Source organism: Blautia sp. AF19-10LB (genome assembly GCF_003461245.1).
Lineage (GTDB): Bacteria > Bacillota > Clostridia > Lachnospirales > Lachnospiraceae > Blautia_A > Blautia_A intestinihominis.
This window is the reverse complement of the sequence record NZ_QTWS01000027.1, coordinates 1-56,911: the sequence shown is the minus strand read 5'-3', so window position 1 is coordinate 56,911 and position 56,911 is coordinate 1. Positions and strand designations below refer to the sequence as shown.

Here is a 56,911-nt window from a genome sequence, read left to right as displayed (position 1 = left end):
TACAATTCATCTCACTACCTGCAGAGGTAGGAGAATTCTTGTTATATATTATGTTAAAAGTCTGTCATATTCTTTGTTTCTGAGTAATTCAATCTGCTCTTCTACTTTGATCTTATCTTTCTTTAATTCGTCCTTATACTATATACCTGTCGGCATATAATATTCCTCCATACCTTCACCACCTTTCAGAACATATCATTCTCAGATATCTTCATTATAGGTGATTTAAAGACACGTGTAAACCCTGTATTCTGATTTCACGGTACTGTAATTACTGGAAAAATCGCTTCAGACACGAAGCTTCTAAGACTGCCCCTGCAGGCATCAGAACTACTTTTATACTATCATTCCTACATATACAACAGGCAGGAATGAGTTTTTTCCACTCGTCCCTGCCTGTTATCATTCTCTTATTTTACTTACTTTTCTTTCGCTTTTTTATCTGCCAGAATCTCCTCTGCCATTTCCACCTCTGTTTTTTCATCCTTCGGAAGAACGATATTCAGGATGATTGCGAATAACGCTGCCGGAACAATACCGGAGCCGCCGAAGATCAGGTTGATGCTCTCCGGAAGCTGTGCAAGAACTGCGGAGTTGGAACCGAGCCCGTATCCAACGCCAAGCGCAACCGAAACGATCGTTACATTTCTCGGTGATATAGGCCATTTGGTAATAAGCTGGATTCCGCTGACTACGATGGAGGAAAACATCATGACAGCAGCTCCTCCCAGAACGCTCTGCGGCATGATAGAGATCAGTGCTGCAAGTTTCGGAAACAGTCCGCATGCGATCAGGAAGATTCCACCGATTCCAATGCTGTAACGGTTTACGACTTTGTTCATTGCGACCAGGCCTACATTCTGGCTGAAAGATGTGTTCGGAAGGACACCTAACAAAGCTGCGAAAGAAGATCCCAGTCCGTCACACATAACACCACCGGAAAGTTCTTTGTCCGTAGCCTCTCTTCCAAGACCACCCTCTGTGATACCGGAAATATCACCTACTGTTTCTACTGCTGTAACTACAAACATAATACAGATCGGAACGATTGCCTTCGCGTCAAATACCCATTTGACCGGCATAATCTTCGGAACCGCAAACCAGGATGCGTCTGCCACCTTGCTCCAGTTCACTACCCAGGCCTTTGTTGCCTCTACTGTGGCACCCGTTTCATCCACATAGGTAAATGTTGTCGGAAGGATCATTGCCATGATCGATACCAGGATATATCCGGCAATAATACCGATCAGAATAGAGGAAAAACTGGTAAATCCTTTTGTTCCATGTTTCAGTGCAATGATCACGACCAAAACAAAAGTACCTACAAACAGATTTTCCAGAGAGCCATAATCTGCTGCTGAACTTCCGCCTCCGAAAGATCCGATACCAACAGAGATCAGTGAAAGTCCAATAGACAGTACCACTGTACCGGTAACAACTGCAGGGAAAAATTTGCGGAGTGGTTTCAGAAATCCACCAAGTACTGTTTCAAACAGACCTCCTATAAAACATGCCGCCAGGACTGCTCCATATCCTGCAACCCCACTTCCCATTGTGATCGCAACACTTCTGCAGACACCGATGAAACCGGAACTCGTTCCCATGACGATTGGTAGTTTTCCGCCGATCGGTCCGATCGTGTATACCTGGATCAGTGTTACGATTCCTGCAACCAGCATGGCATTCTGAAGGAGTGCCACCTGAATACTGCTTCCTGATTCAATGCCGCACACTCCTGTAATGATCAGAAGTGGAGTCAGGTTGCCGACAAACATTGCAAGTACATGCTGCAGTCCAAGTGGAATCGCCAGTTTCAGCGGGGGCTTTCCATCAAGATCATATGGCGTTGCCACGTTTTTTTCTTTTGTTTCCATATTCTTTCCTCTCTTTCTCTTTTTACCGAGCCAAATAAAAAAGGAAACAGCAGGTATTTTCGCCTTCGAAGTCATCTGCTATTTCCTTTATACATGCAGCTTGTGCACAAAATTTTCTCTCGATGCGTTTATTATAACAATTTTTTTGTATCTGTCAATTTCTTTTTGCAGGTATTTTCTTTGTACTTGATTTTGTACATTTATCTTTCTGTACTTAATAATACTCATGATCGATCTGTATCACCGCAAAATATTTACTTCCCGGCAGGCCATGTACCTGTTCTTTCAGACGGTTCATGATCTCATTGTCGGTCAGGGAAGTTTTTCTCGGCACTTCCACATCGAAGATCAGGTTGGTTCTGGTAGGACCCTTGACCATACGGAAGTCGTGCATGCTGAAGGCTTCATCCAGAGACTGTACCATCGCCTCCACCTTCGCCTTCATTTCCAGAACTTCCTTATCGTCTGTCACGATCGGGTCCATGTGGATCGTTGCGGAACAGTTCAGCTTTTCCTGAAGTTCATGTTCGATATGGTCGATCTGCTCGTGGATGTCCTGGATATCCCCATCCACAGCAACCTCCGCGTGGAGCGAGATCATTCTTCGTCCCGGACCATAATCATGGACGATCAGATCGTGCACCCCATAGACCAGTGAATGTCCCAGAACAATCTCCCGGATCTCATCAATAAACTCCTTCTTCGGCGGCTGTCCAATAAGAAGGTCTATGGTTTCTTTCAGTGTAGAACCACCTGTATAAACGATAAAGATCCCGACCAGGATGCCAAACCATCCATCCAGGATCAGTCCTGTATATTTACTGATCACGGTTGCGATCAGAACCAGTGTCGTCGCAACAGTATCGCTCAAACTGTCCACTGATGTCGCTTTCATCGCTGCACTGTCAAGCTTTTTGCTCAGGGAACGATTGTAATAAAACATATAGACTTTCACAAGGATTGACGCAAGCAGGATTCCCAAGACCAATGCACTGCTCTCGATCGGTTCCGGATCACGCAGTTTCCCGAACGATGACCAGATCAGCTCAAATCCCATAACCAGGATCGCAACAGAGACCAGCAGCCCCGAAATATACTCCATCCTTCCATGTCCAAACGGATGCTCCGGGTCCGGTGCCTGACCGGAAAGCCGGAATCCGATCAATGTGATGATTGATGAACCCGCATCGGACAGGTTGTTAAATGCATCCGCCGTGATCGCGATCGATCCGCTGAGCGTTCCTGCGATCCATTTTCCAAGAAACAGCAGGATATTCAGTCCGATTCCCACTGCCCCGCTCAAAACTCCATATGCCTGACGGACCGCCGGTGAATCATAATTCCGCCTGTCCTTAATAAAAAGTGATGCCAAAAACGTGATCATTCCTATTCCTCCCAAAATTTTACACGTGAATCAACAGCATTCCCTCGATAATAGCACACTCCTATGCAAAAATCCAGAATAATTTGTAATCAATCTGGAAAATTTTTTCTGAAAATGATATAGTTTTATTAATGATGCTTTTTATCAAGGAGAAAAAATCGAATGAAAAATCTTAAAAATATAGCAATGCTCATAGATGCCGACAATACTCAGCTGTCCAAGCTGGAATCTGTCATACAGGAAATCTCTGCCAACGGTCGTATCGTCGTGAAGCGTGCGTACGGCAACTGGCGCAAAGGTTCCCTTAAGAACTGGGAGAATGAACTGAAACGCCTCGCGATCAAGGCCGAACAGCAATTTGACTACGTTGCGGGCAAAAACGCCACCGACATGGCTCTCGTGATCGACACTCTCGATCTTCTGCACAGCGGGATCTACGATGCATTTGTCATCGTTGCCAGTGACAGTGATTACACGCCTCTTGCGATCAAACTTCACGAATCCGGAGTCTATGTCATGGGCGTCGGAGAGAAGAAAACACCGGAGCCGTTCCGAAATGCCTGCGATGAATTTGTTTATCTCGAAAATCTGAGCAAAGATCCAGATACTCCGGAGCATCAGCCTGCCCCGGTTTCTTCCAGAAAGACGAGAAACAGCAGACGCAGCCAGGAAAGTGCAGAAGAACGCCGCAAAGCAAAAGAATTAAAGGAAATCCACAAACTGCTCCACATCGCCTGGGACAAGTACCAGGATGACGACCGTTATGTCAATGTCAGCTCTGCAGGCCAGTATATCAAGCGTGCAAAGCCGGATTTCGATGCCCGCACCTACGGTTTCCTCAAACTGCCGGATCTGATCGAAGCTTATCCAAATAAATATGCAATGAAACGTTACCCCGGCAAAGGAACGGTAACGATCATTGCATACAAATGTATTTGATTATTTAATTCTGTTTGTTCTGAGAACATAATATCTTCGGAAAATTGATAAGATCGTCCACACGATACAGATCCCACCCGCGATGGACAATGCATACTGAAGTGTCAGACTGCCATAGTGTGACACTTCTTCTGTATTTCCCTGCACTGCTGCACTCATCGTGTAGTACAGCGTACTTCCCGGAATCAGCGGCACAACTGACGGAATCAAAAACAGCGGGACCGGAGCTCTCTTTCTGGCTGCAAGAAAATCCGCATAGACTGCTGCCAGTGCAGAAGCCGCCAGACCGGAAATAAAGATCTGTCCGCCGCTGAAATACATTGCCAGAAGATATCCTCCCCAGCAGATAACACCTCCCAGAGATGCCGATACCCACAACGACTGTCTCAGCCGGAACAGCAAGGCAAATCCCAGCGAACCGACAAACGCCATAACCAACTGCAATATCACATCTTTCATACTCTCACCATCCAAATCGCTGCCATAAATCCACAGGCAAGGGCTCCCGCCCACAGAATACTCTCGATCAGTCGCATCAGTCCGGAGATCGTATCTCCCATCAGCATGTCTCTGATGGAGTTTGTCGCCGGAATTCCCGGAATCAGAAGCATGATATCTCCGATCATGATCTTGTCCATATTTAAAACTGGCAGAACTCTTACTGTCAGACAGATTACGGCTCCCACAATAAAGGATATAAACAGGTTAAACATGATCGTATTTGCAAAAAGGCCTGTTATTTTTTCCTGTATAAAACAGATAAGGACTCCTACCAGGGCGGCCACGATTCCATCCGCAAATGTTCCTCCAAAAAACACGGCAAAACTTCCCGCAGCCAGAATGCTGCCCACATAGAGTTCCCATCGTGTTTTTGGTTCTGCGATTTCCTGCAGTCTTCTGTGAAACTGCTCCAGCGGAATCGGATTGATACAGCAGTTCCTGCTGAGTGCATTCAGCTGTTCCAGCATTGTGAAGTCTGTACTTCCTGTATAGTTTATCCTCCTGGTATGTGTCAGAAGTTCCCCGTCTGTTTTTTCCATGGTTATCACTATGCTGGATGTGATAACAAAAACGTTCATCTTGGCTGCCCCATAGGCCCGTCCGATCCTCTGCAGCGTGTCCTCAACACGGTTGATCTCCGCCCCGGAAGCAAGAAGCATTTCTCCCATATCCAGAAGCAGATGCAGCAACCGGTTCTCATCATATTTCCCTGTTTTCATCTTCGTTTCCATCCCTGATCTTTATATATTCTACAAAAAATATCCACTGCAACACGTTAATTATCTAACATATGCAGTGGATTTGCAAGTGATTTTTAAGACAGATGGACTATGGAATCCTCTTTATTTTATCCAATCAGATCCGCAATATCTTCCTCTACAGAACGGATTCCTCCGATTCCGAAATTATCAACCAGAATCTTTGCCACGTTCGGAGAAAGGAATGCTGGCAGAGTCGGTCCCAGGTGGATATTTCTCACTCCGAGGGAAAGCAGAGCCAGGAGTACGATCACTGCTTTCTGCTCATACCAGGCAATATTGTATACGATCGGAAGGTCGTTGATATCTTCCAGTTCAAATATTTCCTTCAGTTTCAGTGCGATCACAGCCAGTGAATAGGAATCATTACACTGTCCTGCGTCAAGTACTCTCGGAATACCATTGATATTTCCCAGATTCAGTTTATTATACTTGTATTTTGCACAGCCGGCAGTCAGGATCACAGTATCTTTTGGCAGTGCCTTTGCAAAATCTGTGTAGTAATTTCTGGTCTTTGCCCGGCCATCACAGCCTGCCATTACAACAAACTTGCGGATAGCCCCTGTCTTAACCGCCTCTACAATCTGATCTGCCAGCGCAAGAACCTGTGCATGGGCAAAGCCTCCGACGATCTCTCCGCTCTCAATCTCCTGTGGCGGCGCACATTTCTTTGCATGCTCGATCACAGCAGAAAAGTCTTTCTCTTCACCTTCTGCTCCCGGAATATGTTTACATCCCGGATATCTCACAGCTCCTGTCGTATAGATCCGGTCTTTGTAGCTGTCCTTTGGCGGAACAATACAGTTTGTAGTCATCACGATCGGACCATGAAAACTCTCAAACTCTTCTTTCTGTTTCCACCATGCATTTCCATAATTTCCTGCAAAATTCGGATATTTTTTGAATGCCGGATAGTAATGTGCCGGAAGCATCTCTGAATGTGTATAGACATCCACACCTGTCCCCTGCGTCTGTTCCAGCAGCATTTCCAGATCACGGAGATCGTGTCCTGAAATCAGGATTCCCGGATTGTTTCGAACCCCGATATTTACTTTTGTGATCTCCGGATTTCCATAAGTCTCTGTATTTGCCTTATCAAGAAGTGCCATCACCTGTACACCATATTTTCCGGTTTCCAGCGTCAGGGCTGTCAGTTCTTCCGCACTGAGAGTATCATTCAGTGTTGCGGCAAGTGCTCTCTGAAGAAAAGCATCCAGTTCTTCCTCATTATGAAGAAGTGCAAGTGCATGCTTCTCATAAGCGGCAAGCCCTTTTAATCCGTATGTGATCAGTTCTCTTAAGCTTCGGATGTCCTCATTTTCGGTGGAAAGAATTCCGACCTTGGATGCTTTTTCTTCGAATTCCTCTTCTTTTCCGTTCCAGACTGCTGCATCCGGAAGCTGATCTTTGTCTTCCACTTCTGAAAGCAATCTTTCCTTTGCCTTCAATGTTTCTGTAATACGTTCTGTAATGGATTCTCTGTCAAAATTTACATTTGTAATGGTTGTAAAAAGATTCATCACCACCAGATGATCAATCTCATCCGGAATCTCTTTTCCTTCTTTTCGAAGTTCTGTTGTAACTGCAGAAAGCCCCTTTGTGACATAGATCAGAAGATCCTGCATCGCTGCAACTTCCGGCTTCTTTCCACAGACTCCTGAATTTGTACATCCCGTGCATCCTGCTGTTTCCTGACACTGAAAACAAAACATTTTATGTTTCATGATAAAAACCTCCTTATGGTTTCTGTATATTCATTTTTTTCACAAACTCAATATAATATACATTCCCCCATAAATATGTGGTCATAACCACGGATATAAAATATCGCAGAAAAAAAGACGGATTTTTATCATCCGTCCTTTTCTGTCATTTCTTTTATTATCTTACATTACAATCCATTTTTCAGAATAACAGTTTCGCAAAATCTCGAATACAACGTCTCCATACATTCCAGTCATGCCCGCCCTCATAAATGATTCTGATGCATGAAATATCTTTTTTACTTAAAAGTTCATCTTCCTCCAGAAACTTCTGGATAAAAATATCATTCTCTCCCATTGCACGAAAAAAGATCTTAAAATTATTTTTAAATGTTTCTTTACTGTCCAGAATTCTCAGGTGTTTATCAGAAGCCTTCCCTCTCTGGATCATGTCCATAATTTTATCTCCCTGAATAAAATCACGAAGAAATCCACTGAATAATCCAATATAGGAAAAATATTCCGGATATTCAAATGCCGTGATACTCGTCTGAATAGACCCCATGGACAGACCTGCCATGGCCCGGCCATCCTTGTTTTCAATTGTACGATATTTCTTTTCTATGTATGGAATCACATCTTTTATCAGATATTCAGGAAATATCGTATGATCTACTATTCTCTTTCCTTCTGCATTTTTCGTCTGAACCATTCCATTATTCATCACAATGATAAATGACCTTGCTTCTTTCGCCTGAACCAGATTATCCATAATAAAATGGACTTTTCCTTCTTCGATCCATCCGGTTTCATTTTCTCCATGTCCATGCTGTAAATACAAAACCGGATATCTCTTCTCCGGACACTCCTCATATTCCGCTGGTGTATAAACAAAACAGCGTTCCCATTCTCCGGTTATATCAGAATAAAAATATTCCTGTCTCACAGTTCCATGTGGTACATTTTTCAGATAATAGAACTCTTCTTCTGTTTCTATTGAAACATAATTATATGGCCGACTATATCCATAACATATCGGAAGATAGGGGGTAAGTACATCCATTCCATCAATCTGCAGTTGTACAAGAGTCATTCCATCCTTTCCCGGATATTTCAACTTCCATATTCCTTCTTCTTTAATAAACGGAAATTTTTGCTCGTAGATGATCAGACTGACATCTGAAGCATGATCTGCCTTAATCTGAATCCATACATTGCCTTCTTCATCTCTGATCTGTCCTTCTGGTTCACCAGCTGCCGGTATAACCGGACAAAATGAAAGAGCCTGTGACGTTATCGCCTGATTCATGACATTTTCCTCTCTTTGCAATTTATTTAATTATGATTTTCGAGGATTAACCTTGTTTTTGTGCCCGGCTCGATCTCTGACAGAAAAGAAAAGACCGGATCCATCTGATCTTCCCAATACGCCATTTCATGATTTCCCTGACCCATTCTGTCAATAAAAGGTATCTCCAGTTCCTTAAGCTTTTCACGGAAATCTTTTACTCCCTTTCCAACCAGATCATCCTGCTCTCCACAGGCAATAAAAAGTTCCGGAATCTCTTCTTTTGGAACCTCTGAGTAAAATTTACAGAGATTTGTATCATTCTCATAATACTTTTCTTCGCTGCCAAATACATTTTCAAATAATTCCCGGTCAAACATCTCTTCATGTCCACAAATCAGATCATAACAATCTGCACTTGGAGATAATGCTGCTATTTTTGAAAAATACGAACGAAATCTGAGTCCATTTAATAATGCCCCATATCCACCCATCGAAATTCCACCTATAAATGTGTCTTCTCTTCTTGTTGAAAGGGGCAGAAGTTTCCTTGTCATATCCACCGTTTCTTTTATAAATGCAGAGTAATTGGAAAGCCTTCTGGAATGATCTACATAAAAAGAATTATCTCCATCTACCACTACTACTGCGATTCCTTTTAACTCACATTCCCGTCTGAATCCCAGATAGGTCATAAGCGTTGTTGCATCATTACTGAAACCAGGAAGAAAATATAAGGTTTTATACGGAGGCTCAAAATTTTTTCCACTCATTCCGTCTGTAGGCAGATAAGCTTTAACCGTTGTAAATTTAGTAATTGTTGATGACAAATATTGTAATTCTATGTATGCCATAATAAAATCCCTTCTATTAATACAATCCTCATCTTTTCTTTTTCATCCATGCAGATGGAGTACATCCATAAAATCGTTTAAAAGTTTCGATAAAAGATTTTATATTTGGAAACCCATTATTCAGTGCTATAACCGTAAGCTGCATTTCCGGATGTATTTTCATCATTTCCACACAATTCATAAGACGAAGATACTGTAAATGATCATGAAAATTAATTCCTATATGCTTTTTAAATAACCGTGATAAATGTGCAGATGTGTAATGAAATTGTTCTGCAACAGCAGCAAGTGTCAGATTTTCTGTATAATGTTTGTCAAGATAATTCGTGATTTCCTTAATTTTATTAATGCTGTCTTCTCTGTTACGCCTGCTTCCTGTTGGTTTCTTCACACAGGACATACGAAGAACTCCGAGTAATCGAAACAACAGTTCCATTGCCCGGATTCTTGACAGATCATTTTCAACAGTTCCATCCAGATTTTCTCCAAAACCAGCATAACCATTCTGTTCTTTCTTCTGCTTCAGTGTTCCAAATTGCAGCAGAATATTTATCATCTGCTGCATATCTTCCGCTTTCTCAGGTATACTCAAATAAAAGTCTCCTCCAAGCCAGCGTTCCATAAAACTTTTGGAAATCTGAACAGTAATACCCTCAAAATGATCTGTCTCATCAATCCAGTGATCCGCATGAATTTCTCCACTGTTAACTATGAAAATATCTCCTTCCGTCTGATCATACTGTATTCCATCTACAATCCGACGGATTCTTCCACAGGTCACAAGATTAAATTCAATATTACGATGCCAGTGAGTAGGTGTAAAAATCTCTATTCCATCAAAGCAATGATTAAAAATACGAATAGGTATCCTGTTATAAATAAAATCTTCACTTTCGTATAATTCTGACATAAACACCTCCGGAAAAATATTGTTTTACCTCATTATAGCATACCCTCTGACAATCTCACACAACATCACGCTTTTATTTCAGCAGCCATTCCACCGCTTCTGGCAAATATTTATTCCAAAACGACCAGTCATGAATTCCCTCTGCCTCGTGATACGTCACTTTTACTCCTTCTTTTTCCAGATATTTTTTCATCATACGATTTTCTTCGATCAAAAAGTCTTCTGTCCCTACTGCCTGATAAACCTCCGGCATATTTTTTTGTAAAACTGCTTTTTTTACACAATACATCGGATCTTTTTCAGAATCTTTTAAACAATCCAGATCTCCAAACGTACGCACATAATAATCATAATCTGCAATGCTGTCTGAATATCCGGCCTTCTGACCAGAAATATTGTCGATGATAAACGCACCTGACAAGGTAAACAGCTTTCCAAATGTTTCATGATAAAGACTTCCCAGTCTCAATGCACCAAAACCACCCATGGAAAGTCCACCAATGTAGGTGTCCTCTCTCCGTTCAGAAAGAGGAAACATTCTTCTGGTAAAATCAACAATTTCTTTCCCTGTAAAATCACTGTAACGACCTGCAATGCTGTTCATATTTTCATAAAAACTGTTTTCCCCGGAAGGAAGAACAATCGCAAGATTATACTTTTCGGATATTGCTCTCAAATTGCTATAATCCATCCAGTCATCCTGACTTCCGCCAAATCCATGAAGCAGATAAAGAGTCTTAAATTTTTCTGGTTTTTTTACGTCAGTTCTTCCATAAGTTTCTACAGGCACAATAACATTTAAATTAACTGTGCGAAATAAAGTTTCAGATGCAAATGCAATTCTAAAAACCGCCATAGTTCATTTTCTCTCTCTGTTTTCTATATAAAATTAATTTTCTGTTGCCATAGCATCTCTTTTTTTATTAAGATCTGCACGAATCTGAGGGTAGATTTTGTCAAGCTTATAAAATCCATTTATTATAAATACGATAACAAACAAAATTACAGGAATCCAGACGTAACAGAATTCAATCGCGTTTACAGCTGATGCAGTCTGCACTTCTGCCGCTCCATTATAACCACCTGCATTCAGAATGGCTGTAGTTATCATCTGAACAATAGAGTTCGCAATTTTTACTGCAAATCCGATAAATGCCATCAAAAATCCCTGAACTCTGATACCACTCTTCCATTCTCCATAATCAATACTTTCTGCACACATAACATATATAATTCCGTTTACGAATGCAGTTCCCACAGACGCAATGACCGCACAGGCAATTACTGCAATATTATTAAATTTAAAGAAATAAATACCAATATTTCCTAATACACCAAATACAGCTCCAACCCATACAATGTTTCTGTTTCCAATTTTTGCTGCAATAACAGGAATAATCAGTGTAATCGGAATTCCAATAATATTTGCAATAGAAAGTAAGCTGGAAGACATCCCGGCATTCTGTAAAACATTGGTGGAATAATAAACAGTTGTAGAAGATTTGACAACTACCTGGGCAATAATAAACAGCGTAGTAACAGTACATATGATCCAAGGGGTATTTTTCATGGATCTAATGGTATCAGCTGCTGATATTTTCTGCTGTGCGGCAGTTCCCATATTCATTCGTTCTCTTGTATTAAATCCATCTACCATAGTTAATGCTGCACCAAAAATACCAAAGATCAGTATCGTTATATTGTATCCACGGTACTCAGAACCATGCCCCAGCACAGAAACAAGTGTCAACGCAAATGCACCTGTAATCAGCTGTCCAATATTTGTTCCAAGAGTTCCAAACATATTTGTTGCAAGTCGATCCTGTGTATCATCTGTAATTGCAGAGATCAATACATTTTGTGGAATCAGTACAGTTGTATATGCCAATGTATAGATAACATATGTAATCAAAGCATAAATATATTTTACTGTGGCACTTGCATCCGGAACATGAAGCACAAAGAAACAGGCTGCTGCCATAGGTATCGCTCCAAAAATAAGATACGGCCGGCATTTTCCCCAGCGAGTATTGGTATGATCTACAATGATTCCCATTACCGCATCTGAAACAGCATCTGCAATTCCACCGATTAACATGATCGTTCCAACCTGAAGTACACTGATCTTAACAACATCTGTATAGAAATACATAATAAATGTAGTGATAAGTGTAGTGCACAGACATATTCCCATATTTCCCGATCCATAGCTGATTTTTTCCAGCAAAGACATCTTTTTGTTAATCTGATTCATATTTTTTCTCCTTATTTTTAATCATCCAGCCCTGTAAGCATACTCAAATCCACACATTCCGCAAGGATTTTTCCACCCATTGTATTTGGATGTAATCCATCTCCAATATGAACTTCTTCTTTGAGATAAGCCGGAACTGTATCATTTTTTAATATCTCATCAAAATCAAAATATCCATCATAAACACTTTGTGTTCTGATCCATTGATTCACATCTCTTCTTGTTTTTTCAAACGCCTGCATCCATTTCTCTGAATACTCTGTATTTCCACACGGCATAATAGTTGCACCATAAATTCTGCTTCCATGATCGTGTGCTTTTTTTGCAAGATAACTGAACCCCTGCTCCAGATATTCAGCGGAAACAGATTCTTCTGCTTTTTCAAACTGAAGAGGATGCATAATATCATTAATGCCCATCAGACAAAAAATACTGTCAACTTTGTCCGTCCCAAATACATCCTTCTCGAATCTTCTCACTCCTGCTTCTCCAAAAAGCCCTCCTTCTGCCGGAGCATCCGGTATCCATGTAGCATCATGAAGCAGTCTGTTCCCTCCGATTCCTGCATTAAGCAAGGTTACCTGTCCCGGATATTTTTTATACAGTCTTTTCTGAAGTGCATTCGTGAAAAATGCCATTGCTGTAATAGAATCCCCAAAAGCTGTTATTACTTTGACGTCATCTTCTGTCCAAACCTGAACAGCTGAAAAGCCAAAGAAAAACTGACCTTTTACCGGTGAAGGATCTTCTTTTACAAATTCATAGATTTCCTCCATAGATGTACTTGAAAAAGCGTTTCCTCTCGTATCATCTCCTTCAATATTACATCTGACTTCTGATCCGCCTTCTGCCCAGTATCCACATAAATTCTGAATTTTCTGCTGCTGGTCAATATAAATATTTACTGCGATCCGATCTCCGGCTTTCACTGTAACTTCAACTTCATCACTGTAAACTTCTGCTCCTGCCGGAAGTACGATCTCTTTTGATCCTCGGAGTGTTACTTCCCTTATTCTTTCCACTGTTCCTTCATTTTCAATCCCAATGGTTACCTTTTTTAAGTTCAATGTTTCTTTTGCGTATTTATTTGAAAATAAAATACGCACTTTATTTCCATTTAAATTATTTTCAAACAGAACTCTCTGGGTTTTGTCTGATAATGCTGCCAGTGTCATTCCGTAATTAATCGGAAGATATTTAAAACTGCTTGTCCATTTCATTTGTTGTACTCCTTAACTTACAGACATCGGATAGTTGCTGTTTACTCCGATTTCTGTTCAAACAAACTCTTTTTTGTCTGATACTTCCACATATCACCAGTTGGAACATAAAAAACTGATACTTTATTTTCAGTTAATTCCATAAGCCAGTCTTTTGCATATCGGGCACCAAGTTCTTCCCAGTTAAAATGACCTGGATTGATACATGCAAGATTTTTTCCCAGAGAAATTCCATCGCGGATATACGATAATACCGTCCACTCGATCACTTCCCCCGGAATAATACATTCAACCCCATCCTGCTCCATTTCACGAATGATCTCTGTCGCATAATCACTCCAGCTTCCGTCTTCGTTAAAATGCTGCGGAATAAACGCATCCGGATAAATATGTCCTGTAAATGCTATTTTTTTTAATTCTGCTTCTGGATTTCCTATAAAACGAAGTCCTTGCATTCCGATTTTTTCTATCAATTCCTGATTGATCTCTCTAAGCTTTTTTGCCTTTGGAAAACATACTATATAACCAAACGGAATCTTCTGCTCTTCTGTAAGATATTCCATCCAGCCCAGGTATTTCAGCACTCCTGTAAAAATGCTGTCAGGTTTATGGGCATGCATATGATCATGATCCCGAACAAGCACAATCTTATTCTCTTTTAGTAATTTTAATTTTTCATCATAAATTCTGCATTTATAATCTGCCTTCCACTCAGGCCAGTCAGGGGTCAGATAGGATACAGGCTCATGAACATACAGAAGATTTGCTTTAAGTTCAATCGTCCTTCTGATCACATCAACTGTCGGAACCAATGCAGAAACAATTCCTGTGCATTCCTGTGAGCAATCACCAAACTTTACTTCATCACATCCATGATAATCTTCTCCCAGATCAGGATGATATTCAGAAACCCGATCTAATATTTCCTGAATTGTCATTTGTTCTCCTTTTCCTTTTGTGATATTTTTCTTTTTTTATTATGATAGCAGTAAAAAAGAGCTTTTTCTTTTCCTTTTTTTTCTATATAATTGTCATTTTTTGATATTTTCATTTTCAGACAAACTAAGGGAGGGTATAACTCTTCCTGAGCTATACCCTCCCTGTTTTTATGCTGCCATTTCCAGACAGTCGCTTTTATTAAAATAAGACTGCTTTTCAGTCAAAAAATTCAATTCCTATCAACGTCAGTCCATGCGCCGGTGCTGTCGGTCCGGATACGGATCTGTCGCAGGCATCCAGAATCTTCTTTACACGCTCCGGCGGATATTGTCCGTTTCCTACCTGGATCAGTGTTCCGGCAATAATACGCACCATATTGTAGAGGAATCCCTCTCCTCTTACCTGTATCGTCACGATATCTCCATCTCTCCAGATATCAATTCCTGTCAGTGTACGGACGGTTGACTTGACCTGTGCCCCTGTTCCGCAAAAGCTGGCAAAGTCATGCCGGCCGATCAAATAGGAGGTTGCCTCTCGCATTTTGTCTATATCCAGCTTATAGTGATAGAAATACGAATACAATCTCTCTGTCGGCACCGGAAACCTCCTGTTCAGGATTCGGTATTCGTAGGTTTTTTCACTGTCACAGTAGCGCGGATGAAAATCCGACTCCACTTCCTCAGAAAGCTGGATACGGATATCATCCGGCAGACGCTGGTTCAGTGCGTAGGATATTTTTTCTCCGGGGATGCGTGTGTTCGTATCAAAAACAGCTACGTTTCCCAGGGCATGTACGCCGGCATCTGTACGGCTCGCACCCATAATCTCGATTTTCTCTCCGAGAAGTTCTGTCAGGGTATCGTTCAGCACGCCCTGAATCGTAACACCGTTCGGCTGGATCTGCCATCCACTGTAATTAGTTCCATCATATGCAACCACAAGTCCAATTCTTTTCATCCTGTCACCATCCCATCACACGAAATCCGATTGCAACTGCAAGGTATGCAAATAATACCAGATATGCAATGTGATCTCGTTTTGCATAGTGAAGCGGTTTCATCTGTGTACGGTCGTCACCACCATGATAACATCTTGCCTCCATCGCCATCGCCAGGTCATTGGCACGGCGAAACGCAGAAATAAACAGCGGTACAAGAAGCGGTACCATGTTTTTGACCTTCTGGATCAGATTTCCACTTTCGAAGTCTGCACCTCTGGCGATCTGCGCTTTCATGATCTTGTCCGTTTCTTCCAGAAGGATCGGGATAAAACGCAGCGCGATCGACATCATCATTGCGATCTCATGTACCGGAACGTGGATCTTGTTCAACGGACGCAGGCTTTTTTCCAGACCATCAGTGAGCTGATTTGGTGTTGTTGTCAGCGTCATAAGTGAAGATCCGATCACCAGATAGATCAGTCGGATTGCCATGCGGACTGCCATGGAGATTCCCTCTTTGGTGATGGTGAAGATTCCGATCTTCCAGAGCACTTCACCCGGTGTCAGAAGGATATTGAACACCATCGTGATCAGAAGGATCATGAAGATCGCTTTGAGTCCCTTAAAGATAAACTTCACCGGAACCTGAGAGATCGTGATCATCCCTGCCAGGAATAACGTTGCAACGGCATATCCTGCCACGCTGTGGAACAGGAATACGGAAATAATGAAGATCAGCGTTCCAAATAACTTGGTTCTCGGGTCCATTCTGTGGATCACAGATTTCGCCGGATAGTACTGACCGATCGTAATATCTCTAATCATTCTGAGCTCCTCCTTTCAGTAAAGGGGAGTTCATTTTCCGAAGAGCATTCAGGATATCCTGCTTCGCCTCTTCTACCGTTGTATCAGAAGGGTCGACATTGAGTCCTTTTTCCTTAAGGGCATGCATGATATAGGTGATCTGCGGGGCAGCCAGTCCCATCGGTTCCATCTCTTTGTAATGAGCGAAAACCTTCTTCGGTGTGTCATCAAAGGCGATCTGTCCATGATTGACCACGATCAGACGCTCCGCATATTTGGCTACATCTTCCATGCTATGAGAAACCAGCACAATGGTAATCCCACGGACTTTGTGAAGTTCTGCGATCTGATCAAGGATCTCATCTCTTCCCTTCGGATCAAGACCTGCGGTCGGCTCATCCAGAATCAGGATCTTTGGGTTCATTGCAAGTACACCTGCAATGGCCACTCGCTTCTTCTGACCACCAGAAAGTTCAAATGGTGATTTGTCAAAGTTTTCTTCTTTGAAGCCTACATGATGAAGTGCCTTGCGTGCTTCTTCCTCAGCCTGTTCTCTGGTCATTCCCTGGTTCATCGGTCCAAAACACACATCTGAAAGCACATCGCTCTCAAACAACTGATGTTCCGGATACTGAAAGACCAGTCCTACTTCGCTGCGAAGTTTCCTGCGGTCGTATTTCTCCGCCCAGACATCCTCTCCATTGTAGGAAACGGTTCCTGATGTCGGCTGGATCAGTGCATTAAAATGCTGGATCAGTGTAGACTTTCCGCTTCCGGTGTGTCCGATCACACCGATAAACTGTCCGTCCGGGATTTCCAGATTGATATCCTTAAGTGCGTGGATCTGATAGGAAGTTCCCGGGCTGTATGTGTATGTTACGTTTTTTAATTCTATTGACATAAGGCATTTACCAGCTCTTCCGTAGTAAGGATTCCATCCGGAATGTCTACTCCGGACTGTTTGAGTTCATGCGCCAGCAGAGTTACCTGCGGTACATCAAGACGGTATTTCTTGAGAGTTTCCACCTGGGAAAAAATTTCCCGCGGAGTTCCCTCCATAACTACATGACCGCCATCCATAACGATGACATGGTCTGCATCGATCACTTCTTCCATGTAATGCGTGATCAGAACTACCGTAACATTTTCCTGCTTATTCAGCTGATGAACAGCTGCGAGTACTTCCTTACGGCCGTTCGGGTCCAGCATGGCTGTCGGCTCATCCAGGACAATGCATTTCGGACGCATCGCCATGACTCCTGCGATAGCAACTCGCTGCTTCTGACCTCCGGAAAGTTTATTCGGAGAGTGATGTCTGTACGCTGTCATGCCGGTCTTCTCAAGACTTTCGTTGACACGCTTCCAGATATCCTCGGTCGGAACTCCCATGTTTTCGGGTCCGAATCCGACATCCTCCTCCACAACAGTTCCGATGATCTGGTTATCCGGATTCTGGAATACCATTCCTGCCTTCTGACGCACCTTCCATAATTCCGGCTCCTCAGAAGTATTGATCCCGTCGATCCAGATTGTTCCATCGGACGGCAGAAGCAGTGCATTGATGTGTTTGGCAAAGGTAGACTTACCGGAACCATTATGTCCCAGGATCGCTACAAACTGTCCTTCCTTGATATCAATATCCACACCATCCACAGCTCTCTGTGTTTCCTGAACGTTGCCGTCCTCATCATATTTCAAGTAATCGAATGCAAGTTTTACTGCTTTGATGATTCCCATCTCTTATAGTCCTTTCAGGCTTCTTCTGCAGGTGTCTGACCGGTCAGAGAATCGATCAGTTCCCATATTTCATCTCTTCCCTGCTTTGTTTCTGCGGAATACGGAATGATCTTCGTTCCCTTGGTAAGCTTAAGTTCTTCACGGATAACTTTGAGACATTTCTGAACCTGGCTTCTCTTGATCTTGTCAAGCTTGGTCGCTATGATGATCGGTTCATATCCATTGTGCAGGATCCATTCATACATCTGGCAGTCATTCGCAGATGGTTTGTGGCGGATATCGATAAGAAGGAACACTGCCTTGAGATCCTTGGAAGTATGCAGATAACGCTCGATCATCTTTCCCCATTTTTCTTTCTCGGCAGGTGTGACCTTGGCATATCCATATCCCGGAAGATCCACCAGAAACATCTCGTCATTGATCTTATAAAAGTTGATCGTCTGTGTCTTACCCGGCTGGGCACTGGTGCGTGCCAGTGCCTTGCGGTTCATAAGACCATTGATCAGAGAAGATTTTCCTACATTTGATTTTCCTGCAAAAGCTACCTCCGGCATCCCTGTATCAGGAAGTGTGCTGGTAACTCCGCAGACAATATCCAAAACTGCATTTTTAATAATCATAAATTCCTCTTTATTTCACCAGTGCTTCGTGAAGCACTTCCTTCATATTATCTACATAGGAAATTTTGAGGCCGTCCAGGATCTCTGCATCGATCTCCTGAATATCCTGCTTATTTTCCCTCGGAACAAGTACCTGTTTGATACGGGCGTATTTCGCTGCAAGAAGTTTCTCCTTGAGACCGCCGATCGGCAGAACCCTGCCGCGGAGAGTGATCTCTCCTGTCATGGCTACATCTGCGCGCACTTCCTTACCAATGATCGCAGAAAGCATCGCTGTCGCCATGGTGATACCCGCAGACGGACCATCCTTCGGGACAGCTCCCTCCGGGATATGTACGTGAATGTCATTTTCCTGGAAAAATTCCGGTTTAATATCGTACTGGTCTGCAACAGAACGGATATAAGAAATACCAGCCATTGCGGATTCCTTCATGACATCTCCAAGCTGACCGGTCAGTACCAGTTCACCCTTGCCAGGCATGACATTTACCTCGATCTGAAGTGTATCGCCGCCAACCTGTGTCCAGGCAAGTCCTCTTGCGATTCCTACTTCGTCCTTCTTGTTTGCCATCAGATAACTGTATGTGGATTTGCCGAGGAATTTGTCAAGATTCTTCGTATTGACAACAACTTTGTCCGCACCGTTCTCCATGAGTTCACGGGCTGCCTTACGGCAGATCTGACCGATCTTGCGCTCAAGTCCTCGTACTCCTGCCTCTCTGGTGTAGAGAGTGATCATTTTGCGAAGTGCGGCCGGCTGTATGGTCAGCTTACCTTTCGGGATACCGTTTACTTCAAATTGCTTCGGGATCAGATGTTCCTTCGCGATATGTTCCTTCTCATTCTCGGTATAGCCTGAGATCTCGATCACTTCCATACGGTCCAGAAGCGGTCTCGGGATTCCCTGGATATCATTTGCAGTCGCAATAAAAAGTACCTCGGAGAGATCCTGCGGAACCTCTACATAATGGTCATTGAAGCGGCTGTTCTGCTCCGGATCCAGAACTTCAAGCAATGCAGAGGAAGTATCTCCCTTGTAATCGCTGCTTGTCTTGTCGATCTCGTCAAGGAGCATCAGAGGATTGCTGACGCCCGCCTGCTGCAAGGCAACAGTGATGCGTCCCGGCATTGCCCCTACATAAGTCTTACGATGTCCACGGATCTCAGCTTCGTCACGAACGCCGCCAAGACAGATACGGACATATTTCTTGTGAAGTGCCTCTGCCACAGAATGGGCAATGGAGGTCTTACCAGTTCCAGGAGGTCCCACAAGACAGAGGATCGGACTCTTGCCGCCGGAAGTCAGTTTACGCACGGAAAGAAATTCCATGATACGCTCCTTGACTTCTTTGAGACCGTAATGTCCCTCCTCCAGGATCTTCCATGCTTCGGCAAGATCCATGGAATCCTCGGATTTCTTATCCCACGGAAGATCCAGCAGTGTTTCGATATAGGTGCTGAGCACGCTGCTCTCAGCTGCACTGCTGTTCATGCTCTTGAAACGGTCGATCTCCTTGCTGATCTTATCCTTGACTTCTTTTGAAGCCTGGAGTTTCTCAAGTTTCTCGCGGTATTCCTGTGCTGTGTCAGCAGTGTTGTCCTCGCCAAGCTCTTCACGGATCAGTTTGAGCTGTTCTCTCAGAATATATTCTCTCTGGTTCTTGTCTACGCGGGCTTTGAGTTTGTGCTGGAGATCATGTCCGATCTGAAGCACTTCGATCTCATTGTTCAGGATCGCTGCAAGAACTTCATACTGTTCTTCCAGTGTCACTGCCTCCAGGATCTTCTGCTGATTCTGATAAGTGATCTGGATATTCACAGATACCTGTGAGATCAGTTCTTCCAGATTCTGGATGTTCATGATCTTGGCAGCAAGATCTTTGCTGATCCTGCCGCTCTCGATACAGTATCTCTGAAACAGTTCACGGATGCTTCTGTACATTGCCTCTCTCAGAGACTTCGCATAATGGGCTCCATCTGCCTCAAATCCTGCGGTCTCTGCCATGAGGAATGGTTTCTCCTGTTCCAGTCCGATGAGTTCTGCGCGTTCCACGCCCTCGACCAGAACACGGAGCAGATCATGTGGTAATTTAACTACCTGTTTGATATATGCAACTGTACCAACCTTGTACAGATCTGTGATTCCCGGTGTTTCCATTTCCGGATCTTTCTGTGTGACCAGAAAGATCTTCTCATCCTGAAGCATGGCAGCTTCAATTGCCTTCATAGAGCGTTCTCTGCTTACATCAAAATGAACGATCATATCCGGCAGGATCGTCGTTCCTCGAAGTGCGATCGCAGGAAGAATGCTAATTGGCTGTTTCATGTTTCTTCAGTCCCTTCTTTAGGCCGTTTCCGGCTTGCCTTTCTTTCTTGAACGGGAAGTTTTCTTAAGCTCCGGTGCCGGTGCTTCGCCATGGATGACTTCCGGCTCTGCTGTTCCTTCTACGGCATCCTTTGTGAGAATGCATTTCTGGATCGTCTTGTCAGAAGGTGTGCGGTACATCAGATCCATAAGAGATTTCTCCATGATGGATCTGAGTCCTCTGGCTCCTGTCTTACGTTCCAGAGATTTACGTGCAACTGCTTCCAGTGCTTCATCCTGGAATTCCAGTTCTACGCCGTCCAGCTCAAACAGCTTGTGATACTGTCTGGTCAGTGCGTTCTTTGGCTCCTTGAGGATACGGATCAGTGCTTCCTCATCCAGTCCGTCAAGAGTTACAACGATCGGAACTCGTCCGATGAATTCCGGGATAAGACCAAATTTGACAAAATCTTCCGGCATAACATCCTTGAGGATCTCACCGATGTTTCTCTCTTTCTTGACCTCTACTTCTGCACCAAAACCGATAGACTTCGTGTTCTGTCTTGCCTCGATCGCTTTCTCGATCCCGTCGAAAGCACCGCCGCAGATAAACAGGATATTTGTCGTATCGATCTGAAGGAATTCCTGATGTGGATGCTTACGTCCTCCCTGCGGCGGTACGTTTGCAACGGTTCCCTCGAGGATCTTCAGAAGTGCCTGCTGAACGCCCTCACCGGATACATCACGGGTGATGGATGCGTTTTCGGATTTTCTGGTGATCTTGTCGATCTCATCAATATAGATGATTCCGTACTGTGCACGTTCAATGTCATAGTCTGCTGCCTGGATCAGTTTCAGAAGGATATTCTCCACATCCTCACCGACATAACCGGCCTCTGTCAGTGTTGTAGCGTCTGCAATAGCAAACGGCACATTCAGAAGACGGGCAAGTGTCTGTGCAAGCAGAGTTTTACCGGAACCGGTCGGTCCAAGCATCAGGATGTTGCTCTTCTGTAATTCCACATCCAGGTTTCTGGATGCTGTGATTCTCTTGTAATGGTTATAGACAGCTACGGAAAGTGCTTTCTTTGCCTCATCCTGTCCAATAACGTAGTCATCCAGAATCTTATGAATCTCTTCTGGCTTTAACAGATTGATGTCTGTATCATAGATATCTTCCTGGTCGTAATCTCCCAGTTCCTCTTCCATAATCTCTGAGCAGATACCTATACACTCATCACAAATAAAAACTCCCTCCGGACCTGCGATCAGCTTGCGGACCTGGTCTTCAGATTTGTGACAAAAAGAGCATCTGACTTTTCCATCTCTTATTTTTTCTGCCATAGATAGTTCTCGTTTCCTTTCCGTTTGTTATGGCACAAAAGGAACCCCCTGAAAAGAGGTTCCTTTTGTCTGCTTTATTTATGCTCGACAACACCATCGATCAGTCCGTATGCCTTTGCTTCTTCAGCAGTCATATAATTGTCGCGGTCTGTGTCTTTTTCCACTACTTCATAAGGCTGTCCTGTGTTTTCTGCCAGGATCTCATTCAGTGTACGCTTGGTCTGTGCGATATGGTCTGCAACGATCTGGATCTCGGTTGCCTGACCCTGTGCACCGCCTGACGGCTGATGGATCATAATGGTAGAATGCGGCAGGGCAAATCTCTTACCCTTGGTTCCTCCTGCCAGAAGGAAAGCTCCCATGCTGGCTGCCATTCCAAGACAAATGGTAGATACATCACATTTGATGTACTTCATTGTGTCGTAGATCGCCATACCAGCGGTTACAGATCCTCCCGGACTGTTGATATATAATTGAATGTCTTTACCAGGATCCTCTGCTTCGAGGAACAGAAGCTGTGCCACGATAATGCTGGCACTTACATCATTTACTTCTTCTCCAAGAAAGATGATACGGTCTTTCAGAAGACGGGAGTAAATGTCGTAACTTCTTTCGCCTCTGCTTGTCTGCTCAATGACATAAGGTACTAAACTCATATAATATGCCTCCATTCGTCGCCTGACTGTGGATCATAATGTCTGCTTAGGCTTCTTTTGCCTCGTCAGCTACGAGAGTTACGGCTTTCTGTACAGCCATATCTTTCTTCATCTGCTCTAATTCGCGGTCGCCAAGCAGTTCTTTGATCTTGTCAGCTTCCATCTTGTATGCTTCAGCCATTTTGCTGATCTCTTCGTCAACTTCTTCCTGAGTCGGCTGAATGTTTTCAACTTCTGCGATCTTCTCAAGAACCAGTCTTGTCTGGATTCTCTTGAGAGCCTGTGGTTTCATTTCTTCCTGCATCTTCTCAGCTGTCATTCCTGTGAACTGGAAGTACTGCTCCATGGTAAGTCCCTGAGACTGCATTCTTCTTGCGAAGTCATCCAGCATCTGACGTGTCTGAGTAGCTACCATTGCATCCGGAATCTCCATCTCTGCGTTCTCGATTGCTTTGTCTACTGCTGCGTTTTCTTTTGCTGCACGAGCTTCTTTTTCTTTCTTTTCTGTCAGGTTCTTCTTGATGTCTTCTTTGTACTCTGCAAGAGTATCGAACTCAGAAGCGTCCTGTGCAAAATCATCATCCAGTTCCGGAAGTTCTTTTGCTTCTACTTTCTTAACGTCACACTGGAATACAGCTTCTTTGCCAGCCAGTTCTTTTGCCTGGTATTCTTCCGGGAATGTAACCTTAACTTCTACGTGGTCTCCGGCTTTAGATCCAACGAGCTGATCTTCGAATCCCGGGATGAAAGATCCGGAACCAAGTGTCAGCGGGTAGTCTGTTCCTTTGCCGCCTTCGAATGCTTCACCGTCAACAAATCCTTCGAAGTCGATTGTTGTGATGTCGCCATTCTCTGCTCCACGGTCTTCTACTGTAACTGTTCTGGAGTTTTTCTCCTGCTCTTTCTTCAGTTCAGCTTCAACGTCCTCGTCTGTTACTTCTGTCTCAGACTTCGGAACCTCTACTCCTTTATACTCACCAAGAGTAACTTCCGGTTTAACAGCTACTTCTGCTGTGAAGATGAAAGCTTTTCCTGGCTCAGCCTGTGTTACAGCGATCTCCGGCTGGGATACGATCTCAAGCTCGCACTCCTCAACTGCTTTGCTATAGTGCTCCGGGATCAGAGCGTTTGCAGCGTCCTCAAGGAAGATTCCCTTGCCGTACATCTGCTCGATCATTTTTCTTGGTGCTTTTCCTTTACGGAATCCTGGAAGAGAGATTCTTCCTTTTGCTTTCTGGTATGCAGCCTGCATAGCTTTCTCTAAATCTTCAGCGGAAACCTCGATTGTAAGTTTCGCCATGTTCTTTTCCAGTTTTTCAACCTGTAAACTCATGTTTTTTGTTCCTCCTTAATTTTCAGATATAAGCTCTGAATATTCTATCTATTGCTTATCCCTGTCTGCGGATAATGCGTACAGGTAGCTGTATCCCGATATCAAGAGATACAATTACAGTCATTATCGTAGTATAGCACAACAGGTATAAAAACGCCAGTATTTTTTGTAGAAAACTCCTGTTTTTGCCTTATTTCCGGGAATATACCACGGATTCTGCGATCTCATCCGCCTTTTCTTCACCAAGAAGCTGTCCGATCAGGCTTAATGCGAAGTCCACAGCGGTTCCAAGTCCGCGGCTGGTCGTCACATTGCCATCAACTACAACACTCTCATAAGACGGCTCTGCGCCGGTAAGCCCCTCCATGCAGGACGGATATGCAGTTGCCTTTCTTCCTTCAAGGAATCCAAGAGATGCCAGAACAGTCGGTGCCGCACAGATTGCCGCTACTTTACCGCTCTTTCCGTAGAAATCTCTCAGAAGGTCACAGAGCGGCTGATACTCTCCCAGATACTTCGTTCCCGGCATTCCTCCCGGAAGGACGAGCATGTCTGCATCTGAAAAATCAGTTCCCGTAAATACTCTGTCGGTCTTCATCATGATCCCATGGGATGTTGTGATCTCATTGCTCTCTTTGATGGAAACAGTTTCTATGTCGATTCCTGCACGGCGCATCAGGTCTACTACGGTCAGGCCTTCGATATCTTCAAATCCGTCTGCAAGAAAAATATAAACTTTTTTGCTCATAAAAAACCTCCCTGTTTCGTATCTGTTTTATTTTTCCCATTTGTTTAGTATAGCATTTATCAGGAAAAAGGGATATACTAAATCTACAAAATCTAATGAATTTTTCCCTGTAATTCAGAATGCAAAGGAGTATGCACATGGAAATCGAAAGAAAATTCCTCATAAAAAAAGAACAGCTTCCAAAAGATCTCGCAAACTGTTCTTTCCATAAAATCGAGCAGGGTTATCTCTGCACGGATCCTGTCGTCCGCATTCGCAGGCAGGATGATGAATATTATCTGACTTATAAATCAAAAGGACTCCTGTCCAGAGAGGAATACAATCTCCCTCTGACCCAGGAATCCTATGAGCATCTCAAGCCAAAAGCCGACGGCATCGTCATCTCCAAGACCCGTTATCTGATCCCGGAAAAGGATGGCCTGACGATCGAACTTGATGTCTTCCACGAAGACTATGATGGACTTCTTCTTGCCGAAGTTGAATTCGAATCCGAAGAACAGGCAAATACCTATATTCCTCCGGAATGGTTCGGAGAAGATGTCACTTATTCTTCTGCTTATCACAACAGCACTTTAAGCAAAGGCAGAAATTAAACCTCGTGTTTTTCTTCCTTACATTTCTTAAACGGTGAATGTGACATGTCGCTGTCCTCTGTCATCAGGAACTTCCTGATTGCAAAGAGGACGGCGATGGCAATGACTCCGATCAGTGTCTGTGTTGGTGCCATATGCTCAACAACCATCTGTCTGGCTGTTGCAAACATCAGCACTTCTACAACTGTCTGCGCGGAGTGGCGGCAGAGCATCTTTACAAACTCCACACCTACGACCAGCGACAGGGCGTTTGCCAGAAACTTTGTAAAAAAGTCAATATCCATGTCCATAAGCGAAGTCTCTGTGATCGCATAGATCAGCCGGATGCCAGCCAGCGCGATCACGATCAGAATGACGATAGAAAGCACGATTTCTGTATAGCGGGCAACATTGTAGATTCCCTCGTTGAAGTGCTTACGTATCTTGTGATTTACCTCCTTGTGCATAAACCCTCCCTAAACTGAAGCCCTGTTATTTACTGCTTCTTTAGCTTATCATGGGGAGATATGCGCTGTCATGTCCTTTTATCCGTACATTTATTTTTTCTTTTAGTTTGCCGAATCCAAACATAGTTCCCCTCCCAGTTTTAAATCAAAGAAAATTAATAAAAAATGTGATCGTAAGGCTGTTGATAAAGTCTGCAAACAATTTTGATTTTTTTGCCTTTCACAATATTTTCTCCATTTAGAATACCTTGGTAGTCCACTTGCTCATATCCCAGACTTCATTTACCACATCCTGGTAAAACTCCGGTTCATGGCAGATCAGAAGGATACTTCCTCTGTACTCTTTGAGGGCACTCTTTAATGCCTCTTTGGCATCTACGTCCAGATGGTTGGTCGGCTCATCGAGAAGCAGGACATTGGTATCGCGGTTTACAAGTTTACAGAGACGGACTTTTGCCTGCTCACCACCGCTTAAGACACGGACCTGACTCTCGATATGCTTCGTTGTAAGACCGCATTTTGCAAGAGCTGAACGGATTTCATACTGTGTGTAGGACGGAAATTCCTGCCATAATTCTTCGATACAGGTCGTCTTATTGTCACCCTTTACTTCCTGCTCGAAATATCCAAGCTGGAGGTTTTCTCCTCGCTCGCAGTTTCCCTTGAGGGACGGGATCAGTCCAAGGATGCTCTTGAGCAGGGTTGTTTTGCCGATTCCGTTTGTTCCGACCAGTGCGATCTTCTGTCCTCGTTCCATCGTGAAGTTCAGTGGTTTGGAAAGTGGCTCATCATAACCGATCACGAGGTCATGTGTTTCAAAAAGCATTTTGCCCGGTGTGCGTCCATAACGGAAATGGAACTCCGGCTTTGGTTTCTCTGCTGCCAGCTCGATCACATCCATCTTGTCCAGTTTCTTCTGACGGGACATTGCCATGTTTCTGGTTGACACACGGGCTTTGTTTCTCGCAACGAAGTCTTTGAGTTCGCTGATCTCCTGCTGCTGGCGGCGGTAAGCTGCCTCAAGCTGTGCTTTCTTCACTGCGTAGACTTCCTGGAAATGATCGTAATCACCCACATAGCGGTTCAGCTCCTGATTTTCCATATGGTAGATGATATTGACTACATCATTCAGGAACGGGATATCATGAGAGATCAGGATAAAAGCATTCTCGTAATCAAGAAGATAACGTTTGAGCCATGCGATATGTTCTTCATCGAGATAGTTGGTCGGTTCGTCAAGAAGCAGGATGTCCGGTTTTTCCAGAAGGAGTTTGCCGAGAAGCACCTTCGTTCTCTGACCGCCGCTTAAGTCTGTTACATCGCGGTCAAGTCCCAGATCCAGAAGCCCCAGTGCTCTTGCAACTTCTTCTACCTTGGAATCAATGACATAAAAATCATGCAGAGTCAGCTCGTCCTGGATCGTTCCCAGTTCTTCCATCAGTGTGTTCATCTCTTCTTCGTCTGCGCTCCCCAGAAGATTGCAGATCTCATTCATCCGCTGTTCTTTCTGAAGCAGCGGGTCAAAAGCAGATTTCAGCACTTCCTGGATCGTCATGCCTTTTTCGAGGACGGCGTGCTGGTCAAGGTAGCCTGCGTGGACGTTTTTTGCCCATTCTACCTTGCCTTCATCCGGCATCAGTTTCCCTGTGACAATGCTCATGAAAGTAGACTTGCCTTCTCCGTTCGCTCCAACAAGTCCGATATGTTCTCCTTTAAGAAGTCTAAAAGAAACATCTGAAAAAATAGCTCTGTCGCCAAAGCCATGTGTCAGATGCTCAACGTTTAATATGCTCATAAATTTCTCCTTTTTGTAATGATGGTTTTATTATATCTGACATCTGAAAGGGATTTCAACCTGTTTTGCATATATGGACAAAAAAACGACCGTACACATAATGTGTACAGCCGTTTCTTTTAAGATTGATATTTGGAAATCAGTCTGTTTCGTTGAATACTGATTTGTCGAGAGCGCCGTTCTGGTGTGCGACGATCGTTGTGCAGACAGCGTCACCTGTGATGTTGACTGCTGTTCTTGTCATATCGAGGATACGGTCGATACCCATGATCAGACCGATTGCCTCTACCGGAAGTCCAACAGAGTTGAATACCATGGTCAGGGTTACAAGACCGACACTCGGTACACCTGCGGTACCTACGGAAGCAAGTGTCGCTGTTCCGATAACGGTCACGTAATCCATCGGGCTTAAATGGATGCCAAATGCCTGTGCTGCAAAAACTACTGCAACACCCTGCATGATGGAAGTACCATCCATGTTGATGGTCGCACCAAGCGGAATGGTGAAGGAAGAAATCTTCTTGGATACACCAACCTTCTTGGAAAGGGTATCAATAGACATCGGAATGGTCGCATTGGATGTAGCGGTTGAGAATGCGAATGCCATAACCGGGAAAAATTTCTTGATGAAACGTATCGGGTTCAGACCTGTAAAGATCTTGAGCAGGATCTGATATACACCGAAGCACTGGATCGCCAGGGCAAGCAGTACGCCGATCATATACTTCGCCAGCGGAATGAATGCGCTGAAGCCGATGTTTGCAAAAGTACGGCTGATCAGGCAGAAAACTCCGATCGGCGCAAGGCTCATGATCATCATGGTCATTTCCATCATAATGTCATTGAACTGGCTGAAAAAGTTTGCTACTGTCTCTGCACGCTCTCCCATCTTTGCAAGGATCACACCGACGATCAGGGCAAATACGATAACCTGAAGCATGGTTCCGCTTGCCAGAGAATTGATCGGGTTGTCCGGAATGATGTTGAGGATTGTATCCGTAAGGGAAGTTGCCTCCATGGTTTCCACAGACGCTGCTGAACTCTGGATTGCGCTCATATCAAGTCCGACACCTGGATTAATCAGGTTTCCGACGCCAAGTGCAACGCAAACTGCCAGTGCAGTGGTTGCAAGATAAAAAGCCAGGGTTCTCACACCTACGGTTCCGAGTTTCTTGGTATCCCCGATCGCCATGCTTCCGCAGATCAGAGAGCAGAATACCAGCGGTACAACAAGCATCTTCATCAGACGGATGAATCCCTGTCCGATGACATAAAGGATACCTTCAATAATTACATCTTTCTTAAAGCTGCTGTCCGGAACCAGATAGCAGAGAATGATACCAAGGATCGCACCTGCGATCAGGGCGATGAAAATCTTGGTTGTCAGACCGATTGCTTTTTTGTTCGGAGTTTTTGCTTTTGTGTTTTTTTCTTTCATCTTAGTCCTCCGTTCTTTCATCCATGTATTCTTTCAGAGATTCTTTCCAGTCTGGCATGTCATACACCTCAATGATACGAAGGATAAAATTGTCCAGAACTGCATATGGCGGTCTGACAGAAGAAAGATCTGACTGCTCTGTCGGAACAGATTTCAGTTCGATATTCTTGCCGGCAAGCCGTAAGATCTCCTGTGCGAATTCATAACGGTTGCAGACGCCGCTGCAGGTCACATGATAAGTTCCATATTCATTTGTGCTGATCAGATACAGGATCATTCTTGCAAGATCCTTCGCGCTGGTCGGAGAACCGAACTGGTCAGATGCAACGGAAAGAGATTTTCCGGTCTCTGCTGCCTCCAGAACACGGTTTACAAAGTTGCGTCCACCCTGTCCGTATACCCAGTTACTGCGGATGATAAAGTGCTTGTGAGTAAATTCTTTGACGTAATACTCGCCGGCTCTCTTAGATCTGCCGTAAACAGTCAGCGGATTGGTGTCATCAAATTCTGTGTAAGGTTTCTTGCTCTGTCCGTCAAATACATCATCTGTGGAAAGCTGAACGATCTTGGAACCACATTTGCGGGCAACAATGCTTAAGTTTCTTGCGCCAAGGGCATTGACACGGTATGCATGTTCCGGATTTTTTTCGCACTCATCGGTATCTGTAATACCGGTACAGTTAATGATCACATCCGGACGGTTGACGGTACCAAAGTTGATCACTTCATCCGTATCGGTGATGTCCAGTTCATCAAGGTCTGTGTTCAGAGCCTCGATCTCCATCGGGTCAAGTACATCATTCAATGCACGGCCGATCTGTCCACTTGCACCCGCAATCCATACTTTTAACATCTCTACTACCTCCTCAAAATAAAATACGGCACCGATTCAGATCAAATCAGCGCCGTTTCAATCTATGTCGTTAAATATTTTAACAATTTTGTATATTTATGTCAAGGAAAAGTGCATGTTGTCTGTTGTTTTTGCATACTTATGCGGTTTTTATATTGTATTTTTTCAGATAATGCTGAGATAATTTCCAAGAGCAGTTGCATCTGTTCGGAAGTTCTTATATGGTGAAAGAAACAGCCCCGTCGGGGCTCTAACTTAATCAAGGAGGATTTTTTATGGCAAAGATCGACCATGCCGCGATTCGTACAAGTTCCTACGAAGACGCCCAGAAATTTTTTGAAGATGTATTTGATATGCATATGTGGAGAGAAATCGGAGAAAAGCCATCTCGCAAATGCTGGTTCCGCGAGGGTATCCAGCTCTGCGAGATGGAAAATATCAATATCACTGCCGAAAACGGCTATGTTCATATTTCTATCGCCGTTGATTCTGTAGAAGAAACAATGGAAAAGATCAAAGCTTATCCTGTGACTCCGATCAACGATCACTGGTTCTCGCTTCCTGATGGAACGAAGATCGAGCTGAAACTTCTGGAAAACTGGAAAGTGAACGACTGATATTATTTCAGCAGACCTTCCAGGTTTGCCGCAAAACGAACTGCCCAGGATGCCGGGGATGCGTCTGGTTCTGCGTCTTTGAGGATCTTTTCTACGCTTTCCGGCGGGGTTGCAAGCATACCGCCCTTGACTGGTTCCATGATGATGACCGGTTTGCCGTGCTTACGTGCAACCTCATAGCATGCTCTTGACTGGACTGCCGGGTTTTCCCAGTCTGCGTAGTTGATCTGGAGCTGGACGAATTCCATCTCAGGGTGTGCAGTCAGGATCGCTTCCAGTTCTTCCGGTGTGGAGTGGAAGGAGAAGCCTACATGTTTGATCAGACCCTGGACCTTTTTCTCCTGGACTCAGCTCCAGAGATCAAAGTTATCAAAATACTGTGTTCTCATCTCGCCGAGATTGTGCAGCAGATAAAAGTCAAAATATCCTGCTCCTGTCTGTTTCAGGGATGTTTCAAACTGTGCTGTCGCATCTTCTCTTGTCTTGCAGTTGATCCATGCTGTGTTCTTGGTGGCAAGCTGGAATTTTTCTCTCGGATAGCGCTCTACCAGTGCCTGATGGATCGCATCTTCACTTCCTGCGTAAGCCCATGCAGTATCAAAATACGTGAATCCTGCATCCAGAAAAAGATCTACCATCTTCTTGGTCTGTTCTACATCGATGGTGTCGTCATCCAGCTTCGGAAGACGCATCAGACCGAATCCAAGTTTCTTGATTTCTTCGCCTAAATATGCCGTGTATTTTCTCCTCTCAACTTATAAAAAATTTTTTTATGCCATCAGCCATTCCTTTGACCATTTTTTGCTGGTAGGATGGTCGTTGCATCATTCTGTCTTCTGACGGATTCGACATATATCCAAGTTCAATCAGTGTTGTCGGGACTTTGCTCCAGTTATTTCCACTCATGCTGTCTGTTTCCCATATATATTCTTTCCTGCATCCGGTTGCCTTCACATAAGAATTCAGCACTGCTTTTGAAAGTGCATAGCTTTTCCTGTACATGTTTCTGGAAACGTAACGGTTCCTGGAGGTTACGCAAATTGTCATCGCGCCATTTACCGATGAATAATCCACTCCATTTGCATGAATTCTCAGATATGCATCTGCTTTTGCTCTGTTTGCAACTCCTGCTCTCTGTGCACAGCTTATTCTGGTTTTGTTGTCATTTCGGGTCATAATCACACGACATCCCTGTGCTATCAGTGCTGTACGAAGTTTTTTGGCTATATTTAATGTAAGCTGATATTCTCCAATTCCTGTAGCAACTCCTTCTGTGCCGGAACTGCATTTCGCTTTTCTTTCGCTTGAGCCCGGTCCCAATGGTTCATATCCACTCATCTGGACTCCGGAATGTCCCGGATCAAGAACAACTACAGGTACCCATACTCCATTGCTATTGATCTTTCTTCCCTGAATTGTGGTGTTTCTTCTCATTTTTCCGCTTCTTTTATCGAAATAGCGATAATGATTTTTTGTGTACACCCATCCTTTCAGCTGAACCCCCTGGTAATTAAAACAATAATAGTCATTTCCGATTTTTGACATGCCTTTCAGCATTCTGCCATTCTGGTAATAGTATCTCTTCCCGGAAACAGTTTTCCATCCGGTATACCTGCCGGCAGCCTGTACAGTCTGAGGCAAGATACCACCCTGCATCCCTGTTTCGCTCAAAATCCCACCAAGCAAAAGCAGGCACAGCAATATACTTATAGTTTTTTTTACTTTTTTCAAATCTTTCCTCCCTCCATAAAAAAACTGCTTTCTGTTCGTTTCATTAAATATTATATTTCGAACAGAAAGCAGATGCAATCTATATTTAATTATGCGATACTCTTTTCCATATGTTTGCGTTCAAACAGTCTGTCGATTACTTTGTTACATAGGATCGTATATACTGCTCCGAATACGTTGGCACCGATACGAAGTGCTACTGCTGCCGGCATGCCGAACAGTCCTGCTGCGATGGATAATGCTCCGAAAGTATTGAATGCAGTCTGCCAGGCATATCCTGCTGAATAGCCTACGCCAATTCCACCGATCATGCCGATATACGGATACATGGATTTCGGAAGGATCAGGTATAATACGATGAATAAAGCACATCCTACAATGTTGAACATTCCTCGTTTTCCTGCGCGTCCCATGCAGTCTTCGGTAAATGGAAGACATACAGACATGCAGGCAATTCCTGCCCACATTGCTCTCGGAAGTCCCAGAAGGTTCATGAAAAGCATTGCGCTGGAAACGATAAGTGTCAGTTTGAGATACCATCTTCCGCGCGCAGAATTCAGGTCGAATTCACGGAAAAGATCCAGGAATGTTCTTCTATATGGACGGTTCTTTTGATTCTTATAGAAGATAAACATGCAGAGCAGCATTCCAACGGCGAGTCCTTCTACTCTCTTTATGTATTCTGCTCCGGTCACATCGTACCCCAGCAGGAGAAGGTATCCCAGGACAAATGTAGAATGATTATACATGATCACGTTGTGGCATCCCAGGATCATCAGAAGCATAATACAAATGATATTCACGGCAAATGCCGGTACTGCGGAGACTGAATTCGCGATCCTTGGTCCGGCCATCAAAATCCCGTAAATCCCTGCAATGCAAAACAGCCCATGTGTCGTCCGTATCCCGAAATCTGCCTGTCTGAGCACCATCACCGCCAGAAGAACGGTCACGCCAACCACGCTGTTGTTACTGCCGGTAAGCTTACTGTACAAAGACACAACCGCCACACAGAATGCCATCACGAGGTATACCTTGAAATTGTAGATCAGAATGTGTCGTCTTTTTTCCTTTGGATCTGTGGTGTTTTTGATCAACTGCTTCGAGCCCACAGAACTCAGCTGCAGTTCCTGATAAAAAGTCATAAGTTCTCGCTCCTTTTTTACAAAGTGTAGAGAACTATACCGCAAATCTGGCTGGAGGTCAAGTGGTATTTTTGGGAATTTGACGTTTTCCTATGGCATATTTTTCACTTTATCGAGCCACATGCAGACCTGTCTGGATCTGTAAACCCGACACTGACTTACTCAGCTTTAGACCATCTAAGCTACGGGCATTTTAGACTTGTACAGTACCTGCTTCCTATCAGACTATCTACTTTCGGAGCCTCCTTTGACTTGCCTGATACTTGCTCTCCATCGGACCATATAATTTCGGAGCTGGTTTTGACTTGCCTAGTACTTGCTCCCCATCAGACCATATAATTTCGGAGCTGGTTTTGACTTGCCTAGTACTTGCTCCCCATCAGACCATATAATTTCGGAGCTGGTTTTGACTTGTCTACTACTTACTCCCCATCTGACCATCTGATTTCAAAGCTGGTTTTGACTTGCCTGATACTTGCTCCCCATCAGACCATATAATTTCGGAGCTGGTTTTGACTTGTCTACTACTTACTCTCTACCAGACCATATAACTTACCGGGATTTTGTTGACTTTGTATGGACTTGCTATTGCTATAGTCATCCTCAATCACAATTTTTGTGGACTTCCACTGTACTTACTTATCTGCTGGTCATTTCTCGCCTCAGTTTCTGTTGGTCTGCCCTGTATTTACTCTTATGCAAGTCATTACAGCTATATTGATTCGTAGATCCTACCATTACTTTTCTACTGGTAATCTTTATCCTGAATTTCAGTTAACCTAAGCCATCAATTTTTTCCAAACTGTTTACAAGGTAATATAAGCCAACACTAAAGGCATACCTTTCTATCTTTCATACTATAGTAGATACTCTCTTGCAAGCTTCTCTACAATTTTCATGTCCAATCCATCCTGTAGCGTTTCAAATGTCAGGACTAACCTTTGCCCTGGAAAGATTCCATTTTTTTCGTATGTTTCAATCTTCTTGATCGCTTTTCTTGCATACTCAGGATCATCCATTCTTCCATCATGCTCCCAGTATATCTCTTCTCCTGTCTTTGGAGATAAAAATGTAAAGTCGGGATAGACTATTCCAAATCTTTTCAATATTACTGGATGCTCATATTTATACGGAATTCCTGTATGATAAAAATAATCTGCCAGGATTTTTTCTGACTTCGAACGCACACGTTCTCCCTTTGCTGTTGTTATGACTGGAATATTTTCAGCAAATGTCTTGCCTTTATATTCTTCCTTTTCCCATTCGCTTAAACGTTGTTCCCATGTTGGTTGTATCGGTTTGATCAACTTCTGTCTCTCGGGATGTTCTTTCGTGTATAATACGTCAATTTCATTGTCATCATAATCTTTCAATATTCTTCGAAGCTGTTCCAGACGTTTCTTTACCAGGCTGCGCAATTTGTTGTTATATGTATTTTGCGCCAGTTGAACAGGAAGTTCTTTGTTAGTCTTTGGAATATAGGTGTCATATTTCTTACCATTTCCACTTGGAATATGATGAAAGTAACGGACTTTATTTTTGTCCATCGAGATTCGTAAAGTACCTTCCAACACTTCTTCCTCTGAATCACCTATCCCGTTCAGAATGTCTTTTAAAAACCTTTCTTCCTCTAATAATTTTTGTCTTAAACCATTCATATATTACATCTCCTTTTCTTTTATTTGTGATTTAGGAACATTAGAGAATGGTATTGGGAATCATTTAATAGAAATATTCTTCGCAGTATGACTCATTTATTTACTCTTAGAATTTAAATCAACTATAGCAATCCACTAAATTATTGCACATAATCACACGAATGAAACCACCCTATGCAGTCCTTTGGACGAATTGTTAAAAATCCTTTTGAAATAGCTGAGGGTAATTCCGATGCAATCCGTATCTTTTCTTTCCTTAAAAATGCTTTGAGTTTTGACCACATCTTTTCAATCGGATTCAGATCCGGACTATACGGGGGCAAATACAGATAGGTTACTTTTGAGCTGTCCAGTAGCTGTTTCACCGCTTTTGCATGATGGGAACGCATATTATCCATAACGATAATGTCTGCTTCTGAAAGCGTCGGCAGTAACTTTGTTTTCAGGTATTCTGCAAACCGCTCTGCAGTAGTTCCTCCCTGATAGACTGTATAGGCACAGTCTCCATTCAGACGTATGGAAGAAGGAACGGTTGTATTGCAGGGCGTGTTGAATGGAGTTTTATCTACTGCTCTCCGGTTTTTCCATGCTCTGGCATAATGTCGCGTCATATTGATGTTTACTCCGCTTTCGTCCAGAAAGACCAGATAATTTATGTCTCTCTCCGACATATGTTTTTTCCAGTTTCTGCGTTTTTCCCTGACATCGGGGACGCTCCTGCTCTGAGGCATGAAGAGATTTTTTCTTGTAAGAATACCCGAGTTTAATAACTGCCTTGCGGACTGTTTCATTACAAACATGCAGACCAAGTGTATCAATGATTTCATCAATTGTGATATCTGGTTCCTGCCGAACCACCCGGTCAATGTTTTGGATATCTTCCGGTGTCAGGGCATGTTTACGCCCTCTCTGTGATGTCCTTGTTTTTACAGAACCTGTTTCACACATTTGTTTTTCCAGGCGGTAAACAGTACTGGTATTCACAGAAAAACACTCTGCGATTTCTTTTGCATTGTGCGTTTTATTCCAAGCTTCAATAAGTAGTTTGCGTGTTTCATCATGTAACATAATAATCACCTCTTGACTCTATCACAGACCTGTCGTCAAGAGTGTGTAGTATTTTTTGGGAGTGCTATAATCAAAATTCTTTGTTGACATCTGTTCCGTTTGCTAAATACTTGCTGATATTCCAACCACATGTTTTCAGGAAATGCCTTAACTGGCTCAACACTTGTAAATCTTTATACCATCTAATTTGTGTGTATGTGTTAACTTGCTCCCCTTAGGTCATTCAATTTCAGCGCCGGCTTTGACTTGTCTGATACTTGCTCTCCCTCAGGCCACCTAATTTCAGCGCCGGCTTTGACCTGTCTGATACTTGCTCTCCCTCAGGCGACCTAATTTCAGCGCCGGCTTTGACTTGTCTGATACTTGCTCTCCCTCGGGCCACCTAATTTCAGCGCCGGCTTTGACCTATCTGATACTTGTTTGCCCTCAGACCATCTAATTTCAGAACAGACTTTGACTTGCCTAATACTTGCTCTCCATCAGATCATCTGATTTCAGAGCAGGCTTTGACTTGTCTAGTACTTGCCCTCCCTCGGGCCATACAACTTGCCAGAATTTTGTTGACTTTGTATGGACTTGCTATTGCTATAGTCATTCTCAATCACAATTTTTGTGGACTTTCACTGTACTTTCTTACCTGTTAGTCATTTCTCGACTCAATTTCCGTTGGTCTGTTCTGTATTTACTCTTATCCGAGCCATTGTATCTCCTTTGATTCGTAGACCCGCCCTATATTCTACCCGGTTCAGGTCATTGCACATATGTTGATTCGTAGACCTGCTCTTCCCTTTTCCCTGTCTGGGTCATTCAAATTCCATAGGCTTATAAATCAGGTCTCGGTTGTCTTAAATTCACTGGTTAATAATAGGATTCTTTCAATCATCAGCGGTAATATTTCTCTGATGATCAACTGTTAGATTCTTCTGAAATTAGAAACAATAGATATGTCTTTTAGAAAAACCCCGGAACCAAAGATTCCGGGGTTGGATATGCATCTGTATTCGAAAAAGTTTCGCTCCAGATTATCGTTTAGAGAACTGCGGTGCTCTACGAGCTGCTTTGAGACCGTATTTCTTACGTTCTTTCATACGTGGGTCACGTGTAAGGAATCCAGCAGCTTTGAGAACTGGTCTGTATTCTGCGTCTGCCTCAAGAAGGGCTCTTGCAACACCATGTCTGATGGCACCAGCCTGTCCTGTGTATCCGCCACCTTTAACGTTAACAAGAACGTCAAATTTGCCTTCTGTTTCTGTTGCAGCCAGTGGCTGACGAACGATAACTTTCAGAGTCTCTAATCCGAAGTATTCGTCGATGTCTCTTTTATTGATTGTGATTTTGCCTGTACCAGGTGTAAGGTAAACTCTTGCGATTGATTTCTTTCTTCTTCCTGTTCCGTAGAATTTTGCGCTAGCCAATGTCTCCTACCTCCTATTAAAATGTTAAGGTTTCCGGTTTCTGAGCTTCATGTTTGTGCTCTGGTCCGGCATAAACGAAAAGTTTCTTGTACATGGTTCTTCCCAGAGGTCCTTTTGGAAGCATACCTTTAACTGCCAGCTCGATAACCTTCTCCGGTTTCTTAGCCATCATTTCTTTTAATGTGGTTTCTTTCATTCCACCAACATAGTCGGAGTGATGATAGTAGATCTTCTGGTCCATTTTCTTACCAGTTACTTTAACTTTGTCAGCGTTAACGATGATAACGTAATCACCTGTATCAACGTGTGGTGTGAACTGTGGTTTGTTCTTTCCTCTTAATACGCTAGCAACACCAGATGCCAGACGGCCCAGTGTACAGCCTTCAGCGTCAACTACATACCATTTTCTTTCGATTTTATCTGGATTAGCCATATAAGTCTGCATGGTTTTACCTCCTGTTATTTATCAACGATAGTTTGTTTAATCACGAATTGTCGTGATATCATATATAATTCCTGGTGATCAGTGCAAATAACATATACTGCGGAAATGTCCGAAACCGCTGATAAAAACACCTTCGCCGGGGCTTTGGCTCAGGAGTCATCGCACTACGTCACATTGGGTAATTTTACTATAACCCCTTCCATATGTCAACAGTTTTTTCCCAGTTTTTCGATATTTTTTTCCAATAAAAAAATGTTTCCTCTCATCGTGCTTGTAGTGCCCCTGATTTACGGATATAATAAGAAGAAAAGGAAAACGGAGGAACAGCTTTTGTCCAACATGACCAAACGGGCTCTGGAAGAATCGCTCAAGCGTCTTCTTCTCAAAAAGCCTCTGACAAAGATCACGATCAACGACCTCACCACTGACTGCGGGATCAGCAGAATGACTTTTTATTATCATTTCAAGGATATCTATGACCTGGTGGAATGGGTCTGCCTCGAAGAATCCACACGTGCACTCCAGGGTAAAAAGACATCGGGCGACTGGCAGGAAGGACTTCTGCAGATTTTTGAGGCAGTCTACGAAAACAAAGCTTTCATTATGAATGCCTACAGTTCCCTGCACCGTGAACAGATTGAAAACTTCCTCTTCCGCCTGACCCACGATCTGATCATGGGTGTTGTCGAGGAACAGTCCATCGGGACATCCATCACTCAGGCGCAGAAAAATTTTATCGCTGATTTCTATAAGTACAGTTTTGTCGGCATCATGCTCGACTGGATCTGCCAGGGAATGAAATCCGACTACGCTTCTATCTGCCAGAATATGTGCACCACCCTTCATGGAAATATCTCAAATTCCATCAAAAACTTTACAAAATCGACAAAGTGATAAGATTTTACTCATTTCGCCTCTTTTGTAAATTGAAAAACCTGCAAAATGGCAATACTATAGGAGACAGAAACAGAGAAATACACATCATCATAAACAAATGAAAGGTGGTTTTTTATATGTCTAAAAAAGGATTAAAACTTGGTATCGCACTTGCAGCAGGAGCCGGAGCAGCCGCAATGCTCGCAAAAAACTCTCAGGAAAATAAAGAGATCAAAGCTACAAAAGCAAAGAAAGCCGAAGCTGCCAGATCTGACTACCGCAATACAGAACGCGGCAAATACGAAAAGAACAGCAAAGGCATCTACTATACAAATGGTAACTACGAAGCATTTGCCCGCCCGGAGAAACCGGAAGGCGTAGATGACAAACACGCTTACATCGTCGGAAGCGGTCTTGCATCTCTTGCCGCAGCCTGCTTCCTTGTCCGTGACGCACAGATGCCTGGTTCTCATATCCACATCCTCGAAGCCATGGACATTGCCGGTGGTGCCTGCGATGGTATCTTTGATCCGACACGTGGCTACATCATGAGAGGCGGCCGTGAAATGGAAAACCACTTCGAATGCCTCTGGGATCTGTTCCGCAGCATTCCTTCCATTGAAACACCTGGTGTTTCTGTTCTGGACGAATATTACTGGCTGAACAAACATGACCCGAACTACTCTCTCTGCCGTGCAACTGTAAACCGCGGCGAAGACGCTCATACAGACGGCAAGTTCAACCTCAGCCAGAAGGGCTGCATGGAGATCATGAAACTCTTCATGACAAAGGACGAAGACCTCTACGATAAGACCATCGAGGATGTTTTCGACGATGAAGTATTTAATTCCACCTTCTGGCTGTACTGGAGAACCATGTTCGCATTCGAAAACTGGCACAGTGCCCTGGAGATGAAGCTTTACTTCCAGCGTTTCATCCACCACATTGCAGGACTTCCGGATTTCAGTGCCCTGAAATTCACCAAATACAACCAGTACGAATCCCTGATCCTTCCAATGCAGAAATATCTGGAGGAAGCAGGTGTTGACTTCCAGTTCAACACAGAAGTTACCAACGTGATCTTTGAATTCAAGGATGACAAGAAGATCGCATCTGCGATCGAATGCAAGGTAAATGGCGTAGAAAAAGGCATCGTCCTTACTGAAAACGACCTCGTATTCGTCACAAACGGAAGCTGTACAGAAGGTACGATCTATGGTGATCAGAACCATGCACCGAACGGCGACGCGGAAGTTCGTACAAGCGGCTGCTGGTCCCTCTGGAAAAATATCGCAGCGCAGGATCCATCTTTCGGACATCCAGAAAAATTCTGCTCCGATATCAGCAAGACCAACTGGGAATCTGCAACTGTCACAACTCTGGATGACAAGATCATTCCTTATATCACGGACATCTGCAAACGTGATCCACGTACCGGCAAGGTTGTTACAGGCGGTATCGTAAGCTGCCAGGATTCCAAGTGGCTTTTAAGCTGGACTATCAACCGTCAGGGACAGTTCAAGGATCAGGACAAAGATAAGGTCTGCGTATGGGTTTACGGTCTGTTTACAGACGTACCTGGCGACTATGTCAAGAAACCGATGAAAGACTGTACCGGTAAAGAGATCACCGAAGAATGGCTGTACCATCTTGGTGTTCCGGAAGACCAGATCGAAGACCTCGCAGAAAACAGTGCGGTATGTGTACCGACCATGATGCCATATATCACCGCATTCTTCATGCCGAGAACCAAAGGCGACCGCCCGGACGTTATCCCGGATGGCTGTGTAAACTTCGCATTCCTCGGCCAGTTCGCAGATACTCCGCGTGATACCGTATTCACCACAGAATACTCTGTCAGAACCGCTATGGAAGCTGTTTACGGACTCCTCGGCGTTGACCGTGGCGTACCGGAAGTATGGGGAAGCGTTTACGATATCCGTGAACTCTTAAGCAGCAGCGTGAAGCTGATGGACGGCAAATCCCCGCTGGAGATTGACATCCCGGGTGCAAACCTTATCCTGAAACCAGTACTTCATTTCATCAAGGGAACCGTGATCGAGAAAGTATTGAGAGATTATGATGTGCTGAAAGATGGTATGTGATTTTTATAATGAAATAAAAAATGTGCAATGTTTCTATAATATGTGCTACTGCATGCAAGAATCAACTGTGATATCTTAATGTTGCACACATATTCAGTGAAAGCCTGGAATGGGTCATACCGACCCGTTCCAGGCTTTTCTACGCCAAAAGAGCACCTGCTGTCCGGGACAGTCAAATGCTCTTTTTGGTGTTACTTTCGTCTATCTTTTATTTTAGAGATTATAGTGAAGAAATTTTCATCTTCCGCTCCGAAATTTTCACGCTCTTTTTTTCGGGATGTGCGGTTTTTGTTTATGTAAGATTTAAAGGCATCTTTTGTTCCAGCCCAGAAGGTCAGTAAAGAAACACCTTTTTCTCTGTCGTGCTTTGAGGGAAACAGCACATACAAAAGAAGTGCGATCAGCACACCTCCTCCTGTATCAAGGATGCGGGCGATTGTGTATGGGAGTACCCGCTCCGTACCAACTGTGTAGATCACGACAAAGTAAATAACACTTCCAGGCTGAATCGCTGAGTCTGCACCGATCAGTGCAAAACACGGATTTCTTTTGCTTAGGAGGTATTCATAAACTACGGCGGTGATCAATACTGCCAGAGCAGTACGCCACATCCTCGCCCGGATCCGGGGAGATTTGAAATTCCTGAGTGGCGTAAGCTGCCATTTGTCAGGCACCTGTGCTCTGTCCAGCATTTCCTGCGATCCAAATCCAAATGCCATAACAATATCAGTCCCTTATTACAGTCTCTTATGGCAGGTACGTGGGATAACGTCAAGCTGCTGTTTCTTTGTCAGGGAAATGAACTTAACAGCGTATCCGGAAACACGGATGGTAAAGTTCTGATATTCTTCTTTTTCCGGATGTTCCATTGCGTCGATCAGTTTCTTCATAAGTAATTTATCTTTTTAATTATATATACGACTCTCGCATTTATCACCGAATGCTCTCCGGATACTCCACGCCCTCCGGAAGTGGCTGCCATTCGTTCAGGCCAAGGCTCTGCTTGAACTTCGCCTGCTCCAAGGTGAGTTTCGGAAGGTCGTCCTTGAGGTAATCCATCAGTTCTGAGATTCCTTCTCTCGTTACGTTGTTGACCTCGAAGATCCGCTCGCAGCCCATATTCTCCATCCACTGGCGGACCATTGGAAGGTTCGCATAGGGGGAGTCTACTTTCGTGATAATGCCGATCAGCGGACGAAGGAGAAAGTTCCTGCTTCCGTCGCTGAACAGGTTAAACGGCTCGTTTGCTGCCTGCACAATCGCGATCACGTCTGCCTCGAAGGAAAAACATGCCAGACCGACACTGAAATGCTTGGATTCTGCATATTCTCCCGGGGAATCGATCGTATCATCATTTGAATTTGTATACTGGGTTTTGTGATAATGGAGTTCCTCACCCTTCAGTGCCTGGGTCAGAGAAGTCTTGCCTGCTTCACTTCGCCCCATCAAAAAAACTTTCTTCATTATTTATCCTGTCCTGTTTCAGCTTTTGTGAATCTCACATACGTTAAAGTTCAGCTCATCGCGGAAAAATCTGACGACTTCCTCGATCGCAGTCAGCACCTGTGATAAACCGCCGAGTATGATCAGCGCACCGCTGAACCTGTCCATAAAACCAACCTCAACATCAGCAGCCTTGACTGCAACATCTGTCGCAACTACGATCGCCTCCCATGGTGTGATACGGATGATGCCAATGGACTCTCCTGTATGATCCTCGCCCTCATGCACACCAATATGAAGTGCCAGATTCTGATACACCGATGGATCTGAAGGTGTAAAAACATGGGCAAAATCGATGGATTTACCAGGAACCCGTACACGTGTCATACGGAGTTTCTTTCCCTTCAGATGCTCATAATCATCATTAAACAGTTTCTCGAGAAGTTCTTCTCTCGTTATTCGTTCTTCCATGTCCTACGTCCTATCTCTTGGTGATCTTGCAGACTACGTATCCCAGAGTGTCACGGAAATAATCGACAACCTCTGTCATCGCGGACATAACGTCTGAAATCTCTCCTGTAATGATCATGGTTCCTGTAAAACGGTCTGCAAATCCAAGATAGACATTGCCGCTCTTGACTGCGATATCGGATGCGATGACTGCAGATTCTGACGGAGTCATGTTCATGATCCCGATCGCGGATGAACGGTAGTCCACCTGCGGGTTCAGTCCGAGTTTCTGATATATGATCGGAGCCGGGCCGCCCATTACATGTGCAAAGGTAATCTCCTTACCTGCTACAGTCTCCTGCACGATTCTGATCTGATCTCTATGTTCATCTGCCATTAATAGCTCCTCACTTTCACTATGTATATTAGTGCCAAATACTCTCTATCTAATATTACTAATTGTACTATTTTGTATACATAATGTCAAGGCGATTTTCCTTCAAGTCAGCAAAAAACAACTATTTTGCAAAAAGGAATCCACACAAAACAACATTTTGTTTTTTCTATCGGATTTAAAATGCACAAAAAAACAACTGCTCCGGATCTGCTCCAAAACAGTTGCTTTTTTGAATATAAATATAGTTTTCAATCCATGCTCTGGATCTTTTCTGATATCTTAAGAAGGGGCTCTGAGCCTCTTCCAAGGATACGCACAGCCGCATCGCCGCTTGCGATCCTTGTCACACCGCCTTCAATCTCCGGTGTTTCATCGAGGAGTTCTCTCACTTCACTCATCCAGGATTCTGATTTCTCAATGTTAAAAAACACCAGATTCAGAAGATGTGTAAATCCTTCGTACATCCCGGTTCCGCTCATTTCAAAGAGCTTCGGGTCATACCGGGTATTGTCAAGATAAATGAGATTCCCCTCTTCTCTGACTGCCACATGGTTATGGTAAAAACGATAGGCAAACGCCTCACCGCAGGCAGCTCTTCCACAGGAAAGGATCTCCTGGAACAGAAGCCGGGAAGTTTTTTCTTTCAGCTCGATCTCCAGATGATTCTCAAAGGCAGAATCTTTGAACGGGATGGTTGGAAGCGGTGCATATTTGAGGTACGCATCCGGCTCCACGACGATCCTGGTCTCCCGCCGCGCCATGCCCTCTTTCATTTTGTGGATCTTCTCATATGCCTGTGACAAATATTCCAGGCTGGTTCCCGGATTTACATGGATGTCAAATTTCTGCACATCCCCTTCCATGATGCCAGCCGATGCAGAAAGCACCATCACCTGCATAAAATCTTCCCGAAGATAAAATGGAAGCATCACCTTGAAAGGCGCTGTAAAAAACACATCACTCAGCACGGCTTTTCCATCTCTCAGTTCTGTTTCCAGTCTTACCTCTGATGTCTTTCCAAATTTATTTTCTGTCGTCACGCTTTAACATCCTTCCAGAAGTACATTTTTCTTGATCCAGTCGATCACGGCATCTGTGCCGTCCAGTCCGCGGATATTTGTAAAAAGGAACGGTCTCTCGCCGCGCATTTTCTTTGAGTCTCTTTCCATAACAGAAAGGTCCGCACCGACATACGGAGCCAGGTCGATCTTGTTGATGACGAGAAGATCTGACTTGGTGATTCCAGGTCCGCCTTTTCGCGGGATCTTGTCGCCCTCTGCCACATCAATGACGAAGATCGTCGCATCTACGAGTTCCGGGCTGAAAGTTGCGGAAAGGTTGTCACCGCCGCTCTCGATGAACAAAAGCTGAATATCAGGGAATTTTTCCATCATCTCTTCTACTGCTTCCAGGTTCATGGAAGCGTCTTCACGGATTGCGGTGTGCGGGCAGCCGCCGGTCTCTACGCCTGTGATCCTCTCGCGTGGAAGAACAGAGTTTTTGCTCAGGAATTCTGCATCTTCCTTTGTATAGATATCATTGGTGATAACACCAATGCTGTATTCAGAAGCCATCTGTCTTGTAAGACATTCGATCAGGGCAGTCTTGCCGGAACCAACCGGTCCTGCCACGCCAATTTTTACGTATGACATTGTTCCTCATCCTCTCATTATTTTCTCATAATCATTCAAAATCCTTATCGTGTAAGCACGAACGGCTTTTTGAACTTTTCTCCCTGGTATCAGGACATGTAAATCCTCGAATACAGTCCTTCATGCTGCATACACCGAAGGTCAAATCCCGGGCCGGAAAGTCCGAGCCATTCTTCCCCGAGCTCTTTCACTTCCCTGGTCAGTTTCTGGAGAAGCGGGTAGCACCCACTCAAAAGTTTCTGCCCGGAAGACTGGCTTAACGGAATCGTTTTTACACAGTTTGTGACCATTGCAGAGGTCTGCGCATACAGAAAATGTTCCAGTGCCTCTTCTCTGGTGATCCCTGCCGCCCCGCAGAAAACACCGTATGCCACTGCATGATGCACGCTTTTTCCTTTCCGTGCCTCTCTGTATTCCTCAAAAACACGGTTCTCGCGTGGAATCTCAAGCGCCGACAGAGTTTTGATAAAACGTGAACCCAGTTTCCGGCTTGCTTCTCTTGTTTCGCGCGGGATTTTTCCGGCTTCCATGATCTCTTCCAGACGGGAGATTGCCGTCAGATCTCCACTGACCGCGTACTCCCAGCCAAGTCTCACTGCCAGAAATTCATTATACAAAAAATTATATTCGAGCCGCTTGTGGATAAATTCTTCTGCACTGTCCTCATCATGAACAATTCCCTTCTGGATATAAGTTTCCAGCCCGTAGGAGTGGGAATATCCACCAATCGGAAACAGTGCATCATTTACCTGTAGCAGAAAAAATTTCGCTGTTCCTTCTGTCATAGACGTACCTCCTAGTGGGTATGGGAATGTACGGAAGCAGAAATCCTTCTGTCAAAATCCAGTTTGGATTCTTTTACCTCTGTGGAAACACCGTGGAGTTTGTCCAGCATTACCCGCATCGGTTCGTTATATGGTGTGATGAAAGTTCCCTCTTTCGCACCCCAGAACAGTGGTGCATGACGGTTTCCGATTTCGTAGCACACCTTTGCCACCATATGTGGATGATGTTCGTCGACAGTGACTACGATCACCTCGCAGGGAGGGATGTTTACCGCATACACGGTATCACCCTCCACTGCGAGAACATCATCCTGATTCAGCCCTCTGGTCAGCACAGAGTCATCCAGGCGGATGCCGAGTTCTGTGCCTCCCTGACTTGTTTTTCTGTGAAGTTTTTTGAATGCTTCATCCCAGTGGATGTCCACGTAATCCACCTTTTTTCCAGAGAACTCTCCGTCTGTCAGTTTTCCCAAAATTTTTTCACAAATCATTGTATGTTCCTCCTCGCGGAATTACCTTTTTACCACTTTCCGATCAGCATCAGCACGCCAGGGATCCAGGCGGTCACGATGCCCTCAAATACCTGCAGGGCCGGCACAAACTTGCCGAGTTTTTTGCCCATGATGTCCTCAACGAAGGATGTTCCCCAGAGGATCGCCCAGAGATACCAGATCGCAGCCCAGCGGATGTCCGGCTGGATACCAAGAGCTGTACTTCCGGTAAAACCTTCCAGTGTTCCAAATACCACTGCGTTGATCGCTACAAATGTGGAAAACCATGCGAACGGAATGCCGCTCAGTTTAAAAATATTGTTGACTGCCACAAATAAATAAGTGAAGCAGAACAGAAGTCCTGTTCCTGCTGCGTAATAATTTCCCTGCACAAGATTTACAAAGTTGATGAACAGAGAAAGTCCTCCGGTAAAAATATTCATCACTGCGAGGGATTTTCCATCTACTTTATAAAAGTTGCAGATACCGTTGTTGATCAGGACAATTCCTACAAATAATAAACAAACACCTAACATTTATGCCCTCCTCAGAAAGTCATCAGAACAGATTGTATAACTGTGTCAGCGGAAGTTTTTTCGCCGGTTTGGATGTGATGCTGACTCCGTCGGCTTTTACTTCGTATGTTTCCGGATCTACCGTGATCTCCGGTGTTTTGTCGTTAAATACCATGTCTTTCTTTCCGATGTTTCGGCAGTTTTCTACAGGCACGACAGTTTTTTCCAGACCGTATTTCTCTTTGACATTTTCTTCCATGGCTGCCTTGGATACGAAGGTCAGGCAGGAGGCATATTTTGCTTTTCCATGTGCTGCAAACATCGGCTGGTAGAATACCGGCTGTGTGGTCGGGATGGAAGCGTTGGCGTCACCCATCTTGGATGCGATGATCATACCGCCTTTGATAACCATATCCGGTTTTGCTCCGAAGAATGCCGGGTTCCAGAGAACGAGATCAGCAAATTTTCCTGGCTCCACAGATCCTACATACTTGGAAATACCGTGTGTGATTGCCGGGTTAATGGTGTATTTGGAAACATATCGTTTTACACGGAAGTTGTCGTTTCCGTGACCTTCATCTTCTGGAAGCGGTCCTCTCTCGCCTTTCATCTTGCTTGCTGTCTGCCAGGTACGGGTGATGACCTCACCGATACGTCCCATTGCCTGGGAATCGGAGCTCATCATGCTGAACACACCCATATCGTGAAGGACATCCTCTGCTGCGATCGTTTCCGGACGGATACGGGAATCTGCAAAAGCGACATCTTCCGGGATCTTTTTGTCCAGATGGTGGCATACCATCAGCATGTCCAGATGCTCATCCAGAGTATTTACAGTGAATGGCATGGTCGGGTTTGTGGAAGAAGGAAGGATGTTCGGGGTTGCTGCTGCTTTGATGATGTCCGGTGCATGTCCGCCGCCGGCACCTTCTGTATGGTATGTATGGATGGTTCTTCCTCCGATGGCATTGATGGTATCTTCTACGCATCCGCCTTCGTTCAGGGTATCTGTATGGATGGCAACCTGTACATCATATTCATCTGCCACATTCAGACAATGGTCGATGACTGCCGGAGTTGCCCCCCAGTCCTCATGGATCTTGAGACCCATCGCACCTGCTTTGACCTGCTCGATCAGAGGTTTCTCATCGGAGCAGTTTCCTTTTCCGAGGAAACCTAAGTTCATCGGATATTCCTCTGCTGCCTTGAGCATCATTTCCATGTTCCATGGTCCTGGTGTACAGGTCGTTGCGTTTGTTCCGTCTGCCGGGCCAGTTCCGCCGCCGATCATGGTTGTCACGCCGGAGTACAGCGCACAGTCGATCTGCTGCGGGCAGATGAAGTGGATATGCGTATCAATACCGCCTGCTGTCACGATCATTCCTTCGCCTGCAAGAGCCTCGGTGGAAGCACCTACGGTCATGCCCGGTGTCACACCGTCCATCACGCTTGGGTTTCCTGCTTTACCGATTCCTTTGATCTTGCCATCCTTGATTCCGATATCGGCTTTGATGATTCCTGTGCTGTCTACGATCAGGGCGTTTGTGATAACAAGATCCAGATCACCGTCTGCGCTTGTTGTCTTAACGGACTGTCCCATACCATCACGGATCGTCTTGCCGCCGCCGAATTTAATTTCATCACCATAAGTGGTGTAGTCTTTTTCTACCTCAATGATCAGATCTGTATCTGCCAGACGTACTTTATCTCCAGTTGTCGGGCCGTACATCATTGCATATTTTTCACCGGAAATTTTTACACTCATGAATCTGTTTCCTCCTTTTTTCTGTCAGAATCTACTTACTCTTTTGGCATGAAGCCTTTGGTGCGGGCGTTATTAAGAGCTGCTTCTTTGTTGACTTCTGAAATCTGCGCGCAGGTCAGGTCGTTCAGACCGAAGACTCTCTTTGTTCCGCCGATCGCGGTAAGCTGGACTTCTTTTTCTTCACCTGGTTCAAAGCGGACAGAAGTTCCGGAAGGGATGTCCAGATGAAAACCATATGCTTTTTCTCTGTCGAATTTAAGGTAACGGTTTACCTCAAAAAAATGGAAATGTGAGCCAACCTGGATCGGACGGTCGCCGGTGTTTGCCACTTTGACTGTGACGGTAGGTTTGCCCTCGTTTAATGTAATCTCTCTGTCCAATGGAATGATTTCGCCAATTTTCATAGTTGTCCTCCTTTACTGAATCGGATTGTGTACTGTTACAAGTTTGGTTCCATCTGGAAATGTTGCCTCTACCTGTACTTCATGTACCATGTCTGCGACACCGTCCATAACGTCGTCTTTTGTCAGCATTTTGGTACCGAGCTGCATCAGTTCGACTACTTCTTTGCCGTCTCTTGCAAGTTCAAGAAGTTCTGAGCTGATATAGGCAACTGCTTCCACATAATTCAGTTTCACGCCTCGTTCCTTCCGCTCTTTTGCCAGATTTCCTGCCATATGGAGCATAAGCTTTTCCTGTTCCTTTGGATTTAAACGCATTACATTTCCTCCTTTATGGGTATTTAGAAAATAAAAAAAGCAAACGAAAAAGTCTCCTAGACTTCTTCGTCTGCTTAGTTCCTCTCGGAATATGCGGTATTATAGCATTGATTTTTGTCGATTGTCAATACTATTTTTTATTGTTGGTCATACCACTTGCAGTTGTGATTATTACATATAGCCGTTGCAGGCTGATCATTTCTGATACATATCAGACTGGTCGCTGTCAAAGTAGTTGATCCTCATGGATGCTTTAACGTCATTCAGGGTCTCGGCTGCTTTGGCTTCCGCTACCCTGCTGCCTTCTCTGAGGATATCCATAACATCCGGGATGCGCTGCTCCCATTCTTTTCTTCTTGCACGGATCGGTGAAAGTTCTGCCTGCATAACGTTGTTCAGGAATTTCTTAACCTTGACATCGCCAAGACCGCCTCTGCGGTAGTGATCCTCGAGCTCTTCGAGGTTCTGGTATTCCGGCAGGAATTCCGGGAAATACTCATCCTTGCAGAATGCTTCCAGGTAGATGAATACCGGATTGCCCTCTACACGGCCTGGGTCCTGTACACGGAGATGATTCGGGTCTGTGAACATGGACATGATCTTTTTCTTGACATCTGCTTCTTCGTCAGAGAGGTAGATGCAGTTGCCAAGGGACTTGCTCATTTTGGCCTTGCCATCGATACCTGGCAGACGTAAGCATGCCTTGTTGGACGGCAGAACGATCTTAGGATCGGTCAAAGTCTCACCGTATACGGTATTGAATTTGTGCACGATCTCCTTGCACTGCTCGATCATCGGCATCTGGTCCTCGCCAACCGGCACATGTGTTGCACGGAAAGCAGTGATATCTGCTGCCTGGCTGATCGGATAACAGAAAAATCCAACCGGGATGCTTGCTTCGAAGTTACGCATCTGGATCTCGGATTTAACGGTAGGGTTACGCTGCACACGTGCAACAGTAACAAGGTTCATATAATAAAATGTCAGTTCTGTCAGTTCCGGTACCATAGACTGGATAAAGATCGTGGACTTCGCCGGGTCGATACCGCATGCGAGGTAATCCAGTGCAACCTGGATGATGTTCTGACGTACTTTCTCCGGATGCTCGGCGTTGTCTGTCAGTGCCTGTGCATCTGCGATCATGATATAAACTTCATCGTAATCACCGGAATTCTGGAGTTTGACACGCTCCTTCAGTGATCCTACATAATGTCCTACATGAAGTCTTCCGGTAGGACGGTCACCTGTTAAAATAACCTGTTTCATTTATTCTTCTTCTCCTCAGGGCACTTCTTCGAATCCTGCGGTGCCTCTTTTTCTATAGTTTCTGCCTTTTCTTCCGGCTGTCCTGCTTCTTCCTTTTCTAATTCTCTCAGTACTTCCTCGCAGCCTTCCTCCGGCGCTCTCTCGTCAAACGGAACAAAGCTTGCATGATGTCCCACATATTTGTATGCCGGACGGATGATCTTGCTTGCGTTGAGGATCTCTTCAAGACGATGCGCGCTCCATCCCGGGATACGTGCGATCGCGAAAATCGGCGTGAACAGCTCTTTCGGGATTCCAAGCATAGTATATACGAAACCGCTGTAAAAGTCTACGTTTGCGCAGACATTTTTGAAAAGTCTTCTCTGTTCCATGACCAGTCTTCCGGCAAGGCGTTCTACGAGTTCGTAGAGGGCAAATTCCTTCATCATGCCCTTCTCCATTGCGAGGTCTTTGGCGAAGCGTTTCAAGATGACTTCACGTGGGTCAGAAAGGGTATAAACGGCGTGTCCCATACCGTAGATCAGACCGCTGTGGTCGAAGACTTCTTTGTTGAGGATCTTGCGGAGATAGCTTTCCACTTCTTTCTCATCGGTCCAGTCTTTGACGTTTGCCTTGATATCCTCGAACATGTTCTGGACTTTGAGGTTTGCACCACCATGACGAGGTCCCTTGAGGGAACCGATGGATGCTGCAACGGAAGAATAGGTGTCTGTTCCTGATGAGGTAACTACGTGTGTGGTGAATGTAGAGTTGTTACCACCGCCGTGCTCTGCATGAAGGATCAGTGCGATGTCGAGAACCTTTGCTTCCAGTTCTGTGTATTTGCCGTCCGGACGGAGCATCAGAAGGATGTTTTCTGCGAGGGAAAGGTCCTTCTGTGGGTTGCGGATGAACAGGGTCTCATCTTTACGGAAATGTCTGTAGGAATGATAGGAATATACTGCGATCAGAGGCAGTTTCGCGATCATTTCGATACTCTGACGGAGAACGTTTTCTGCGGAGTTGTCCTCTGGTTTGGAGTCGTAGGTGTACAGAGTGAGGATGCATCTCTGCATTGCGTTCATGATATCGCCGTTGGAAGCTTTCATGACAACGTCACGGACAAAACGACCGGACAGGGTCTCGAAGTTTGCCATGATGTTTTTGAAAACTTCCATGTCCTTGTCGGATGGAAGTCTGCCGAACAGAAGGAGGTAAATGGTTTCCTCAAAACCGAATTTACGTCCTTTGAGGCCGTCTACGATATCGTTTACATTATATCCCTGATAGTACAGTCTGCCGTGTGCAGGGATCTTGCGCCCGTTGATCAGGTCGTAACCTGTAACATCGGAAATTTCGGTAAGTCCTGTCAGGACACCTTTACCTGCGGAGTCACGAAGACCTCTCTTTACATCGTATTCTACATAGAGATTTGGGTTGATCCGATGGCCATTCATCAGTTCTTCCCCAAGAAGCTCCATACTGTCTTTCAGAGTGCCCATCTCGTCAAGATTTAACATTTCATGATCTGCCATTTATTCTCTCTCCTTCATCTGTGTATTTCTTGTACTGGTATGATAATAAAAATTTTCTATTATTCAATGGTCTGTTATAATACATATTCGTGCTTTACCAGACTAAATTGTAATTTATTTTACACGAATGCATGCAAAAATACAATAGATAAATGGAGAAAACTTTCGTGGAGGAAAATTTTACAGTAAAAAATCATCCGTCAGTATGTGGGCCGCTATAAAATACTTCAATCCGCGGAATATATCTGGGTGTGATCATGTTGCAATACTGAAAAATCTCCTGCTGTACAGAATCCAGCGTATTTCGTGGAAGACCTTTGGGCGGGAGTATGGGAATCCCTTCTTCGGCCTGAATCCCTATGACAAGATAACCACCATTTACATTAGGAAAGTCATTCGCAAATGCACAGATCGTGTGGATAATATCGTTGGGGTTCCAGCATTCTTTAATCCTTCACCCCCGTATCTTCTCCTCCCACTCCTTCTCGCGGAAACCGGTCAGGACGAAGTCTTCGCCAATTACGAGGGGGCGTTTGACCAGCATGCCGTCGGTAGCGAGGAGTCTGAGCTGTTCGTCTTCGGTCATCTCTGGAAGCTTATCCTTGAGGTTCATCTGCTTGTAGAGCATGCCGCTGGTGTTGAAGAACTTCTTGAGCGGCAGTCCGCTTTTTCCGTACCATTCCTTTAATTCCTCGTAAGTAGGATTCTCATCCACGATCGCGCGTTCCTCAAAAAAGATTTTATGCTCCTCCAGCCATTTGAGGGCTTTCTGACAGGTGCTGCATTTTCGGTATACCAATACTAACATAATGATGTTCCTCCTCTTTATAGAGATATTAAGCCTCTTTTGTTCTATGATACCTTACCGCCACTGTACTGTCAACGAGCAGTTTTTGTAAGGTTTTGTCGAAAAACAGCTGATGTGAAATGGTTGTTTTTTGTAACTATTTTCTTCTGCCGGTCTGGTAATCTCGGTGAGAATCTGGTACAATATGTTGCAGTGAATTAACTTGTTTAGGAGGTCCCATCATGGGTTATGATAAACTTGAAAGAAATTTAATCGACATCATCAAAGAAGAGCAGGCGAAGCTTGGATTTTTTAGGGAGGATATCCGTCTGTACTATCCGCTTTCTTCTCTGAATCACTTCTTCGATGCTGCTGACACTGCTGATGAGATGCAGGCACGTCTTGAAGTGCTTCCTGCTTCTATTACAGACAAACTCGGAGACATTGAGGTTTCCCACAAGGGCGACCGCTTCTGTTTCCATATTCCACAGCAGGGCACTGTCTATGTGCATAATAACACTGCCGGAAATGAATTTATCAAGGAGCTTGTCAATCTGGTCGGCAGACATGGCTGTACCATGGATGAAATCCTGGATCTGTTCCATACTCATTCTGATAATGTCATTACAGAAGAAATGGACAACGGGGAATTCGACCGCCTGATCCGCTTTGGAGACAAACCAGACGACACTTATTACTATTGTTTCAAAGACGAAGGATGCCACATCATCTACCACCGCTTCCTTCCAGAAGACTACGCTGATTTCGATTTCTGATAAGGAGATTTTTTATGTGTACTGCTGCCACTTACAAAACCAGAGATTTTTATTTCGGAAGGACTCTCGATTATGAGTTTTCCTACGGCGACCAGATCACGATCGCGCCGCGGAATTACCCTTTTCATTTCCGTCATGCAGGAGTGATCGATACGCACTTTGCGATCATCGGCATGGCACATGTTGCTGAGAATTACCCGCTGTATTACGATGCCATCAACGAGAAAGGGCTCGGCATGGCAGGACTGAATTTCGTCGGAAACGCCGCCTATGCAGACGTAAAGCCAGGGCTTGACAACATTGCACAGTTTGAATTCATCCCGTGGATTCTCAGCCAGTGCGCTTCCGTCGCAGAAGTCCGCACACTTCTGGCCAGAATGAACCTGGTAAACACACCGTTCAGCAAACAGTTTCCACTGGCACAGCTCCACTGGATCATCTCCGACAAGGAGGAATCCATCACCGTGGAATCCATGTCCGACGGGCTTCATATCTACGACAATCCGGTGGGTGTCCTCACCAACAATCCACCATTTCCACAGCAGATGTTCCAGTTAAACAACTACATGCATCTGTCGCCGAAACAGCCTGCCAATACTTTTGCTGACGATCTGGCACTTTCCGCCTACAGCCGCGGCATGGGGGCACTCGGACTTCCGGGCGACCTTTCTTCTGCTTCCCGCTTTGTCCGAGTCGCCTTTACCAGAATGAACGCAAGATCCGGCGATTCCGAACTGGAAAGCGTCAGCCAGTTTTTCCATATCCTTGGCTCCGTTGACCAGCAGAGAGGCTGCTGTGAAGTTGCAGACGGCAAATATGAGCTCACACTCTACACATCCTGCTGCAATGCCACCAAGGGCATCTACTACTACACCACTTACGAAAATCATCAGATCACCGCAGTTGACATGAAACGGGAAAATCTGGACAGCCGGACACTTATCTGTTATCCTGTCATTCAGGGCGAAAAGATCCATTTTCAGAATTAATTGAACAGGAGGAACCATATGAATTTCGGAGGCTTATTTCAGTTAAAAAATTCCTGGGCTGCTTTTACCAGAAATCATCCCAAATTTCCTAAATTTCTTCAGACCGCAGGTGCTGCGATCACACCAGATACCATCATCGAGATCAAAGTGACCACACCGACCGGCAAAAAGATCGAAACCAATCTCAAAGTCAGACAGTCCGACATTGAACTTGTCAAAAACCTCGCCAACAGCGCGAAATAAAAAAAGTGAAAAGATATGGTCTACAGCCGTACCTTTTCACTTTTTTTATTTGCCACGCGAAACGCCCGTGGCGTCATATTATAACGTTCTTTAAATACCCGGTGAAAATAACTTCCATTCTCGTAGCCGACCGCCGCGATCACATCACTGATTGGCAGGTCCGTCTCACACATCAGCTCTGCCGCCTTGCTCAGACGCTTGCGCTGGAGCAGTTCTTTGAAGTTAAAACCGGTGTTTTTCCTGATCATCTTACTCAGTACATGCATCGGAAGATGAAGCTGTTCGCAGAGTTCTGTCAGGGTCGCCGTCCTGTACTGCTGCTCGATATAATCCAGTGTCGTCATGGAGATCATATTTTCATACTGGTTCGGAAGCCGCATTTCCGCATACTGCACCGATTCCAGAAGATATAGAAAGATAAGCCCCATCGTCGTCTGATTGATCCGATTCTGATCGCCCTTGCCTGTCACCAGTGAGTAGATCATATTTTCCAGAAGATTCTGGATCTGCAGCACTTCTGCCACCTTGAAATGAAGGTATTCGCCGCGCTCATCATCCTGCCGGAGCACATTTACCAGAAAATCCGCCAGCACATTGTTATTCCCCGCCATCGTATAAGCCACATCAAAAAACTCCGGAAGGATCATGAAATTGATCGCGATATCTTCTTCTCCCGCCGGCAGGATCTCATGCCTTGTAAACTGGTTCAGAAAAAGCAGTTCGCCCTGGCGGAGCACCACTTCCTTGCCGCCAATGATATTGGTAAGCTGTCCCTGACAGACATAAAGCACCTCGATAAAGTTATGGCGGTGCGACGGAAAATGCACGAACCGCGTATGTGTCCTGACCGCGATCAGCTTGCCCTCGCTGAGCATCTTGGCACTGTCCACGGTAAAATCCTTACCAGAGGTGTACAGCTCCTTATCTACCTCCGCGACTCCGTCCAGGATCCGCTGTTCTTCCTCTGTAATTTTTCTTAAATGGTCCAATAAAGCCTGCTGCATATGGTATCTTCCTGCTTTCTGATCGTTACTTTTGCTGTTCCCTGCTTTTTTATATTCTAACACGTAACTTATGACGATTGCAATATCTCCCGGCTCCCGTACAACGCAGACAGGGCGAAGCCTTACGGTCCCGCCCTGTCCTTTAAGGATTTATCATATTCAGAAAAACTTTAGCTTCTCCAAACGCGCTGATTAGTACAGTTTAGCGTAGTCAGCTACGTTGTCTGGTGTAAACTGAAGTGGCTCACCAAGAACGATTTCTGTTCCTTCGTCATCAGCTGTTGTGATTGTGTATTCACCCATATCGCCAGCTGTGAATGTTTCGTCAACTGCACCAGTAATGTCACCTTTTACAAGTGCCATTGTTGCATATGCGGAAAGTTTTCCAAGACCTTCCATATCCCACAGATAGAAGTATGGGCAGGAATGTGCATCGTCATCACCTGTGTACTCAACCATTTCGGACGGAAGTCCAAGACCTGTCAGTTTGCAGGAAGATTCGTTGTCCTGAAGGTATTTAGCTGCTGCAGCGATACCAACTGTTGTAGGTGCGCAGATAACTTTCAGATCTGGGTAGTTCTGAAGAAGAGCTGCTGTCTGGTCTGTAGATTTACCAGCACCGTTTTCACCCATAAGTGCGTGAACTTCGCCAGATTTTAACTGGAACTGTACATTGTTCAGTGCCTTAACGCCCGGGAAAATCTTTGTTATGCCTTTAAGTTCAAGAACATATTCAGACACGGCTCTTTCCTCCCTTTTCTGTGACATGCTCCCACCACTTAAATCTTTGATTTTGAAGTGGGGGCTTCTTGCTCAATG

At 44.5% G+C, this 56,911-nt stretch carries 59 protein-coding genes and 2 pseudogenes; 8 read left to right on the top strand and 53 right to left on the bottom strand.

The annotated features are described in order from the left end of the window. Positions 1-419: 419 nt before the first annotated feature. Together DWX28_RS14265 and DWX28_RS14260 are read right to left on the bottom strand one after the other, a co-directional pair. The gene (locus DWX28_RS14265; RefSeq protein ID WP_022214206.1) at positions 420-1,874 is read right to left on the bottom strand and encodes a uracil-xanthine permease family protein; all 1,455 of its coding nucleotides are present in this window, start codon (positions 1,872-1,874) and stop codon (positions 420-422) included. 214 nt (positions 1,875-2,088) lie between these two features. Further along, entirely contained in the window at positions 2,089-3,258 is a 1,170-nt protein-coding gene (locus DWX28_RS14260; protein ID WP_022214207.1) for a cation diffusion facilitator family transporter, read from the bottom strand. Positions 3,259-3,420: 162 nt separating this feature from the next. Between DWX28_RS14260 and DWX28_RS14255 the strand changes: the two genes are divergently transcribed. Next, on the top strand, positions 3,421-4,197 hold the full coding sequence (locus DWX28_RS14255; protein WP_022214208.1) for an NYN domain-containing protein: 777 nt from the start codon (positions 3,421-3,423) through the stop codon (positions 4,195-4,197). Here DWX28_RS14255 and DWX28_RS14250 read toward each other — a convergent pair whose 3' ends face one another. The 20 genes from DWX28_RS14250 to DWX28_RS14155 form a co-directional block, all read right to left on the bottom strand. Next, complete coding sequence (locus DWX28_RS14250; RefSeq protein ID WP_118253216.1) at positions 4,198-4,656, bottom strand: threonine/serine exporter family protein; 459 nt, start codon at positions 4,654-4,656, stop codon at positions 4,198-4,200. Further along, the gene (locus tag DWX28_RS14245) at positions 4,653-5,417 is read right to left on the bottom strand and encodes a threonine/serine exporter family protein (protein ID WP_022214210.1); all 765 of its coding nucleotides are present in this window, start codon (positions 5,415-5,417) and stop codon (positions 4,653-4,655) included. Before DWX28_RS14245 ends, DWX28_RS14250 begins: the two co-directional genes overlap by 4 nt. A 128-nt stretch (positions 5,418-5,545) precedes the next feature. Further along, complete coding sequence (hcp, locus tag DWX28_RS14240) at positions 5,546-7,180, bottom strand: hydroxylamine reductase (protein WP_022214211.1); 1,635 nt, start codon at positions 7,178-7,180, stop codon at positions 5,546-5,548. Between the two features lie 181 nt (positions 7,181-7,361). After that, complete coding sequence (locus tag DWX28_RS14235; protein ID WP_118253212.1) at positions 7,362-8,468, bottom strand: alpha/beta hydrolase-fold protein; 1,107 nt, start codon at positions 8,466-8,468, stop codon at positions 7,362-7,364. A gap of 26 nt (positions 8,469-8,494) precedes the next feature. After that, complete coding sequence (locus DWX28_RS14230; protein ID WP_022214213.1) at positions 8,495-9,301, bottom strand: alpha/beta hydrolase; 807 nt, start codon at positions 9,299-9,301, stop codon at positions 8,495-8,497. A 28-nt stretch (positions 9,302-9,329) separates the two neighbouring features. Then, positions 9,330-10,211 carry an AraC family transcriptional regulator gene (locus tag DWX28_RS14225; protein WP_022214214.1) on the bottom strand — a complete coding sequence of 294 codons (882 nt, stop codon included), beginning with the start codon at positions 10,209-10,211 and terminating at the stop codon, positions 9,330-9,332. Between the two features lie 73 nt (positions 10,212-10,284). Next, the gene (locus tag DWX28_RS14220; protein ID WP_022214215.1) at positions 10,285-11,067 is read right to left on the bottom strand and encodes an alpha/beta hydrolase; all 783 of its coding nucleotides are present in this window, start codon (positions 11,065-11,067) and stop codon (positions 10,285-10,287) included. A gap of 33 nt (positions 11,068-11,100) precedes the next feature. Then, complete coding sequence (locus DWX28_RS14215; RefSeq protein ID WP_022214216.1) at positions 11,101-12,465, bottom strand: MFS transporter; 1,365 nt, start codon at positions 12,463-12,465, stop codon at positions 11,101-11,103. A gap of 17 nt (positions 12,466-12,482) precedes the next feature. After that, positions 12,483-13,685 (bottom strand): GDSL-type esterase/lipase family protein, encoded by a 1,203-nt coding sequence (locus DWX28_RS14210; RefSeq protein WP_118253209.1) that lies wholly within the window; start codon positions 13,683-13,685, stop codon positions 12,483-12,485. Between the two features lie 41 nt (positions 13,686-13,726). Then, positions 13,727-14,623 carry a Nif3-like dinuclear metal center hexameric protein gene (locus DWX28_RS14205; protein ID WP_118253206.1) on the bottom strand — a complete coding sequence of 299 codons (897 nt, stop codon included), beginning with the start codon at positions 14,621-14,623 and terminating at the stop codon, positions 13,727-13,729. A 217-nt stretch (positions 14,624-14,840) separates the two neighbouring features. Then, positions 14,841-15,581, bottom strand: coding sequence for a tRNA pseudouridine(38-40) synthase TruA (truA, locus tag DWX28_RS14200; RefSeq protein ID WP_118253202.1), 741 nt, complete (start codon positions 15,579-15,581; stop codon positions 14,841-14,843). Between the two features lie 4 nt (positions 15,582-15,585). Further along, the gene (locus DWX28_RS14195; RefSeq protein WP_118253199.1) at positions 15,586-16,389 is read right to left on the bottom strand and encodes an energy-coupling factor transporter transmembrane component T family protein; all 804 of its coding nucleotides are present in this window, start codon (positions 16,387-16,389) and stop codon (positions 15,586-15,588) included. Beyond that, positions 16,382-17,269, bottom strand: a complete 888-nt coding sequence (locus DWX28_RS14190; protein WP_022214221.1) for an energy-coupling factor transporter ATPase — start codon at positions 17,267-17,269, stop codon at positions 16,382-16,384. Before DWX28_RS14190 ends, DWX28_RS14195 begins: the two co-directional genes overlap by 8 nt. Next, positions 17,260-18,105, bottom strand: a complete 846-nt coding sequence (locus DWX28_RS14185; protein ID WP_022214222.1) for an energy-coupling factor transporter ATPase — start codon at positions 18,103-18,105, stop codon at positions 17,260-17,262. Before DWX28_RS14185 ends, DWX28_RS14190 begins: the two co-directional genes overlap by 10 nt. Before the next feature lie 14 nt (positions 18,106-18,119). Further along, positions 18,120-18,725 (bottom strand): ribosome biogenesis GTP-binding protein YihA/YsxC, encoded by a 606-nt coding sequence (gene yihA / locus DWX28_RS14180; RefSeq protein WP_118253194.1) that lies wholly within the window; start codon positions 18,723-18,725, stop codon positions 18,120-18,122. A gap of 10 nt (positions 18,726-18,735) precedes the next feature. Next, the gene (gene lon, locus DWX28_RS14175; RefSeq protein ID WP_118253190.1) at positions 18,736-21,051 is read right to left on the bottom strand and encodes an endopeptidase La; all 2,316 of its coding nucleotides are present in this window, start codon (positions 21,049-21,051) and stop codon (positions 18,736-18,738) included. A gap of 18 nt (positions 21,052-21,069) precedes the next feature. Then, positions 21,070-22,374: an ATP-dependent Clp protease ATP-binding subunit ClpX gene (gene clpX, locus DWX28_RS14170; RefSeq protein ID WP_022214225.1), complete on the bottom strand. Its 1,305-nt coding sequence runs from the start codon at positions 22,372-22,374 to the stop codon at positions 21,070-21,072. A 74-nt stretch (positions 22,375-22,448) separates the two neighbouring features. Continuing rightward, on the bottom strand, positions 22,449-23,030 hold the full coding sequence (gene clpP, locus DWX28_RS14165) for an ATP-dependent Clp endopeptidase proteolytic subunit ClpP (protein WP_022214226.1): 582 nt from the start codon (positions 23,028-23,030) through the stop codon (positions 22,449-22,451). A gap of 46 nt (positions 23,031-23,076) precedes the next feature. Next, positions 23,077-24,363 carry a trigger factor gene (gene tig / locus DWX28_RS14160; protein ID WP_022214227.1) on the bottom strand — a complete coding sequence of 429 codons (1,287 nt, stop codon included), beginning with the start codon at positions 24,361-24,363 and terminating at the stop codon, positions 23,077-23,079. Positions 24,364-24,553: 190 nt separating this feature from the next. After that, positions 24,554-25,111: a DJ-1 family glyoxalase III gene (locus DWX28_RS14155; protein WP_022214228.1), complete on the bottom strand. Its 558-nt coding sequence runs from the start codon at positions 25,109-25,111 to the stop codon at positions 24,554-24,556. Positions 25,112-25,248: 137 nt separating this feature from the next. Here DWX28_RS14155 and DWX28_RS14150 point away from each other — a divergent pair, with 137 nt between their 5' ends. Beyond that, on the top strand, positions 25,249-25,704 hold the full coding sequence (locus DWX28_RS14150; RefSeq protein WP_022214229.1) for a CYTH domain-containing protein: 456 nt from the start codon (positions 25,249-25,251) through the stop codon (positions 25,702-25,704). On the opposite strand, the gene DWX28_RS14145 is transcribed toward DWX28_RS14150, so the two are convergent. The 4 genes from DWX28_RS14145 to rfbD form a co-directional block, all read right to left on the bottom strand. Next, on the bottom strand, positions 25,701-26,150 hold the full coding sequence (locus tag DWX28_RS14145) for a phosphate-starvation-inducible PsiE family protein (RefSeq protein ID WP_022214230.1): 450 nt from the start codon (positions 26,148-26,150) through the stop codon (positions 25,701-25,703). The genes DWX28_RS14150 and DWX28_RS14145 overlap by 4 nt on opposite strands. Before the next feature lie 238 nt (positions 26,151-26,388). Continuing rightward, the gene (locus tag DWX28_RS14140; RefSeq protein ID WP_022214231.1) at positions 26,389-27,945 is read right to left on the bottom strand and encodes an ABC-F family ATP-binding cassette domain-containing protein; all 1,557 of its coding nucleotides are present in this window, start codon (positions 27,943-27,945) and stop codon (positions 26,389-26,391) included. A 139-nt stretch (positions 27,946-28,084) separates the two neighbouring features. Next, positions 28,085-29,383: a dicarboxylate/amino acid:cation symporter gene (locus DWX28_RS14135; RefSeq protein WP_022214232.1), complete on the bottom strand. Its 1,299-nt coding sequence runs from the start codon at positions 29,381-29,383 to the stop codon at positions 28,085-28,087. A gap of 1 nt (position 29,384) precedes the next feature. Beyond that, the gene (gene rfbD / locus DWX28_RS14130) at positions 29,385-30,236 is read right to left on the bottom strand and encodes a dTDP-4-dehydrorhamnose reductase (protein WP_022214233.1); all 852 of its coding nucleotides are present in this window, start codon (positions 30,234-30,236) and stop codon (positions 29,385-29,387) included. A gap of 275 nt (positions 30,237-30,511) precedes the next feature. On the opposite strand from rfbD, the gene DWX28_RS14125 reads away from it, so the two are divergent. Then, complete coding sequence (locus DWX28_RS14125) at positions 30,512-30,853, top strand: VOC family protein (protein WP_022214234.1); 342 nt, start codon at positions 30,512-30,514, stop codon at positions 30,851-30,853. 2 nt (positions 30,854-30,855) lie between these two features. Here the strand turns inward: DWX28_RS14125 and DWX28_RS14120 are convergent. The 8 genes and pseudogenes from DWX28_RS14120 to rplM form a co-directional block, all read right to left on the bottom strand. Then, positions 30,856-31,569, bottom strand: a pseudogene (locus tag DWX28_RS14120) (aldo/keto reductase). A 34-nt stretch (positions 31,570-31,603) separates the two neighbouring features. Then, positions 31,604-32,584 (bottom strand): N-acetylmuramoyl-L-alanine amidase, encoded by a 981-nt coding sequence (locus DWX28_RS14115; protein ID WP_243002440.1) that lies wholly within the window; start codon positions 32,582-32,584, stop codon positions 31,604-31,606. Positions 32,585-32,673: 89 nt separating this feature from the next. After that, complete coding sequence (locus DWX28_RS14110) at positions 32,674-33,729, bottom strand: FUSC family protein (RefSeq protein ID WP_022214238.1); 1,056 nt, start codon at positions 33,727-33,729, stop codon at positions 32,674-32,676. An 857-nt stretch (positions 33,730-34,586) separates the two neighbouring features. After that, entirely contained in the window at positions 34,587-35,387 is an 801-nt protein-coding gene (locus DWX28_RS14105; RefSeq protein WP_022214239.1) for a hypothetical protein, read from the bottom strand. Positions 35,388-35,527: 140 nt separating this feature from the next. Continuing rightward, the gene (locus DWX28_RS14100; protein ID WP_158565317.1) at positions 35,528-36,058 is read right to left on the bottom strand and encodes an IS630 family transposase; all 531 of its coding nucleotides are present in this window, start codon (positions 36,056-36,058) and stop codon (positions 35,528-35,530) included. Further along, positions 35,949-36,455 (bottom strand): transcriptional regulator, encoded by a 507-nt coding sequence (locus tag DWX28_RS19425; protein ID WP_158565316.1) that lies wholly within the window; start codon positions 36,453-36,455, stop codon positions 35,949-35,951. The genes DWX28_RS14100 and DWX28_RS19425 overlap by 110 nt, the downstream gene beginning before the upstream one ends. A gap of 1,022 nt (positions 36,456-37,477) precedes the next feature. Continuing rightward, positions 37,478-37,870 (bottom strand): 30S ribosomal protein S9, encoded by a 393-nt coding sequence (gene rpsI, locus DWX28_RS14095; RefSeq protein ID WP_005427589.1) that lies wholly within the window; start codon positions 37,868-37,870, stop codon positions 37,478-37,480. Between the two features lie 16 nt (positions 37,871-37,886). Beyond that, positions 37,887-38,315, bottom strand: coding sequence for a 50S ribosomal protein L13 (gene rplM, locus DWX28_RS14090; RefSeq protein WP_005427591.1), 429 nt, complete (start codon positions 38,313-38,315; stop codon positions 37,887-37,889). Between the two features lie 330 nt (positions 38,316-38,645). Between rplM and DWX28_RS14085 the strand changes: the two genes are divergently transcribed. Both DWX28_RS14085 and DWX28_RS14080 read left to right on the top strand, forming a co-directional pair. Continuing rightward, on the top strand, positions 38,646-39,209 hold the full coding sequence (locus DWX28_RS14085) for a TetR/AcrR family transcriptional regulator (RefSeq protein ID WP_022214455.1): 564 nt from the start codon (positions 38,646-38,648) through the stop codon (positions 39,207-39,209). A gap of 119 nt (positions 39,210-39,328) precedes the next feature. Further along, complete coding sequence (locus tag DWX28_RS14080) at positions 39,329-41,296, top strand: oleate hydratase (protein ID WP_022214456.1); 1,968 nt, start codon at positions 39,329-39,331, stop codon at positions 41,294-41,296. A 191-nt stretch (positions 41,297-41,487) separates the two neighbouring features. Here DWX28_RS14080 and DWX28_RS14075 read toward each other — a convergent pair whose 3' ends face one another. The 17 genes and pseudogenes from DWX28_RS14075 to DWX28_RS13995 all read right to left on the bottom strand — a co-directional run bounded on the left by DWX28_RS14075 (position 41,488) and on the right by DWX28_RS13995 (position 53,101). Further along, positions 41,488-42,015: a hypothetical protein gene (locus tag DWX28_RS14075; RefSeq protein WP_118253184.1), complete on the bottom strand. Its 528-nt coding sequence runs from the start codon at positions 42,013-42,015 to the stop codon at positions 41,488-41,490. 18 nt (positions 42,016-42,033) lie between these two features. Next, positions 42,034-42,183: pseudogene (locus DWX28_RS14070) on the bottom strand (glycine radical domain-containing protein); the annotation flags it as partial. 46 nt (positions 42,184-42,229) lie between these two features. Further along, entirely contained in the window at positions 42,230-42,760 is a 531-nt protein-coding gene (locus tag DWX28_RS14065) for a EutP/PduV family microcompartment system protein (RefSeq protein ID WP_118253181.1), read from the bottom strand. Between the two features lie 18 nt (positions 42,761-42,778). Next, positions 42,779-43,210, bottom strand: coding sequence for a BMC domain-containing protein (locus tag DWX28_RS14060; protein ID WP_022214460.1), 432 nt, complete (start codon positions 43,208-43,210; stop codon positions 42,779-42,781). Between the two features lie 10 nt (positions 43,211-43,220). Beyond that, the gene (locus tag DWX28_RS14055; protein ID WP_022214461.1) at positions 43,221-43,586 is read right to left on the bottom strand and encodes a BMC domain-containing protein; all 366 of its coding nucleotides are present in this window, start codon (positions 43,584-43,586) and stop codon (positions 43,221-43,223) included. Between the two features lie 248 nt (positions 43,587-43,834). Further along, complete coding sequence (locus DWX28_RS14050; protein ID WP_022214462.1) at positions 43,835-44,626, bottom strand: urease accessory protein UreD; 792 nt, start codon at positions 44,624-44,626, stop codon at positions 43,835-43,837. Between the two features lie 3 nt (positions 44,627-44,629). Then, positions 44,630-45,238, bottom strand: coding sequence for an urease accessory protein UreG (ureG, locus tag DWX28_RS14045; protein ID WP_022214463.1), 609 nt, complete (start codon positions 45,236-45,238; stop codon positions 44,630-44,632). Between the two features lie 89 nt (positions 45,239-45,327). Next, positions 45,328-46,023 carry an urease accessory protein UreF gene (locus DWX28_RS14040; protein ID WP_118253178.1) on the bottom strand — a complete coding sequence of 232 codons (696 nt, stop codon included), beginning with the start codon at positions 46,021-46,023 and terminating at the stop codon, positions 45,328-45,330. An 11-nt stretch (positions 46,024-46,034) separates the two neighbouring features. Then, positions 46,035-46,514: an urease accessory protein UreE gene (locus DWX28_RS14035; protein ID WP_118253175.1), complete on the bottom strand. Its 480-nt coding sequence runs from the start codon at positions 46,512-46,514 to the stop codon at positions 46,035-46,037. Between the two features lie 29 nt (positions 46,515-46,543). Continuing rightward, positions 46,544-47,050, bottom strand: coding sequence for an AmiS/UreI family transporter (locus DWX28_RS14030; RefSeq protein ID WP_022214466.1), 507 nt, complete (start codon positions 47,048-47,050; stop codon positions 46,544-46,546). A 22-nt stretch (positions 47,051-47,072) separates the two neighbouring features. Beyond that, entirely contained in the window at positions 47,073-48,794 is a 1,722-nt protein-coding gene (gene ureB / locus DWX28_RS14025) for an urease subunit beta (protein WP_118253172.1), read from the bottom strand. A gap of 35 nt (positions 48,795-48,829) precedes the next feature. Next, a complete protein-coding gene (gene ureB, locus DWX28_RS14020; RefSeq protein ID WP_022214468.1) occupies positions 48,830-49,198 on the bottom strand; it encodes an urease subunit beta in 369 nt (122 codons plus the stop codon). Between the two features lie 12 nt (positions 49,199-49,210). Beyond that, positions 49,211-49,513 (bottom strand): urease subunit gamma, encoded by a 303-nt coding sequence (ureA, locus tag DWX28_RS14015; protein ID WP_022214469.1) that lies wholly within the window; start codon positions 49,511-49,513, stop codon positions 49,211-49,213. Positions 49,514-49,708: 195 nt separating this feature from the next. Continuing rightward, positions 49,709-50,779: a tryptophan--tRNA ligase gene (gene trpS / locus DWX28_RS14010; RefSeq protein WP_022214470.1), complete on the bottom strand. Its 1,071-nt coding sequence runs from the start codon at positions 50,777-50,779 to the stop codon at positions 49,709-49,711. Next, positions 50,776-52,293 carry a citrate/2-methylcitrate synthase gene (locus DWX28_RS14005; protein WP_022214471.1) on the bottom strand — a complete coding sequence of 506 codons (1,518 nt, stop codon included), beginning with the start codon at positions 52,291-52,293 and terminating at the stop codon, positions 50,776-50,778. Before DWX28_RS14005 ends, trpS begins: the two co-directional genes overlap by 4 nt. Positions 52,294-52,486: 193 nt before the next feature. Beyond that, entirely contained in the window at positions 52,487-52,744 is a 258-nt protein-coding gene (locus tag DWX28_RS20810; protein WP_118253227.1) for an AlbA family DNA-binding domain-containing protein, read from the bottom strand. Between the two features lie 3 nt (positions 52,745-52,747). After that, positions 52,748-53,101, bottom strand: coding sequence for an arsenate reductase family protein (locus DWX28_RS13995; RefSeq protein WP_022214472.1), 354 nt, complete (start codon positions 53,099-53,101; stop codon positions 52,748-52,750). 221 nt (positions 53,102-53,322) lie between these two features. Here DWX28_RS13995 and DWX28_RS13990 point away from each other — a divergent pair, with 221 nt between their 5' ends. From DWX28_RS13990 to DWX28_RS13980, 3 genes are read left to right on the top strand one after another with little or no spacing between them, the layout of a single operon-like run. Beyond that, complete coding sequence (locus tag DWX28_RS13990) at positions 53,323-53,856, top strand: DUF3877 family protein (RefSeq protein ID WP_022214473.1); 534 nt, start codon at positions 53,323-53,325, stop codon at positions 53,854-53,856. A gap of 14 nt (positions 53,857-53,870) precedes the next feature. Beyond that, a complete protein-coding gene (bsh, locus tag DWX28_RS13985; RefSeq protein ID WP_118253168.1) occupies positions 53,871-54,845 on the top strand; it encodes a choloylglycine hydrolase in 975 nt (324 codons plus the stop codon). A gap of 18 nt (positions 54,846-54,863) precedes the next feature. Beyond that, positions 54,864-55,088 carry a hypothetical protein gene (locus DWX28_RS13980; RefSeq protein WP_118253164.1) on the top strand — a complete coding sequence of 75 codons (225 nt, stop codon included), beginning with the start codon at positions 54,864-54,866 and terminating at the stop codon, positions 55,086-55,088. A gap of 20 nt (positions 55,089-55,108) precedes the next feature. On the opposite strand, the gene DWX28_RS13975 is transcribed toward DWX28_RS13980, so the two are convergent. Together DWX28_RS13975 and DWX28_RS13970 are read right to left on the bottom strand one after the other, a co-directional pair. After that, a complete protein-coding gene (locus DWX28_RS13975; protein WP_118253224.1) occupies positions 55,109-56,092 on the bottom strand; it encodes an AraC family transcriptional regulator in 984 nt (327 codons plus the stop codon). A gap of 192 nt (positions 56,093-56,284) precedes the next feature. Continuing rightward, positions 56,285-56,833 (bottom strand): substrate-binding domain-containing protein, encoded by a 549-nt coding sequence (locus tag DWX28_RS13970; RefSeq protein WP_227222354.1) that lies wholly within the window; start codon positions 56,831-56,833, stop codon positions 56,285-56,287. Positions 56,834-56,911 lie beyond the last annotated feature (78 nt).

Coding starts and splice junctions, on each gene's coding strand:
- DWX28_RS14105 (WP_022214239.1), bottom strand. CDS start 35,387: ATGAATGGTTTAAGACAAAAATTATTAGAGGAAGAAAGGTTTTTAAAA.
- DWX28_RS14220 (WP_022214215.1), bottom strand. CDS start 11,067: ATGGCGGTTTTTAGAATTGCATTTGCATCTGAAACTTTATTTCGCACA.
- DWX28_RS13995 (WP_022214472.1), bottom strand. CDS start 53,101: ATGTTAGTATTGGTATACCGAAAATGCAGCACCTGTCAGAAAGCCCTC.
- DWX28_RS14210 (WP_118253209.1), bottom strand. CDS start 13,685: ATGAAATGGACAAGCAGTTTTAAATATCTTCCGATTAATTACGGAATG.
- DWX28_RS14135 (WP_022214232.1), bottom strand. CDS start 29,383: ATGAAAGAAAAAAACACAAAAGCAAAAACTCCGAACAAAAAAGCAATC.
- DWX28_RS13990 (WP_022214473.1), top strand. CDS start 53,323: ATGGGTTATGATAAACTTGAAAGAAATTTAATCGACATCATCAAAGAA.
- rfbD (WP_022214233.1), bottom strand. CDS start 30,236: ATGTTAAAAGTATGGATTGCGGGTGCAAGTGGACAGATCGGCCGTGCA.
- DWX28_RS14185 (WP_022214222.1), bottom strand. CDS start 18,105: ATGGGAATCATCAAAGCAGTAAAACTTGCATTCGATTACTTGAAATAT.
- DWX28_RS14005 (WP_022214471.1), bottom strand. CDS start 52,293: ATGGCAGATCATGAAATGTTAAATCTTGACGAGATGGGCACTCTGAAA.
- DWX28_RS14230 (WP_022214213.1), bottom strand. CDS start 9,301: ATGGCATACATAGAATTACAATATTTGTCATCAACAATTACTAAATTT.
- DWX28_RS13975 (WP_118253224.1), bottom strand. CDS start 56,092: ATGCAGCAGGCTTTATTGGACCATTTAAGAAAAATTACAGAGGAAGAA.
- DWX28_RS14255 (WP_022214208.1), top strand. CDS start 3,421: ATGAAAAATCTTAAAAATATAGCAATGCTCATAGATGCCGACAATACT.
- DWX28_RS14100 (WP_158565317.1), bottom strand. CDS start 36,058: ATGTCGGAGAGAGACATAAATTATCTGGTCTTTCTGGACGAAAGCGGA.
- tig (WP_022214227.1), bottom strand. CDS start 24,363: ATGAGTTTACAGGTTGAAAAACTGGAAAAGAACATGGCGAAACTTACA.
- DWX28_RS14110 (WP_022214238.1), bottom strand. CDS start 33,729: ATGACTTTTTATCAGGAACTGCAGCTGAGTTCTGTGGGCTCGAAGCAG.
- DWX28_RS14190 (WP_022214221.1), bottom strand. CDS start 17,269: ATGTCAATAGAATTAAAAAACGTAACATACACATACAGCCCGGGAACT.
- DWX28_RS14225 (WP_022214214.1), bottom strand. CDS start 10,211: ATGTCAGAATTATACGAAAGTGAAGATTTTATTTATAACAGGATACCT.
- DWX28_RS14150 (WP_022214229.1), top strand. CDS start 25,249: ATGGAAATCGAAAGAAAATTCCTCATAAAAAAAGAACAGCTTCCAAAA.
- ureG (WP_022214463.1), bottom strand. CDS start 45,238: ATGTCATACGTAAAAATTGGCGTGGCAGGACCGGTTGGTTCCGGCAAG.
- hcp (WP_022214211.1), bottom strand. CDS start 7,180: ATGAAACATAAAATGTTTTGTTTTCAGTGTCAGGAAACAGCAGGATGC.
- DWX28_RS14155 (WP_022214228.1), bottom strand. CDS start 25,111: ATGAGCAAAAAAGTTTATATTTTTCTTGCAGACGGATTTGAAGATATC.
- rplM (WP_005427591.1), bottom strand. CDS start 38,315: ATGCAGACTTATATGGCTAATCCAGATAAAATCGAAAGAAAATGGTAT.
- DWX28_RS14065 (WP_118253181.1), bottom strand. CDS start 42,760: ATGAAGAAAGTTTTTTTGATGGGGCGAAGTGAAGCAGGCAAGACTTCT.
- DWX28_RS14260 (WP_022214207.1), bottom strand. CDS start 3,258: ATGATCACGTTTTTGGCATCACTTTTTATTAAGGACAGGCGGAATTAT.
- DWX28_RS14055 (WP_022214461.1), bottom strand. CDS start 43,586: ATGGCAGATGAACATAGAGATCAGATCAGAATCGTGCAGGAGACTGTA.
- DWX28_RS14060 (WP_022214460.1), bottom strand. CDS start 43,210: ATGGAAGAACGAATAACGAGAGAAGAACTTCTCGAGAAACTGTTTAAT.
- ureB (WP_118253172.1), bottom strand. CDS start 48,794: ATGAGTGTAAAAATTTCCGGTGAAAAATATGCAATGATGTACGGCCCG.
- ureB (WP_022214468.1), bottom strand. CDS start 49,198: ATGAAAATTGGCGAAATCATTCCATTGGACAGAGAGATTACATTAAAC.
- DWX28_RS13980 (WP_118253164.1), top strand. CDS start 54,864: ATGAATTTCGGAGGCTTATTTCAGTTAAAAAATTCCTGGGCTGCTTTT.
- DWX28_RS14075 (WP_118253184.1), bottom strand. CDS start 42,015: ATGGCATTTGGATTTGGATCGCAGGAAATGCTGGACAGAGCACAGGTG.
- DWX28_RS14215 (WP_022214216.1), bottom strand. CDS start 12,465: ATGAATCAGATTAACAAAAAGATGTCTTTGCTGGAAAAAATCAGCTAT.
- DWX28_RS14125 (WP_022214234.1), top strand. CDS start 30,512: ATGGCAAAGATCGACCATGCCGCGATTCGTACAAGTTCCTACGAAGAC.
- DWX28_RS14205 (WP_118253206.1), bottom strand. CDS start 14,623: ATGACAATTCAGGAAATATTAGATCGGGTTTCTGAATATCATCCTGAT.
- DWX28_RS14265 (WP_022214206.1), bottom strand. CDS start 1,874: ATGGAAACAAAAGAAAAAAACGTGGCAACGCCATATGATCTTGATGGA.
- truA (WP_118253202.1), bottom strand. CDS start 15,581: ATGAAAAGAATTGGACTTGTGGTTGCATATGATGGAACTAATTACAGT.
- DWX28_RS14235 (WP_118253212.1), bottom strand. CDS start 8,468: ATGAATCAGGCGATAACGTCACAGGCTCTTTCATTTTGTCCGGTTATA.
- DWX28_RS14030 (WP_022214466.1), bottom strand. CDS start 47,050: ATGTTAGGTGTTTGTTTATTATTTGTAGGAATTGTCCTGATCAACAAC.
- DWX28_RS14040 (WP_118253178.1), bottom strand. CDS start 46,023: ATGACAGAAGGAACAGCGAAATTTTTTCTGCTACAGGTAAATGATGCA.
- DWX28_RS14035 (WP_118253175.1), bottom strand. CDS start 46,514: ATGATTTGTGAAAAAATTTTGGGAAAACTGACAGACGGAGAGTTCTCT.
- trpS (WP_022214470.1), bottom strand. CDS start 50,779: ATGAAACAGGTTATTTTAACAGGTGACCGTCCTACCGGAAGACTTCAT.
- DWX28_RS14140 (WP_022214231.1), bottom strand. CDS start 27,945: ATGAGCATATTAAACGTTGAGCATCTGACACATGGCTTTGGCGACAGA.
- DWX28_RS14145 (WP_022214230.1), bottom strand. CDS start 26,150: ATGCACAAGGAGGTAAATCACAAGATACGTAAGCACTTCAACGAGGGA.
- bsh (WP_118253168.1), top strand. CDS start 53,871: ATGTGTACTGCTGCCACTTACAAAACCAGAGATTTTTATTTCGGAAGG.
- lon (WP_118253190.1), bottom strand. CDS start 21,051: ATGAAACAGCCAATTAGCATTCTTCCTGCGATCGCACTTCGAGGAACG.
- clpX (WP_022214225.1), bottom strand. CDS start 22,374: ATGGCAGAAAAAATAAGAGATGGAAAAGTCAGATGCTCTTTTTGTCAC.
- yihA (WP_118253194.1), bottom strand. CDS start 18,725: ATGATTATTAAAAATGCAGTTTTGGATATTGTCTGCGGAGTTACCAGC.
- DWX28_RS14195 (WP_118253199.1), bottom strand. CDS start 16,389: ATGATTAGAGATATTACGATCGGTCAGTACTATCCGGCGAAATCTGTG.
- DWX28_RS14080 (WP_022214456.1), top strand. CDS start 39,329: ATGTCTAAAAAAGGATTAAAACTTGGTATCGCACTTGCAGCAGGAGCC.
- DWX28_RS19425 (WP_158565316.1), bottom strand. CDS start 36,455: ATGTTACATGATGAAACACGCAAACTACTTATTGAAGCTTGGAATAAA.
- DWX28_RS14245 (WP_022214210.1), bottom strand. CDS start 5,417: ATGAAAACAGGGAAATATGATGAGAACCGGTTGCTGCATCTGCTTCTG.
- clpP (WP_022214226.1), bottom strand. CDS start 23,030: ATGAGTTTAGTACCTTATGTCATTGAGCAGACAAGCAGAGGCGAAAGA.
- ureA (WP_022214469.1), bottom strand. CDS start 49,513: ATGCGTTTAAATCCAAAGGAACAGGAAAAGCTTATGCTCCATATGGCA.
- DWX28_RS14250 (WP_118253216.1), bottom strand. CDS start 4,656: ATGAAAGATGTGATATTGCAGTTGGTTATGGCGTTTGTCGGTTCGCTG.